The sequence below is a fragment of the Leucobacter sp. OLIS6 genome, from assembly GCF_002752355.1.
Taxonomy (GTDB): domain Bacteria; phylum Actinomycetota; class Actinomycetes; order Actinomycetales; family Microbacteriaceae; genus Leucobacter.
The window spans coordinates 1-56,710 of sequence record NZ_MRAV01000010.1 but is presented as its reverse complement, the minus strand read 5'-3'; the positions used below and the strand labels follow the sequence as shown (position 1 = coordinate 56,710).

The following is a 56,710-nucleotide window of genomic DNA, read 5'->3' as shown; positions in this document are numbered from 1 at the left end:
CCGCCGCGAGGTCCCAGAACGAGCCGGTCGCGTAGGCGTAGATGCCGCACACGAGGAACACGATCGCGGGGAGCAGCGCGCCCGTCATGAGCGGCTGCGTGACCTCGATCACCCAGTCGACGAGCTTCAGGTCCATGTTCATGTGCTGCACCATGAAGGCGAGCACCGACAGCACCATCACGAACATCATGCTCGCGATGCCCTCGAAGGCCTGGTCGAGCACCTTGCGGAACGTGAGGCGGCGCTGGATCAGCGCGATGACGATCGCCACGACGAGCGCCGCGGCCGATCCCTTGACGATGTCGATACCGCTCGCGATGGTGACGGCGACGAGCGTGGCGATGGGGATCAGGAACGCGAACGGCAGCGGTCGGCTCGGGGCCTCGCCCTGCATCCCCGCCTGCTCGAAGGCGCGCTCCTCGTCGGTGGTGTTGGCGGGCAGAGTGTCGCCCGTCTCGCGCGCCCGGCGCACGTCGGCGCGCAGGGTGCCCACCGCGGGCAGCACGCCCAGGGCGAGCAGCAGGCCGATGATCAGGGCGATCCAGCCGAAGAACACGAACGGCAGGCCCTGGATGTAGGCGCCCATGCCGCTGCCGCCGACGGTCACACCGTCCTTCTCGAGCAGCGCGGCGAAGAACACGGCCCAGGTGGAGAAGGGGATGAGCACGGCGATCGGCGCCGACGTCATCTTGATGATGCTGCCGAGCATGGTGCGCGGCACCCCGTAGCGGTCGGTGACCGACTTCATGGAGGTACCGACCGTGAGCGCGTTCAGGTAGTCATCGATGAACAGCACGATCGTGAGCAGCCAGGTCGCGACGAGCGAGCGGCGGCGCGAGTTCACGAAGCGCTCGGCCCACAGCGCGAAGTCGCGCACGGCGCCGGAGGCGTTGAACACGGCGATCAGCATGCCGAAGAGCGCGACGACGAGCAGCAGCCACTGCACCGTCTCGTCGTTCATCGAGGTGCCGAAGTAGCCGATCCACGAATCGACGAAGCCGAAGCCGCTGAGCAGCAGCGCACCGACGACGGTGCCGCAGAAGAGCGCGAGCAGGGTGCGGCGGGTGAAGACCGACACGAGCAGGATCGTGACGATCGGCAGGAGGGCGAGAGCGGTGTTCTGCATCTGAGGGGTGTTCCGTTCGGGCTACTCGGCGCGCGCGGCCGAGGTCGGGGCGTCGTCGCGGACGCCGGCGAGGTAGGTGGTGGCGACGGGGAGGTTCCGGATCTCGTCGCCGGAGACGAGCGCGGGATCCTCCTCCCAGACCGCGAGATCGGCGTGGGCGCCCTCGCGGATCACGCCGAGGTCGTCGTCGCCCTGCGCGAGGGCGGCGCCGCGGGTGTAGCCGTGGAGCGCCTCGAGCGCGGTGAGGCGCTCCTCGGGCTCGTACACGTGCGCGTCGCGATCGCCGGGCGTGCGGCGCAGCATCGCCCACGCGAGGCCGACGCGGACGTCGAGCTCGGCGATCGGCCAGTCGGAACCGAGCGCGAGCGGGGCGCCGGCGCGCAGCACCGATCCCGCGTTCCACGCCTGCTTCGCGCGCTCCGGGCCGAGGCGCTCCGACCAGGCATCGCTGCCGTCGGGGATCCGCCACTGCATGTGCATGAGCTGCATCGACGCCGTGACGCCCGTGGCGGCGAGGCGCGCGATGTCGCGGGGGTCGAGGCATTCGAGGTGCTCGATCCGATGCGTCGGTCGGCCCGCGGCACGCAGCCCCGCCGCCTCGTAGGCCGAGATCGTCTCGCCCACGGCACGGTCGCCGATCGCGTGCGTCGCGATCTGGAATCCGGCCGCGGTGAACTCGGCGACCGTGCGCACGAACGCGTCGTGGTCGGCCCAGAACGGGGTCGTGCCCTCGCCGTGGGTGTCGGGCTCGTAGAGCCAGCCGGTGCCCGAGTCGATCACGCCGTCGGCGTAGAGCTTGATCATGCCGCCGCGCCAGCGGTCGCCGCCGCGGTCGCGCTGGGCCATGAGGCGGGCCCGTTCCTCGGCGTCGGCCGCGGGCTTCACGTCGACCGCGCTCACGATCCGCACCGGCAGTCCCGATCCGGTCGTGTCGAGCGCCTCGAGCAGGTCGAGGGTGCCGGTGTTGCCGTCCATGATCGCGCCGCCGGTGAGGCCCGAGCGGCGCATGAGCGCGAGGGTGTGCCGCGCGGTGTCGAGCGTCTCCTCGCGGCTCGGCTTCGGGATCACGGCCAGCACGTCGGCGTAGGCGCTCTCCTCGCGCAGCTCGCCCGTGGGGCGACCGTCGGCGTCGACCACGATCTCGGAAGTGTCGTCGAAGGTGCGGGCGCCCGTGATGCCGGCGGCGGCGAGGCCCGCGGTGTTGACCAGGGCGGTGTGCACGTCGAAGAAGTAGAGCAGGGCGGGCACGTCGCCGAGCGCCTCGTCGATGGTCGCCGCGGCGATGCGCACGCCCTCGAAGGCGGCGTAGTCCAGGTTCCAGGCGCGCACCCAGCCGCCGACGGTCTCGCGCCGTACGCGCGCGGCTTCTTCGCGCAGCCGATCGAGCACGACTCGCAGGTCGGTGAGGCCGCCGAGGTCGACGCCCTGCACGATGTCCACGCCCTGGATCGGGTGCAGGTGCGCGTCGATGAGGCCGGGCGTGATGGTGCGACCGGCCGCGTCGTCGATGCGGGTGCCCGCACCCCGGAACGCCTCCCGAACCGCGTCGGCGGCGCCGACGCCGACGATCCGGCCGTCGGCGATCGCGATGGATCGGGGAGTTCCCCCGTCGAGGTCGCCCGGCAGCATGGTGCGCACGCGCGCACCCTCGATGATGATGTCCGCAGTCCTCGTCGACACGTCTCTCCTCGCCCGTCGTCGCGTGAGCGGCGTCGCGGTCCGCTTCGCCGGGATTAATTTACGATGATTCAATTAATTGTGCAAGCGGGAGCCGCCGCTCCCGCTGCACGGATCTGGGAGGATCGAGGGCATGAGCGAATCGGAGGGCCCCACGCGCCGCGTCGGCCGACCGCGCACCGCCGTGCTCTCGCACGAGCGAATCCTGGAGGCGGCCTTCGAGCTGGCCGACGCCAACGGGCCCGAGTTCTCGCTCGCGTCCCTCGCCCGCAGGCTCGGCGTGCAGCCCTCCGCCCTGCACCACTACTTCCCCACCAAGGCCGCGCTCATCGCCGCCATGCGCGGCCAGATCACCCTGCGCCTCGGCACCCACGGTTTCGACGAGCAGCCCTGGTACGAGGCGATCCTGCCGTGGGCGCGCGCCTCGATCGAGGCCTTCGGCCGGCACCCGGGCCTCATCGCCGCCCTCGCCACCCTGCCGATCGACGGCGAGCCCGAATCCATCGCGGACTACGAGCGGATCGTCGCCGCGCTCGAGCGCGACGGCTACCCGTCCGACCTGATCGTGCCCGCGCTCGTCGCCCTCGAATCCTTCATCATCGGTTCGGCGCTCGACGGCCTCACACCGCCCGACAACCTGCGCCCGGTGCACGAGCCCGAGCGCTCCCCGGCGCTGCTGCGCACCGAGGCGGCAGCGCGCGCGGCGGCCTCGGCGGCGGGGATCACCCCCGCGCAGCGCACCTTTGAGTTCGGTCTCCGAGCGCTCGTGGCGGGCCTCCGCGCCGTCGGCGATGCAGGCGCCGAGCCCCGCACCACCGACGCGGACGCGCCGGCGTCCCGGGGAATTTCCGGGTAATCCTCCGTCATAGACGGGAATAGCGCGCCGGAATGGGGTGTTCTGTTCTTCCGGCGCCGATGAAGCCGCGCCCCGGACCACGGGCGGCGCAGCCGCGTCGCATGCGATCCGCCCACCCGATCCCGCTTGGAGACCTCATGACCCCGCGTACCGCAGAGACCAGCGCCCCCGTGCTCGACACCATCGCCGAACGCTGGAGCCCCCGCTCCTTCGTCGTCGACCACGCACTCCCCGAGGGCGCGCTGCGCGGCGCGCTCGAGGCCGCCCGCTGGGCGCCGAGCGCGAGCAACACCCAGCCGTGGCGCTTCATCGTCGCCCGCCGCGGCAGCGAGAGCTTCGAGAAGATCCGCGAGAACCTGATGGGCTTCAACCAGGCCTGGGCCGGCTCCGCATCGGCGCTGATCGTGAACATCGCCGAGACCGTGACCGCCGAGGGCGACGAGCGCCCCTGGGCCGTCTACGACCTCGGCCAGGCCGTGGCGCACTTCGCCGTGCAGGCGCACAGCGAGGGCCTCCACGTGCACCAGATGGGCGGCTTCGACCGCGATGGGATCCGCGCGGCCTTCGACCTGCCCGAGCGCCTGCAGCCGATCTCCGTCGCCGCCGTCGGCCAGCTCGCCGATCCCGAGCAGCTGCCCGAGCCGCTGCGCGAGCGCGAGGTCGCCCCGCGCCAGCGCATCGAGCTCGACGAGCTCGTGATCCGCAACGACTGATCGCGCGTCGTCGAACGGGGTCGTACCGGCTGCGCCGGTGCGGCCCCGTTTTCGTTCTGCGAGTGCCGCGCTGCGGCGGCCGTCAGTCGTCGGTGTCGGCCGTGAATACGTCGTCGCCGTCGCTGAGCCGCAGCGCAGTGATGAGCTCGCTCGCGTGCGAGGTCGACAGGATCACCCGGGCGAAGTCGTCGTACTCGGCGACCCAGCCGGGCTCGGTCTCGGCTCCGTCCGGCGCGTCGAGGTCGATCACGATCGCCGGACGCCCGCTACGCGCCACGACGAAGTCGCGGCCGCCGAGGCTGCGCCAGGTGCCGAGCGCGAGACGTCGCGGCAGGTGGGCGCCGAACGCGCGGACACCGCGCAGCCACACCCACGGGTCATCGGTGATGACCGCCGACGTGATCGCCTCGCGGCTGATCACCACGTCGCGCCGACGCAACGCCAGCGCCCGCTCGGACGCCGTCAGACGGACGACCACGCGGTCCGGGTGCACCTCGATTCTCGCCATGGCTTCGAGTCTGCCCCGGATTCCGCCCGAAGGCCAGGGGGCGCGCAGCGCAGCGGGAGAACCGAGCCCGTCGACACCCTAGGCGCCCGGCAGTTCGAGGTGCAGGATCGGGTACGGGCGTCCGTCGCCGTCGAGCTCGCTGCGCCCGACCTGCACGAAGCCCCGGCTCCGGTAGAAACCGTGCGCAGCAGGGTTCTGCTCGTTCACGTCGACGCGGCGCACCCCCTGCTCGGCGAGCACGTGCGCGAGCAGGGCGCTGCCGACCCCCGCACCGCGCGCCGCGTCGTCGACGAAGAGCATCTCGAGCCCACCGTCGAGCGTGCCCGCGAATCCGACCGGGCGGCCGTCCCGCTCGGCGACCGTCAGCGCGACGGCCGGGAAGTAGTCGGATGCGAGCGCCTGCTCGATCCGTGCGAAGTCCGCATCGTCGAGGAAGTTGTGCGTCGCTCGGACCGCGCTGCGCCAGATCGCGACGAGCGCTGGGTACTCGGCGGGGCCGTGATCGGGACGGATCTCGAGGGCAGCGGACGAATCGGACACGGGACGATCCTGGCCGGTTTCGAAGGGCGCGTCAAACCCGGCGCCGAGCCGTGATGCGACTCAGTCGAGCATGTCGCTCTGATCGATGACGGACTCGACCGTCTCGATCAGGGCGCGCTTGAGCTCCGAGCGCTCGTGCGCCGGATTGTGCAGCAGGCCCGCGGCGATCGCCTCGGGATGCGTATGCGGGCCGACGCAGGCCACGATCGTATCCTCCGGCAGGTTCGGGAACTGCTCCGCGACCTCGCGGGCGATCTTCGCCGACGCGACGAGCAGGGCGTTGATGCGACCGGACTCCACGTCCTCGCGCGTGTGCACGGACGCCGGGATGCCGATGGTGCGGAACGCCACCACCTGGGTGACGTCGTGACCGCGGCCGATGAGGCCCTCGGTCAGCACCGGCTTCGCGACGTCGGAGCGCAGGGTCAGCACGCGCAGCACGTCGCCCTCGTCGATCTCGGGCCACACCTCGAGCAGGCCGGCGGTGGTGTTGTTCTCCTCGCTCGGCGTGCGGCTCACCTGGTAGCCGGCATGCTCGAACGCGGCGGCCGTCGCCTCGCCGACCACGGCGACGCGCGTGCTCGCGGGGATGACGGTGTGGTGGTACGCCAGCACATCGACCACGGTCGAGCTGGTCGCGGTGATCCAGTCGTAGTGGCCTGCTTCGAGGAGCTTCAGCGCCTCGACGAGCTTCTCCTCCTCGCTCGTGTGAGCGAAGTCCACGAGCGGAGCGACCACGGGGCTCGCGCCCTGCTCTCGGAGCGCCCGAGCGACCAGGTCACCCCACGTTCCACCGCGGGGGACGAGCACTCGGAGTCCGCTGAGCGGTTTCGCATCAGACGTCATACGCTCCACTCACTCCGAACAAACCTTCTGGCCCCCTCCTGAAGCCGGCCCCGAAAGACCGACCGCGCGCCCCTATTCTTACCCCGGCTCGACCGGAAGGCAAAACCGAGCGGTTCCGAACCCCGAACGCAATGCAAACGTGATCCGGGGCGGTTGACGGTGCCGCGACCCCGCGGCTACCTTACGCCGACCGGAATCAGCGCAGCGACTTCGAGATCGCCTTGGCCACGCCCCACACCGCGAGGCCCGCCACCGCGGCGACCGCCGCGACGCCCGCGACGAACACGAGCGGACGCTCCCGCCGTTCCTCCGCGATGCGGACCTTGGCGCGCTCCGCCGCATCGTCGATGCGCTGCGCGTAGTCGAGACGGTCGCGCAGCTGCGCGAGCGTCGTGTACAGCTCCTCGCGCGCGACCGCGGCCTCCTCGATCCCGGGGTGCTGCTTCTCGCTCATCGCCAGTTCCCTTCTTCGCCGGGCTTCGGCATCGACGGCGCTCGGGGCGCACGATCGGTCTGCGGCGCCTGCGGCGCGGCTGACGCGTTGAATCGGACCTCGCTCATGGCACCGAGATCCTCCTCGACCCGACCGATCGCATCCTCGGGCACGGGGATCCCCCGTTTGATGAGCGCGATGCCCGCGAAGATCGCGGCCGCGGCGAGCAGCACGAGGCCGACACCGACGACGAGCGCCGAGAGCCAGACCGGCCAGACGGTCGCGATGCCGGCGATCGCCGCAGCGACGAACGCCGCAATGGCCCAGAAGAGGAAGAAGAGCGCCACGACGATCGCGAGCGCACCGATGCCGCCGCGCTTCGCCTTCTGCGCGATCTCCCGCTTCGCATTCTCGTACTCGAGCCGCGCCAGCGTGACCACCTGCTGCGGCAGCTTGGCCAGCAGTTCGAAGGTGCCGGCCTGGTCGCTGCGGCGGCCCATCACTCGCCCTGCCCCGCGTTGCTGCGCTTCGTGCTCTTCGACCCGGAGCTCCTCGACGTGGAGCCCTTCGACGACGCCCCATTGGACGACGAGCTCTTCGACGCGGAGCTCTTCGCGGGCGAGCTCCCGGACTTCTTCGGCGTGGGAGCCGTGGTCCGCTTCTCGGCCGGAGCGGCTTCCTCCGCCCGCGCAGCCGAACGCTCGGAAGCGGTTCGCGGCTGCGCACCGCCCGCGGCTGCGCGCCCGACGCTGCTGAACACGTCGGCCACGACGCGGCGGGCGAAGAGCTTCGCCTCTTCCGCGCGCTCGTCGACGGCGCCGCGCACCATCTCGACGCCGCGCTGCACCGGGGGCGTGTTCCACACGGTCTGGGCCCCGCGCTTGATCTGCTCGTAGCGTTCGCGCCCGGCGCGCGTGCCGAGCACGTAGCCCACAGCAGCTCCGAGGACGAATGCGATCTTGCCCTTCACGATTTCCTCCAGACTTCGGTGCCGGCGCACCGGGTCACTGGCTCAGCCTAGCGCCGATTCACTCGGAGCCATATTCCGATTTCGAGATATGGCCGGGAATCGCCCGCGTCATACCTCCGAATCCGGTCACTCCGCCGCTCTCAGTCGGAGATTCCGGTCAGTCGACGCCGCAGAGCGGTCGCCTCGCGGTCCGCGTCCGCGAAGGCTCGGGCGAGGTCGCCGCCGACCAGACGGGCACCGACCGCGATCCGCTCGGACTCCTCCGCGCGCCAGGCGGTGAGCTCGGCGTCGACGCCATCCCGCTCGGCCGCCGTCGCGAACCCCGCGACGTCGCGTCGCAGCCGCCATTCAGCGCCTGGCGCGCGTTCGACTCCGGATTCCGCGAGCACCGTGTCCAATCGGCGGACGAGCTCGACTGCTTCGACCGCGCCGCCATCCGAACCGACCCGGGGGCCCGTGAGCTGCGCATTCCAGCCGCTCGCGCTCGCAGCGCTCGCCGAGAGCCGCACCGACCACGGCTCCCCCGCGAGCTCGATCAGCAGCAGACCGCCCGCCTCCCGCGCGTCCGAGCTCGGCACGACGGCGAACGGATCCTGAATGCCGATTTCGGCATGCACCCGCTCCGCCGCGGCCGACGGCAGAGCCGAGTGGGCGGCGCCGGCCTGATCCTCGACACGGATCGCAGGACCGGCCGCCGTCTCCGACGGCGTCTCGCCCTCGCTCCAGGCAGCTCGGTCGCCGACGTCGATCACCAAGCCTCGAGCGTGTGTCAACGCTCCGCTCGCGCGCTCGATCTCCCACCCGGCATCGCCCTCGCGAGCGACCACGGCGGCGTCATCGGACAGGACGACGGCGTAGAGCGAGAGACGTTCGAGCAGTGCAGCGCGCGCGGAGAGCCAGCCGCCGGTCGGGGCGGTCTCGGTTTCACGTGCAACATTCCGATCCGCGTATGCGAGCGCCGCACCGGTGAGCGATCCTGCACGGGTGAGCAGCTCGTTCAGGCCCGGAGCCGCGACGGACGTGTCGACGGCGTCGGCGCGCACGCCGTAGCGCTCCACCACCGCGGGCTCGACGAGCCGGGACAGGGCGGTCACCCCGATCCGCGCCCGTACGAGCTTTCCTAGGGCGCGCGTCTTCCCGACGGTCAGCACCGGAGTCACCCGATCGAGCCAGGCGCGGAACGCACCGCCCCCTCCGAGGAGCCGCTGCACCTCTCGGGCAAGCGGCTGCGCGGGGATCCCGAGCACCTCGGGCTCGGCTTGGCGCGACCAAGTACCACCGGGAGCGCGCAGCATCGGCGCGGTCCGCGGGGAGGAGGTCGCCTCGGCTCCGGCGAATCCGGAATGCCCGGGCGAGACCGGTGCGGCGATGCGAGCGAGGGCCGCGGCGATCACGCCGTCCGGGTCTCTCTCGGGGCGGTCGGGCCAGACGTCGCCCGGCGCGACCACGAGTTCGACAGTGAGGCCGACTTCGGCGAGATCGAGCGCGGCGAGCATGGCGCTCGGGCCGGATCCGGTGACGAGCACGTCAGGCACGGGGAGCTCCTTCGTCGGGGTTCTGCACGGGCGCGTCCGAGGGCTCGGTCGGAGGGACGGGAGCGACCGGCTCGGCCTGGAGCGCGACCGGCCGCCGCTCGATCACGTAGTCGATACGGGTGCGCGGACGTCCCGCCCGGCGGCAGGAGCGATCGGCGAGCCAGGCGTAGACGACGAGTACGATGGCCTGCGGGATCAGCGCGATCGGTCCCGAACCGGAGACCTCCTGCCCCGTAGACCCGCCGAAGCCGCCGAGCATGAACCCGAACGCGGCGATGTTGTTCACCACGTGCAGGCTGATCCCGGCTTCCAGCCCGCCCATGCGCCAGGTGAGCCAGCCGGCGGTCAGGCCGATCATGCCGACCGCGAGCAGGCCCCAGATGTCGTAGATGTGCATCGAGGCGAACGCGAGGCTGGACCCCACGATCGCGAAGGCGGGGTGCCGGAGCCAGGATCCGATGATCTGCATGAGCGCACCGCGGAACACGAGTTCCTCTGCCGCGCATTGCACGGGCACGAGCACGACGATGAGGAGCGCCGACCACAGCAGCGCGGTCGGGTCGAGCCCCCTCGCGGGCACCATCGACGCGAGCTCGCCCGTGCCCGCGAATTCGAGCGCGAAGCCGAGTAGGTTCTGCGCAGCCACCACCGCGAACGCGAGCAGCAGGGTGCGCCCGATGAGCCCCCACCGGATCCGCAGCTCCACCGACCAGGCGCGCCCGAACGGGCCGAGGCCCAGGCTCTTCATGCTCACCCAGACGACGGGGATCATGAGGATCACCGTGGTCAGCGCGAGCAGCATCGAGAGCGGATTCTGGGTGTCCGGGATCAGGAAGCGTTCCATCTCCTGCTGGGAGGGCAGGCTGTCGCCCCCCTGCGCGGCGAGCGCGATCCCGAGCCCCAGACCGATCAGGATCTGCAGGCTGAAGTAGATCGCGCCGCCGAGCAGGAGCGCGACGAGCGGCTTCCACCAGCTGAAGCGGGGCGTGCCCCGCAGCAGCCGGTGGAACGGCAGCGGTTCCGTCGGGACCCAGTGCTCCTCGACCTGCTGCGCCCAGGCCCAGACGGGTTGCTGCGGCGCCCGATCCTGCTGGGGAAGGGCGGGATCCGTGGCGCTCATGGTGTGCTCCTTATGCGCCGCGCAGTCGCTCGGCGAGGTAGGCGTGCAGCTCGGCGCGCGGAACGCGCGTCTGCTGCATGGTGTCGCGCTCGCGCACGGTCACCGCGTCGTCGTCGAGCGAGTCGAAGTCGACCGTGACGCAGAACGGGGTGCCGATCTCGTCCTGGCGACGGTAGCGGCGGCCGATGGCGCCCGAGTCGTCGAACTCGATGTTCCAGTCGTCGCGCAGGTCCGCGGCGATCTGGCGCGCGAGCGGCGAGAGCTTCTCGTTGCGGCTCAGCGGCAGCACGGCGGCCTTGACCGGCGCGAGGCGCGGATCGAGCGCCAGCAGGGTGCGGGTATCGGTGCCGCCCTTGGCGTTCGGCACTTCCTCTTCGCGGTAGGAGTCGACGAGGAAGGCCATGAGCGAGCGTGTGAGGCCCGCCGCCGGCTCGATCACGTACGGGGTCCAGCGCTCGTTCTTCGTCTGGTCGAAGTAGGAGAGGTCCTTGCCCGAGTGCTTCGAGTGAGTCGACAGGTCGAAGTCGGTGCGGTTGGCGATGCCCTCGAGCTCGCCCCACTCGCCGCCGGTGAAGCCGAAGCGGTACTCGATGTCGGCGGTGCGCTTCGAGTAGTGGGAGAGCTTCTCCTTCGGGTGCTCGTAGAAGCGCAGGTTCTCGGGATCGATGCCGAGGCCGACGTACCACGCCATGCGCTCGTTCATCCAGTACTCCTGCCAGTCCTCGTCGGTGCCCGGCTCGACGAAGAACTCCATCTCCATCTGCTCGAACTCGCGGGTGCGGAAGATGAAGTTGCCCGGCGTGATCTCGTTGCGGAAGCTCTTGCCGATCTGCCCGATGCCGAAGGGGGGCTTCATGCGCGCCGACTGCAGCACGTTCGCGAAGTTCACGAAAATGCCCTGCGCCGTCTCGGGGCGCAGGTAGTGCATGCCGGCCTCGTCGTCGACGGGACCGAGGTAGGTCTTGAGCAGGCCCGAGAAAGCGCGAGGCTCGGTCCACTGACCACGGGTACCGCAATTGGTGCACACGATCTCGGCGAGGCCGCCCTCGGGTGCGCGGCCCTTCTTCTCTTCGAACTCCTCGATGAGGTGGTCCTCGCGGTAGCGCTTGTGGCACTGGAGGCACTCCACGAGCGGGTCGCTGAAGACCTCGACGTGGCCCGAGGCCTCCCAGACCTGCTTGGGGAGGATGACGCTCGAGTCGATGCCGACCACGTCGTCGCGCTTCTGCACCATGGCCTTCCACCACTGGCGCTTGATGTTCTCCTTCAGCGCGGTGCCGAGGGGGCCGTAATCCCATGCGGAACGGGAACCGCCGTAGATCTCACCCGCCTGGAACACGAAGCCGCGGTGGCGGGCGAGCGAGATGACCTTATCGAGGCGGGACTGTTCAGCCATGTGTGGAATCACTCCAAGGGGCAAGCGGGGATCTTGGGCACGTGCGCGCTCACGCGGGGCGCAACAGTTCCAGTCTAGTGCCGCGGTCAGACGCTACCCTGATGCGATGGGAAACCCTGCACCGGAGCCGGAAACGCCCGGACCCGCCTCCGCGCCGCGCGCGCCACTGCCGTCGTCGGTCGCGCTGCTACTCGGCCTCGCCGCGAGCGTCGTGGTGCTCGCGGGGCTCTATTTCGCGAGCGAGCTCTTCGGACCGCTCGCCCTCGCCGCCGTCATCGTGATCATCTGCCACCCCCTGCGCGGGCCGCTCGAGCGCTGGGGCTGGCCGCGCTGGGCCGCGACCACCGCGGTGATCGCCGTCGCCTGGGCCGTGCTGCTCGCGATGGCGCTCCTGCTGACCTTCGCCGGGATCGAGTTCTCCAAGCTGGTGGTCACCTACGCCGAGAAGCTGTACAGCACCACCGACGAGGTCATCGCCTGGCTCGCGACGTTCGGCCTCGACCAGCAGGCCTCGTCGGCGCTGTCGTCGATCATGACCCCGTCGGCGCTGCTCGGCTTCGCGACCTCCATCGGCAGCAGCACCCTCAGCGTCATCACGGCGCTGTTCTTCATCTTCGCGTACGTCATCTTCATGGCTGCCGACGCGTCCCGCTACCGCCGGGCGACGACGCAGTTCGGATCGAGCGCGCGACCGGCGATGGCCCGCTTCGCGCACTTCAACGACTCGGTGCGCCGCTACTACGTCGTCAACGCCGCGTTCGGTCTGGTCGTCGCCGTGGTCGACGGGCTCGCGCTCTGGGCCATGGGCGTTCCCGGGGCGCTCGTCTGGGCGATCCTGTCGTTCGTCACCAACTTCGTGCCGAACATCGGCTTCGTGCTCGGGCTCATCCCTCCGGCCCTGCTCGCCCTCGTCGTCGGCGGGTGGCCGCTCATGCTCGGCGTGATCGCCGTGTACTGCGTCGCGAACGTGGTGCTGCAGGTGCTGATCCAGCCGAAGTTCGTCAGCGACGCGGTCAACCTGAGCCTCACGCTGAGCTTCTTCTCGGTCCTGTTCTGGACCTTCGTCATCGGCCCGCTCGGCGCGATCCTCTCGATCCCGCTCACGCTGCTCGTGCGCGCGCTCGTGCTCGAGCGAGATCCGAACGCGCGCTGGCTGCGCTGGCTGTCGGGCGACTCCTCGGTGTCTGAGCGGGGCACCTCGACGCCGCCGGGGATCACCGGCTAGTTCCCGTGCCCGCGGGCGCGGGCACGGGCGCCAAGCGCCGGCGAGCACCCGGCACGCACGACGGATGGCCGGGGCGCGATCGCGCCCCGGCCATCCGTCGTTCAGGTTCTAGGCGAACCGGACGATCGAGCTCGGTCGGCCATCGAGGTAGGCGCTCGCGACCACCGTCTGGTTGCCCGCGTAGCCGCTGTGGATCGCCTTGCCGTTGCCGATGTACATGGCGACGTGGCGTCCCTCCCAGATCATGACATCGCCCGGCTGCAGGCCGGAGACGCGCTTGCCGCCGACCCCGACGTACTCGGCGGATCGGGTGCCCAGGTCGCCGACGCGCTTGCCGCTGGCGCGGAGCGCACGCTCGATGAGCGCGGTGCAATCCTGGCGAGCACCCAGCTGGGCGTAGGCGCTGCGCACCATGGTGGCGGGACGATCGAGCCGGGCCGTGTAGGAGGCTCGCGTCGAAGTCGCAGAAGAGGCGTAGGTGCCGTTGCCCCAGTAGGCGCGGTAGATCACGGTGACCCGCTTACCGGCCATGCCGGGCGTGACGTTGAGCTTCGCTCCGCCGCTGTAGCGCTTGCCGTTGAGGTACCAGGTATAGGAACTCTTGACCGCGAGGCCCGCGGGCTTCTTCACGGTCGCCGCAGCGGTCAGGCTCTTGCCGGACTTCGCCCAGCCGGTCACCCGCATCTTGGCAGTGACCTTCGCGGTCTGCTTGACCACCTTGGCGGTCGCGGCGGACTTCGCCGTCTCGCGGGTACCGGCGACGTACGCGCCGCTCTCCGCCCAGCCGAGGCTCGCGCTCGCGGTGATCCGCTTCTGGAAGTCGGCGGGCTTCACGGTGTACGCGGCACCGGTCGCGACCTTCTTGCCGTCGGCGTACCAGGTGTAGCCGGTGGCCTTCGCGGCGACACCGGCCGGCCCGGTGACGCCCGACGCCGCTGCGGTCAGCTTCTTGCCGATCACGGCCGCACCGGAGATCTTCACGACGGCGGAAGCCGTCGCGGCCTGCTTCACGGGAACACCGGTCGGCGACACGGCCGAGGCGCTGCCGGCGGCGAAGGCGTCGGTCGCGGGCCAGGCGACGGCCGCAGATGCGGTGATGGTCTTGCCGAGATCCTCGGGACGCACGGTGTACCGCGCACCCGTCGCGACCTCGGTGCCGTCCACGAGCCAGGCGAAGGTCGTCGCGGGGGTCACGCCCTCCGGCGCCACGGTGGCATCCCGAGCCTCGAGCTCGCTGCCGACGAGCGCGACCCGCGCGTCCGTCTGCTTCGCCGCATCGAGGATCCGGACGGTCGCGGTGACCGCGGCCTCTCCGGGCGCCGTCTCGGGCGTCTCGGGGGCGGGCACCGGCTCAGGAGCGGGAGTCTCGGGAGACGGGGTCTCGACCGGGACCGGAGCCGGGACTACCGGCGTCTCGGCCGGGACCGGCTGCTCGGCCGGCGCGGGGGACTCGGGCTGCGGTGACGGCTGGGGCTGCTGCGCCTCAGCGGAGACGGCGGGTGCCGGGTCCTGCGGGGCCTCGTCTGCGAACGCACCCGCAGCGGGGGCGAGCACGAGTGCTCCGACGCACAGAGCAACGACCGTCTTCTGGAACCGCAAACAACCCTCATAACCTTGACGACAGGGACCGGCCCTCGCGGGCCGCGGATCATGCTAGGCACAAGATGTGCGATCCCGCCAGTCGGACAACCACAAGATGCGGGACGCGCTCGCGCCAGATCCGCTCCAGCACTGGGATCCCCGGCCGTTATGGTTCTGTGATCTTTTTTTTCGAAGCCGGGCTATGAACCAGCTGAATGCGCAGTATGCGGGTCCGGTTCCGGCCGGCCCTCAGCCGCCCAGAACCAGGTTCTCGGGCTGCTCCCCGGCCTGCATCCGAGCGATCTGCCGACGGATCAGATCCACCACCCGCGGGAGCATCGCCGTCGAGTCGCCACCGGCGTGCGGGGTGATGAGCGCGTTCGCGCAGGACCACAGCGGATGGTCCGCGGGGAGCGGCTCGGGATCCGTCACGTCGAGCGCTGCGCGCAGCCGCCCGGATTCGAGCTCCCGCACCAGCGCCGCCGTGTCGACGACCCGCCCGCGGGCGACGTTCACGAGCAGTGCGCCGTCGGGCATGGTGGCGAGCGCCGCCGCGTCGATGAGCCCGGTCGTCTCGGGCGTCAGCGGCACCGCGAGGATCACGATCTCGGCCTCGGCGAGGCTCTCGGCGAGGCTCTCGAAGCCGCGCACCTCGACCGGTTTTCCCGAGAGGTCCCGGTCCTGCCTGGCCGTGCGGGCGAGGCGGGTGACGTGCGTCTCGAAACCGGCGAGCCGGGCGTCGATGGCCTTGCCGACGCCGCCGTAGCCGACGATCAGCACGCGGCGGTCGGCGACGCTCGGGAAGGTGCGCAGGTCCCACCTGCGCGCGTCGCCGTCGCGCACGAACTCCGGGATTCCGCGCTGCGCCGCGAGCAGGAGTGCGAGGGCGAGCTCGGCGGTGGACGCCTCGTGCACGGTCGCGGCGTTCGCGAGCGGAATCCCCGCGGGGAGGTGCGCGTCGACGCCGTTGAAGCCGATCGACTGCCACTGCACGAGCCCGACGCTCGTGCCTTGGAGCCGCTCGAGCAGTTCCGCTCCGCCCCAGTAGGGAGGAACGACGATGTCGAGGTGCTCCCTGGGCGCGGGCCCGTCGAGTTCCCAGGCGACCCATTCGACGCCGGGGAGCTCGCCGAGCTCCTCGAGCAGGCCTTCGTCGGGCAGGGAGACGACCAGATCACGCATGCTTCCCACCCTATGCCGAGAGCGGCCTCAGGATGCGTCGCGATACGCCGCGACCCGCGCCTCGACGCCCGCGATCAGCAGGTCGAGGCCGCGGTCGAAGACGAGCCGGTTGCGCACGGCCCCGGACGGGTGGCCGGGGATCAGTTCGGCGAGCTTGCCCGTGGCGCCCTCGACGCCGAGGACGTTGTCGGGCGAGAGCGCATCGAGCGCCGCACCGAACGAGAACGCATCGATCACCTCGATGGTCGTGAGGATCTCGCCGTCGGGCAGGCCGGCCTCTGCGAGGGCATCGGCGAGAGTGCTGTAGACGCGCAGCACATCGGGTTCGTCGACGACGACGGTCATCATGTGCTGCAGGACGCGCGGATGCGCGGCGTACATGCGCCAGGTGCGCTCGACCTCGCCGCGGATCCGCTGCACCCAGTCGCCGGCCGCGGGTCCCGCCGGTACGTATTCGGAGACGAGGACCTGACGCATCGCGTGGATGACGCCGTCCCGCCCCGAGACGTGGTGGTACAGGGACGAGACGCTGACCCCGAGGCGGCGCGCGAGCGGGACGAGCTGCAGCTCATTGCCCGATTCGACGTACTCGATCGCGGCCCGGCCGATGATCTCGCGACTGAGGATCGCGGTGCGGGGTCTCGCCACGTCGTTCCTCCTCCGGTTCCTGCTTGACAGATCCTTTCACACGGGGGAGCATGTCTTCGCTAACCGAAACGGTTTCGGTTAGTTCTCCACGACTCGGCAGAGCCGCCGAAGAAGAGAGTCACCGTGAGCTCCTCCGCCACCGCCGAACCGCGTCTCCCCCTCACCCTCAGGAACGGGAGCGCGACCTTCCTCATCGCGCTCGCGAGCCTGATGATGGCGAACCTCGCCCCCTTCGTCATCTCCGCGCTCCAGGGGCTCGGCTTCGACGTCATCACGAGCGGCAACATCCTCACCTGGGCGCTCTTCGCCTCGGCCGTCGTCGGCCTCGCGACCTCCCGCCTCGCCGCCGGCCCGCACCGCCGCCGGCTGGCCGTCGCGGGGCTCGCCCTCGCCGCCATCGCGTTCGCCGTCGCGGCGCTGGTGCCCGAGCCCGCCGCCGCGGTCACGGGCCTGATCGTCGGCGGCGCCGGCGTGGGCGCGGCCATCTCGACCTCGGGTGCGGCCATCGCCGCACTGCGCAACCCCAACCGGGTCTCCGCGGCGAGCGGCCTCGTCAACCGAGTGCTCGTCACCATCATCCTCGCCGTGATCCCCGTCATCGGGATCGCGCAGATCAGCGTCTTCGGCGCGCTCGCCCTCATCTCCGTCGTCGCGCTCGCGCTGACCTCCTGGCTGCCCGATGCCCCTGAGCACGCCGAGCCGGTCGACGTCACCGCCTCGCTCAAGATCGCCGAGCCCCGGCGCATCACCATCGCCGGCATCGCGATCCTCGTGATCTTCGCCGTCTGGGGCACCAGCGAGGACGCGATCTGGACCATGGCACCGGTGCTCGGCGGCGCCGTCGGCGTCGGCGAGCGGGCCATGGGCTTCACGCTCAGCCTCGCCGCGGCCGGCGGCATCGTCGGCATGCTCGTCGTCACGGTGTTCGGGAACCGGATGGGCCGTGCGATCCCCCTCATGATCGCCCTCGCGATCGGCGGCGCGCTCAAGATCTGGATCGGCTTCGCCGAGGATCCCGCGCTGCTATCCGGCCTCATCATCGCCATCAACTCGATCTACGCGTTCGCGTTCTCGCTCTTCATCGCCACCGCCGCGGGCCTCGACGCCCGCGGCCGCTGGTCGGGCCCGATCATCGGCGCCTATCTCGTGGGTTCCAGCTTCGCCCCGCTCATCGGCGGCGCGCTGATCGAAACCATCGGCACCCCCGCCTTCGCCCTCATCATGGGAGCGGTGAGCCTCATCGCCATCGTGCCCACCGCGATGGTCGCGCGGGTCTCGGTCGGCGCCGAGCGCGCGCTGGCCCGATCCAGCGCAGCCCGGGCCCCCGAATCCGCGACGGTCTGAACCGCGCAGCCCGCACCCACTTCCCCGTTCCGAACGCACCAGAAAGCGAGCCAGCAATGACCTCTGCCGCAACGATCTACCGCAACGCATCCGTCTTCACCGGCGACGCCGACCTCGCACCCCGCGAGTCGGTGGCCGTGCGCGAGGGCCGGGTGATCGCCGTCGGCGATCTCGACGCGGTGCGGCTCGCCGCCGGCTCCGACGCGGAAGAGGTCGATCTCGGCGGCGCGTTCGTCTCGCCCGGGCTGATCGAGGGGCACTCCCACATGCTCATGCTCGGCGAGTCCCTCGACAAGGTGCAGCTGCGCGATGCCGGGAGCATCGAGGAGGTGCAGCGGCGGCTCGCGGCGGCCCGCGCCGCGGCGCCCGACGCGCCGATGGCGCTCGGCACGAGCTGGCTGTTCGACATCTTCCCCGAGGGCGAGCGCCCCACCGCGGCCGCGCTCGACGCCGCCGTCGCCGACGTACCCGTGCTGCTCGACGCCAACGACCTGCACTCGGTGTGGGCGAACTCGGCGGCGCTCACGGCGATGGGCATCGACCGCGACACGCCGGATCCCGTCGGCGGCGAGATCGTGCGCGACGCGAACGGCGACGCGACCGGATTCCTGCTCGAGACCGCCGCCATGAAGTACGCGTGGGACTTCCTCGCGGACGCCGCCACCGACGAGGACCGCGACCGGTTCCTCGCGAAGGCGTTCGCCGCCTACCTCGAGACCGGCGTGACCGGGGCGACCGAGATGTCGTTCGGGCCCGCGGACCTCGCGACCTACCGCCGCATGCTGGATCGCGACGGCCGGCTCCCCTTCCCCGTGAACGCGCACTGGCTGCTCACCGCGACGGGCGACCCCGAGGCCGACATCGCCCAGATCGACGAGATCGTCCGAGCCCGCGACGAGCTCGCCGCCGCGCACGGCGACGCCTGGCTCCGGATCGTCGGCGTGAAGTTCATCATGGACGGCGTGATCGACGCCTGCACGGCGGCCATGCGCGCGCCGTACGCGAACGGCGCCCTGCCCGGCCCCATCTGGGACCGCGAGTCGGCGCTGCCCGTCGCCGTCGCGGCGGACGCCGCGGGACTGCAGCTCGCCCTGCACGCGATCGGCGACGAGGCGAGCGCGATCGCGCTCGACGCCGTCCAGGAGTGCATCCGTGTGAACGGCCCCCGCACCGACCGCCGCCCCCGCGTGGAGCACCTCGAGTCCGTCGCCGACGACACGATCGCCCGCATGGCCGCGCTCGACGTCACCGCGTCCATGCAGCCCGTGCACTGCGACCCCGCGATCCTCGACAACTGGCAGGCGGTGCTCGGCGACGAGCGCGCGCACACCGGGTTCCCGTGGCACAAGTTCCGCGAGGCAGGCGTGCGCCTCGCGCTCGGCACCGACGCGCCCACCGCGCCGCACTACGCGCCGAACAACCTGTTCATCGCGCTCACCGCGAAGTCGGTGCTCGACCGCTCGCGCGAGCCGTACCAGCCGCAGCGCGTCTTCACGCCCGCCGACGCGCTCGAGGCGCTCACCCTCGGCGCCGCGGCCGCGACCCTGCGCGAGGACGAGGTGGGGCGGATCGCGAGCGGCGCACGCGCCAACCTCGTGGTGTGGGACGCGAACCCGCTGAGCGATGCGCCCGAGGCGCTGCTCGACACCGCGGCCGTGCTCACCCTGGTCGACGGGGCACCCGCGCACGACGCCCGCTGAGGCACGCGGCGTCGAGAGCGCCATCGAGCGGGCGCGGATCATCCTTCTCCTCGGGAGAATGGATGATCCGGGCCCGCTCGATTCCGTCCGGGCGGCGCACTGGCGCGCCCCAGGTGCACGCAGCAGAATGGGCGCATGACGAGCGATGCGTCCGCGCCCACCGAGTTCAGCTACACCGATGCGCACGGGATCGAGATCTTCGCGTACGAGTGGCGGGCCAAGCACCCGCACGCGGTGGTCCAGATCGCCCACGGCGTCGGCGAGCACGCGCTGCGCTACGCCCGCTTCGCCGAGGCGCTCGTCGCCGCCGGATTCTCCGTGGTGGCCGACGACCACCGCGGGCACGGCCGTACCGGCCTCACCCAGTGGGACGGCGATCACGCGCAGCTCGGCAAGCTCGGGCCCGGCGGACTCCGCGCCGCCGAGGCCGCCGTCCTGCAGCTCACCGGAATCGTGCGCGAACGCGATCCCGAGCTGCCGGTCATCATGTTCGCGCACTCCTGGGGCTCGCTCATGGCGCAGCGGATCCTGAACCGCGAACCGCACGCCTGGGACGCCCTCGTGCTGAGCGGGAGCGCGTACCGCACCGTCGGCGACATGGAGTCCGGCGATCTCAACCGGGCCTGGCGCGACGACGACCCCACGGGCGGTTTCGCCTGGTTGAGCCGCGATCTCAAGGTCGGGCACGCCTTCGCCGCGGACCCGCTCTGCTTCGCCGCCGACATCATGAAGCTGTGGGGCGTCGCCGATGCGCTGCGGCTCGCAGGAACCCCGGCCAAGGGCCTCGATCCCGCACTGCCGCTCCTCATCGCCTCGGGCAGCGAGGATCCGCTCTCGCGCAAGGACTCGATCCGCAAGCTCGCCGAGGCCTACCGCAGGCGCGGGCTGCGCGATGTCACGCTGCGCATCTATCCCGAGGCCCGGCACGAGATCCTCAACGAGACGAACCAGGAGCAGATCACGGTCGACATCCTGACCTGGCTGCTCGAACGCTTCCCGCGCGACGAATAGCCCGCCCGGCAACACCCCGATCGATACCCGACGAGAGGCCGTCGGGCGTATCCTGGCGACATGTCCATGCACGGTGAGTACAAGGTTCCCGGCGGCAAGCTCGTCGTGGTCGACTTCGAGGTGAGCGACGGGAAGATCGCCGACTTCCGGCTGTCCGGCGACTTCTTCCTCGAACCCGACGAAGCGCTCGACTGCATCAACCGCGCGGTCGACGGGCTGAACCCCAACAGCACGATCGACGACTTCGCGAGCGCCATCGGCGCCGCGCTGCCGAGCGAGGTGCACCTGCTCGGGTTCACGCCCGAGTCGGTCGGCGTCGCAGTGCGCCGCGCGATGACCGGGGCCGCGCACTGGCGGGACTACGACTGGCAGATCCTGCACGAGCCGCCCATCTCACCCGTAATGAACGCGGCGCTCGACGAGGTGCTCACCACCGCCGTCGGCGAGGGGCTGCGCGGGCCCGCGATGCGCATCTGGGAGTGGGATCGCCCCGCGGTGTTCATCGGCAGCTTCCAGTCGGTGAAGAACGAGGTCGACGAGGCGCAGCTCGCCGCACGCGACGCCCAGCTCGTGCGCCGCATCTCGGGCGGCGGGGCGATGTACATGGAGCCCGAGGCCTGCATCACCTACGCCCTCTACGTGCCCGGCGAGCTGGTGCGCGGCATGAGCTTCGCCGACTCGTACGCGTTCCTCGACGAGTGGGTGCTCGAGGCGCTCAAGGCGCTCGGCATCGACGCCGTCTACAAGCCGCTCAACGACATCTCGAGCCCGCACGGCAAGATCGGGGGCGCCGCGCAGAAGCGCCTCGGGTCGGGCGCCGTGCTGCACCACGTCACCATGGCCTACGACATGGACGCCGAGGCCATGACGCAGGTGCTGCGGATCGGGCGCGAGAAGCTCTCCGACAAGGGCACGGCGAGCGCGCAGAAGCGCGTGGATCCGCTGCGCAGCCAGACCGGCCTGACGCGCACCGAGATCATCGAGAAGATGATCGCGGTGTTCCAGCAGCGCCACGGCGGCACCGTCGGCGAGGTCACCGAGGGCGAGTACGACGCCGCCGAGCGGCTCGTCACCGAGAAGTTCCTCACCGAGGAGTGGATCCGCCGGGTGCCGTAGGCCGGCGGCGCGCTACTCCTCGTCGGCGTCGCCTGCGACGGTCGACCACAGCGGAGTGTCGCGCGTGATCTCGACCGCCTCGAAGTCGAGGCTCGTGAGCAGCGCGTCCGCGCACGCGCGCGAGCAGGCGACGAGGGTCGAGTCGAAGTCGATCTCGCTGACGAGCACCCACTCGCGACCCTCGGGCCACAGCAGGTTCGGCAGCCGCGTCCCGAAGCCCTGCTCGGCCTCCATCCACGGCGCGCGCAACGGCCACGCCGGATCGGCGAAGTCGCGCGCGCCCGCTTCGAAGCAGACGTAGGCACGGCCCGGCAGGTCGAGCCGAGGCCCCGACGCCGCCTCGCGGGTGAGGATCCCGCTGCCGGGGCGCTGCTGCAGCGCGCCCGCGAACGGCGCGAAGGTGGTGTCGCCGCGGTCCCAGGTCAGCAGGCCCTGCAGCAGATCGCGGATTGCCGGGCCCGTGCCGAAGTGCTCGCGCTCGCTCGTGAACCTCGCCCGACGCATGCGGCCGCGGTCCACGAGCCTCCGCCACCAGCGTGGACCGCGCGGAGGCGCCGTCCCCGGCCCCTCGCCCGGCACGAACGTGTAGAACCCGACCCCCTGGGCGCTCACGAGTCCGCCGTACCCCTCCCACACCGCGACGACGCCGCGATCCGGCGTCTCGGTACGCTCCGCGAGGATCCGCGCGACGGCGACGAACTCCTGCTCGTCGGGCGAGCCCTCCATCGGGGTCGAGTACTCCCAGCCGTCGGCCGACTCGCGCTCCGGGTCCTCGCCGTACGGGACCCCGAGCAGCTCGTGCGACAGCGAGCCGGGCGCGAACGCTCGGCCGTGCGCCGCGGCGACGTCGCGCCAGCGCACGACGTCCTCCGAGACCGAGTCCGGCCAGGCTTCGTAGTCGGTCGTCTCGAGCGCTGCACGGTATTCGTCCCAGGTGCCGGTCGCCGGCCGCGAGCGCGCGAACGGGTGCAGGATCCGCACGAGCGCGTCGTAGCCCGACGGAACCGTGTGGCTGAGCGCGGGGAGCGCCTCGCCGGTCCCGGGGTCGAGCTGCTCGCCGAAGCCCCCCTCAACCCGCTCGACGAGCCACATCCAACGCGCGGCGTCGCCGATCCAGGGGAAGTCGTCTGGCTTCGGGGATCGGGTGCTCATCCGAACAGCCTAGGGCGCGGTGCGGATCAGCGCCCGGTGAGGGTGGGCGGCGGGCCCGGCTCAGACCTCCAGCACGACCTTGCCCGTGGTGCCGCGACCCTCGAGAGCCCGGTGCGCGTCGGCGGCGTCGGCGAGGTCGAAGGTCTCGCCGATGCGGAACTGCAGAGTGCGGGCCTCGAGCGCTGCGAACAGCTCGCCGTAGCGCCAGGATCGTTCCTCGGGGGTCAGCAGGAAGTGGCCGAGCGAGGGTCGGGTGATCGACAGCGATCCGCCCGCGTTCAGACGCTGCAGGTCGAACGGCGGCACCTGGCCGCTCGCGCCGCCGAACAGCACGAACTCGCCGCGCACCCGCAGCGCGCGCAGCGAATCGTCGAAGGTGTCCTTGCCGACGCCGTCGTAGACGACCGCGACTCCCGCGCCGCCCGTCAGCTCGCGCACCCGGTCGGCGAAGCCGTCGTAGCCGAACGATTCGGCGGCGCCCGCCTCGAGGCTCAGGCGGCGCTTCTCATCGTTCGATGCCGTCGTGAGCACCCGCACCCCGCGCGCCGTGAGCAACTGCGTGAGCAGCAGGCCGACGCCGCCCGCGCCGGCGTGCAGCAGCACCGTGTCGCCCTCCCTCGGGTGCGCCGAGGAGGTCGCGAGATAGTGCGCCGTGAGCCCCTGCAGGGGGATCGCCGCGGCATCGGCGAGGTCGATGGACTCGGGCAGCCGGGCGACCCGCTCCGCGGCGACGACGAAGCGCTCCGCATAGGTCGAGCTCGCCTCGGCCGTGATGACCCGGTCGCCGACGGCGAACCCCGCGACATCCGAGCCGACCGCGATCACGGTACCCGAGGCCTCTGCGCCGGGGATGAAGGGGAACTCCACGGGGTAGACGCCGGAGCGCTGGTAGGTCTCGATGAAGTTGACCCCCACCGCCGCGGTCTCGACGAGCAGTTCGCCCGGCGCCGCGACCGGGTCGGCGACCTCACGCCACTCGAGGACCTCGGGTCCGCCTGCCTGCCCTGCCACCACCGCGCGCATCGTCATGCCGAGTGCAACCGGGGCCGCCGCGCGGCTATTCCGTCATTCTCAGTGGTCGAGTGAACGCGTGTACAGGATATGCGGCTGCTTTTCCTGTACGCGCGTTCACTCGACGGCGGCCGGGTGGGAACCGGGTCAGGAGGTCGGGGCGTGCGCCCGGCGATCCCGAGCGACCGCCCACGCCGTCAGCGCGAGGCCGCCCAGCGCCCACAGCACGAGCGCGAGGATCGCGCCCCCGGCACCGGCGCCGCCCGAGACGACCGCCTGGAACCCACCGAGCGCCGCGCCGACGGGGCTGCCGTCACCGATCGCCCGGAGGACGCCCGGCGCGGTCGACACGACGCCGGCCGCAAGGGTCACCACGAGCAGCGCGAACGCCAGGAACCGGCCGAGGCCGCCGAAGCGGGCGACGATCCCCTGCACGAGCAGCGCGAACGCCGCGCCGGCGAGGATCGCGAGCCCGAAGAACCCGACGCCCTCGCCGAGCGAGAGTTTCAGCGCGATCGGCACGAGGATGCCGGCCAACGCGCCCTGCCCGGCGCCGAGGAGCGCGACCGGCCAGGCGCTGCGCAGCGCGATCGCGGGCACCGAACGCGCTGCCGTGCGCGCGCGGCGCCACAGCGGTGCGAGCACGAGGAACATGGCGAGCGCGCCCGCCCACAGCGCGATCCCCGCGAAGAGCGGAGCGCCCGCGGACGAGAACAGGGCGCTGTCGCCCTTCGCCTCGACCTGGCGCACGGCCGTGTCGGCGACCGTCTCGCGCTCGCCCTTCGAGTAGTTGGGGATCTTCGCGACCGCGGTGTCGAGGCCGCTCGCGAGCTGCGTCGCGCCGTCGGCCGACTTGCGAGTGCCGTCGGCGAGCTGCGTCGCGCCCTTCGCGAGCTCCGGCGTCTGCGCGGCGAGCTGCCCGACGCCCGTGCTCAGCTGCGCGGCGCCCGACGCCGACTGCGCCGCGCCCGAGGCGAGCTCGCCTCCCTGCGACGCGAACTCGTTCAGGCCCGCGCCGAACTGGTCGAGCCCGGCTGAGAGCTGGTCGAGCTTCGCGGCGGGATCGCCTCCGGTGCTGCCGGAGCCGCCTGCGGCGGTCTTGGCGAATTTGGCGTTCGCTGCTTGGAGTCCCGCGGCACCCTTGCTCGCCGTGCCCAGGCCTGCCCCGACTCCCGCCGCTGTCTGCGCCAGGCGATCGCAGAAGTCCTTCGACGCACCGGAGGTGTAGCAGTCGACGACCAAGCCCTGCTTCTGGTCCCCGAACTGCGCAGCCGCAGTACCGGCCTGCGTCAACCCGTCCTGGAGCTGCTTCCCCGGTTCCGCGCTGTCGGCCTGCAACTGCCCCAGCGCCCCGACGAGTGTCTTGAGCTGCCCGACCGCGGCTTTCGCGCCCTGCCCGAGCGGGGCGTAGCTCTGCGCGAGCGTCGACGCGCCCGCGGTGTACTGCTGCACGCCCGAAGCGAGCGCGCCCTGCCCGTCGGCGAGCTGCTGGGCACCGGTGGCGAGCTGCTGGGTGCCGGTGGCGAGCTGCTCCGTCCCGGTCGCGAGCTGCTTCGCGCCGTCGGCGAGCTGCGCGCCGCCGCTCGCGAGCCCGCGCGCGCCCTTCGCAGCGTCACCGACGCCGTCGTGCAACTGGTTCATGCCGACGAACACGTTGCCGACGAACTGGGATCCGAGCTGCTCGTTGAGCGTGCTCGTGGCGACCTGGGTGACCGCCTGCGCGAGCGTGCCGTCGAGCAGGCGCCCGCGGTCGCTCGTCGCGATGTCGATGGTCGCGCGCTCGGCATCCGCGGGCGCCTTCGACAGCGAGGTCGCCGCGGACGAGAAGTTCTTCGGGATGGTGACGGAGGTGGCGTAGCGGCCGTCCTCGACGCCCTGCTCGGCGTCCTTCGCGTCGGTGAGCACCCACGTGAAGTTGGTGCCGTCGTCGCTCTTCGCCCCGGCCTCGCCGACGAGCTTGCCGGCGAGCACGCGACCGAGCGGCACCATCTGGCCGTTCACGGTGACGGGCTCGTCGAGGTTCACGACCGCGGCCTGCATCTCGCCGAGCCGGTCGTCGGGGTTCCAGAGCCCCCAGAGCAGGAGTCCGGCGACGGTCAGCGGGACGAGCACGAGCCCGAGCACGGTGCGCCAGGTCATGCGGCGTCCGGCCGTCGCGGTCGGGTCCGGGGTCATCGGTCTCCTCCGATCAGTGCGGCGGTCTCCGGGCTGTCCGCCCGTTCGGCATCGTCCGCCTCGACGACCCCGGCACGGGCTTCGCGCAGGGTCGTGCCCGCGGGCAGCGCGGCCGCGGCGAGCGCGGCGTCGGCGATCACGACGACGGTCGCGGATCCGGCGGCCTCGACCCCGGCGGCGGTGAGCGCGGATCGGATCTCGCGAGCTCCGGCCTCCGTGGCGCCGCCCCGCAGGTCGAGCACGAGGAGCTCGGGGCGGTCTCCGGTCGCCTCGCGCACGGTCGCCGGGGTCGCCCAGGCCGCCCGCCGGCGCAGGGATCCCGCGCGCTCGGGCAGCAGGAGCCCGGTGACGCGCAGGGTGCCGGCGACGATGCGGGATCGACCGCTCAGCGCTTCGGCGAGCGCGATGCCGCCGGGCTGCTTCGGGTCGATGCGCAGCGCCTCGCCGGGGCCGACGCGCAAGCTCGCGACGCGGGCACCGCCGCGGAGCAGCAGCTCGTCGCCCGCGATCCGGGCATCGGGCTGGTCGGGCGGCCAGTTCTCATGAGCGAGCTCGCGGGCGAGTCCCTCGCCCTCGACGTCGAACACCGGCAGCACGCGGGACAGCCAGCGGGGCATGCGCCAGGCGCGATCGCCGAGCAGGGCGAGCACGGCGGGGACGAGGGTCATGCGCACGAGGAACGCATCGACGAAGACGCCGACCGCGAGGCCGAGCGCGATCACCTTGATGCTCGCATCGCCCTCGGGCACGAAGGCCGCGAATACGGCGAACATGATGATCGCAGCGGCGGTGACGACGCGGGCCGAGCCCACGAAGCCGGTGCGGATCGCGGACTGCGCATCGGCGCCGTGCACGACCTCCTCGCGGATGCGGGAGACGAGGAACACCTCGTAGTCCATGGCGAGGCCGAACAGCACGCCCATGAGGATGATCGGCATGAAGCTCAGCACGGGGCCGGTGGTCGGGACGTGCAGGAGGTCGGCGAACCAACCCCACTGGAACACGGCCACGACCGCGCCGAAGGCGGCGCCGACCGAGAGCAGGTATCCGAGCGTCGCCTTGATCGGCACCCAGACGGAGCGGAACACCATGGCCAGCAGGATCAACGAGAGGCCGACCACGAGCACGGCAAAGGGCAGCAGCGCCTGCGCGAGCAGGTTGGACACGTCGATGGCGACGGCGGTGAAGCCGGTGACGGCGAGGCTGACGCCGTACTTCTGCTCCCACGCGTCGTGCTTCGCGCGGAGCGCGTCGACGAGCTTCGCGGTGCTCTCGGCGTGCGGGCCGGCCTCGGGCACCACCTGGATGATGCCGGTGTCGGCGGTCGCGTTCGGCGTGGCCAGGGGCACCTCGGCGACGCCGGGCACCGAGCGCACCTCGTCGGCGAGGTCGTTCATGAGGCCGACGGGGTCGTTGCTCGCGACGATGGATCCGGTGAGGATGAGCGGTCCGGTCGCGCCGGCGCCGAAGTGCTCGGAGGTGAGCTCGGAGGTGACGCGGGCCGGGTCATCGGCCGGCAGCGCGGTGGCGTCGGGCAGGGCGAGGCGCAGGTCGAGCGCGGGGATCGCCGCGGCGCCGACGGCGAGCAGCACCGCCACGATCGTGATGATGGGCTTCTTGGTGGCGAGACGCACCCAGCCGCCGAAGAACCGCTCGGCCCGGGTCTTCGGCACCGCGGGGGCGACGCCGCGCGCGTCCGTGCCGGCGCCGGCATCGGCCGGGCCGTGCGCGGTACCGGCGCCCTGGGCGGCGAGCGGTCCGGCGGCGAGCGCCGCGCGCTGCTTCCGCTGCTTGCGGGGCAGGATCCGCTCGCCCGCCATGCTGAGGATCGCGGGGGTGAGCGTGACCGAGATGAGCACAGCGATGGCGACCGCCGCGGCCGCCGCGACGCCGAGGGCGGTGAGGAACGGGATTCCCGCGACGCTGAGCCCGACGAGCGCGATGATCACGGTGAGCCCGGCGAAGACCACCGCGGAGCCGGAGGTCGCGGTGGCGCGAGCGATGGACTCGCGCACGTCGACGCCGGCGCGCAGCTGCTCCTGGTGCCGGCTCACGATGAACAGCGTGTAGTCGATGCCGACGGCGAGGCCGAGCATGAGCGCGAGCATGGGCGTGGTCGAGGTGAGCGGCACGAACGCCGTGGTGAAGATGATGCCCGCCATCGCGACGCCGACGCCGAGGATCGCGATGAGCAGCGGCATGCCCGCGGCGAGCAGGGATCCGAGGGTGAGGATCAGCACGACGAAGGCGACGACCACGCCGATGGCCTCGGTGGGGCTGATGCCCGGCACCGACATGTTGAACACCTCGCCGCCGTAGGAGGCCTTCGCGCCGCTCGGCAGTTCCTTCGCCAGCGCGTCGCTCGCGTGCTTCACCTCGTCGAGGGTCGCCTTCGGCACCTCGCTCGCGGTGCCCTTCAACTGCACGGTGATGAGCGCGGCGCTGCCGTCCTTCGCGAGGCCCGCCGCGACCTGCCCGAAGGGGGTCTGCACGGCGTTGACGTCGTCCACGCCCTCGAGCGCCTTCGCGGCCCGCTCGATCTCGCCGCGATAGGGCTGCTCGTCGACGCGCTGCCCGTCCTTCGCGACCACGATGATCTGGGCGCTCGTGCCGCTCACCTGGGGGAAGGTGCGGGCGAGCGAGTCGAGCGCCTGCTGCGACTCGGTGCCGGGGATCGTGATGGGCGCGTTGGCGCCCTGCCCGAAGACGGCGGCCCCCGTGCCGAGCACGGCGAGCACCGCGATCCAGAGCAGCAGCATGAGGGTGCGCGCGCGGGCGGCGAAGCGCCCGAGCGCGTAGAGCATCGACGACATGGCGTCCTTCCGTGAGGATCGCGAAGCGGTTTCGATACAGGAGTGTATCCGTTTCGATACAGTACTGTATCCACATCGGCTTCGAGCCGCCTGAACGCCGGGCCGCGACCCGCGCACTGAGAGGATGTGAGCATGCGCACCGCAGAACGTGACGACGAGTCCGCCGCGACCACGCCCCGGCGGCAGGAGACCCGCGCACGCCTGCTCGCCGCGGCCTTCGAGGTGTTCGCCGAGATCGGACTCGGCGCCGCGTCCGTCGAGCAGATCTGCCAGCGCGCCGGGTTCACGCGCGGCGCCTTCTACTCGAACTTCTCGACCAAGGAGGAGCTGTTCCTCGAACTGCTGAGCCAGGAGCTGCGCAAGCGCCTCGAGGCGCTCGAGGCGGCGGCCGAGCGCTCGATGCCCGAGCTGCGCCAGCGCAGCTGCACCCTCGACCGCGACGACCTCGCCGCCTTCGTCACCGAGTTCTTCGCCGACTTCCTGCAGACCGGCGAGGAGGCGACCACCTGGTACGTGCTCGAGACCGAGTTCCTGCTGCTCGCGCTGCGCGATCCCGAGCTCGCGCCGCGCCACGTGCAGTTCTCGGTCGAGGTGTGCGCCGAGATGGCACCCGTGATCGAACGCCTGGTCGGCGCCGCCGGGCGCCGCTTCGTGCTTCCGATCGAACGGGCGCTCGGGATCCTCACGGACTTCTTCGAGCGGGCCATGCGGGCGACCGCGCTGCAGGGCCCGGACGCTCCGGACGGACTGACGGGCTTCGGGCGGCACACGGCCGACCTGCTCTTCGCGATCACCGAGCCGGTCGCCGCATCCGGCGAGGAGGGCGCGGAGCAACCGCCCAACTAGTTGCCCCAGGCAACCATTCGGCGTAGGGTCGGGGCATGGCCCCGGACGCTACACACCCGCACGCCGCGCTGCTGAGCGAACTGACCCGGCTGATGTCGCGCTGGTCCTCGCTCGATCTGCAGCGGCGCATCACCGCCGAATGCGGCGTCTCGCTCGATCCCGTCGCGGTTCGCGCGGTCTATCTGCTCGGCGTCGAAGGCGGCGGCGCACGCCCCAGCGTCCTCGCCGACGAGCTCCACCTCACACGCCCGTCCGCCTCCAAGCTCGTCGTCCGGCTGACCGAGGCCGGGCTGGCGGAACGCCGCCGCGATCCCGCCGACCGCCGCGCCGCCACCGTCGAACTCACCGAGACGGGCGAGGACGTCTATCGCAGGCTCTTCTCGGCAGGCGTCGGCATGGTCGACGCCGCCACCGCCGACTGGGATCCTGCCGACGTGCGCGCGCTCGGAGCGCTGCTGCACCGATTCGTGGGCGGACTTCTCCGCCCCGACCCCGCACCGGGGAACCGAGAGGAATGAGGGAATCACCATGGCACGCACCTTCGTCGTCACCGGAGCCGCATCCGGCATCGGACGTCTGACCGCGCAGAAGCTCCGCGACCGCGGCGACACCGTCATCGGGGTCGACCTGCGCGACGTCGAGGTCGCCGGCGACCTCTCGACCCCCGAGGGCCGGCTCGCCGCGGCCGAGGAGGCGACCCGCCTCGCCGGGGGCACGGTCGACGCCGTCATCGCCTGCGCCGGGCTCTCGCTTCCGAAGGTCGTCACCGCCGCCGTCAACTATTTCGGCATGACCGAGTTCCTGGAGGCCATGCAGCCCGCGCTCGCCCGATCCGCGGCCCCTCGCGCCGCTCTGATCTCGTCGATGGCCTCGCTGCAGCCGGTCGCGCCGCCGCTCGTCGACGCCCTGCTCGCGGACGACGAGGCCTCGGCGCTCGCCATCGCTGCGCAGCTCGAGCAGAACCCCGAGACGGGCACGCTCATCTACTCGTCGTCGAAGCAGGCCATCTCGCGCTGGGTGCGCCGCGAGGCTCCGAGCGCCCGCTGGGCGGGCGCCGGGATCCCGCTCAACGCGGTCGGCCCCGGCACCGTCGTCACCCCGATGACCGCCGAGCTGCTCTCGACCCCGGAGGGCGCCGCGCTCGTCGACGCGGTCGTCCCCATGCCGCTCCACGGCCACCAGGGCCCCGAGAGCATCGCCGATCTGCTGCTCTGGCTCACCTCCGTCGAGAACACCCACTGCTGCGGCCAGACCATCTACTGCGACGGCGGCGCGGACGCCGTGCTCCGCGGCGACGACGTGTGGTCGTGGAACGAGGAGGGGATCCGCGCGAAGTTCGGCGAGATCATGGCGGGCCTGCAGGGCTGAGGGCCGCCCGGGCGAAGCCGCTCCGGGCACGGCACGGGAACGGTCCCGCCGGGTAGGATCGTTCCCGTGCTGCTCTCAGATCGCGATATCAACGCCGAACTCGCCTCCGGTCGCATCGGGCTCGCGCCGAGCGAAGCCTCGATGGTGCAGCCGTCGAGCGTCGACGTGCGGCTCGACCGCTACTTCCGGCTCTTCGACAACCACAAGTACGCGGTCATCGACCCGGCCGAGGAACAGCCCGAACTGACCCGGCTCATCGAGGTCGACCCCGCCGAGGGCTTCATTCTGCACCCGGGCGAGTTCGTGCTCGGCTCCACCTTCGAGAAGGTCTCGCTGCCCGACGACATCGCGGCCCGGCTCGAGGGCAAGAGCTCGCTCGGTCGCCTCGGCCTACTCACCCACTCGACCGCCGGCTTCATCGATCCCGGCTTCGAGGGGCACGTCACGCTCGAGCTCTCGAACGTCGCCACCCTGCCGATCCGCCTGTGGCCCGGCATGAAGATCGGCCAGCTCTGCTTCTTCCGCCTGTCGTCCGCAGCGGAGCGCCCCTACGGCGCCGGTGCGACCTACTCGCGCTACCTCGGCCAGCGCGGCCCGACCGCGTCGCGCTCGTTCCAGAACTTCCACCGCACCGACGTCACCGTCACCGCGGAGGGCTCGCCGGGGCAGTAGCCCGGGCCGAGCCCCGGGGTCGGCCTCACCGACCCCGGCCCGCTACCGTTTGCGCGCGGTCCGCGCGTCCCGCTCCGCCTGCGCGGCGAGCATCGCGTTGTACTCCTGCAGCTCCGCCTCGCCCGAGCGATCCGCGGCGCGATCCCGCCGCTTCTGCTCGCGGGCGTCGCTGCGCGACCACTGCACGGTGACCACGAGCGCGAGCGCGAGCGTCGGCAGCTCGCCGATGCCCCAGGCGATGCCGCCGCCCAGGTTCTGATCCTCGAGCGGCGGCGCACCCCAGGTGCGTCCCATCGCGCCGAACCAGTCGGCCAGCATCAGCCCGTTGCCCGTCATGATCGTCACGCCGAAGAAGGCGTGCGACGCCATCGTGGCGAACAGCGTCACGAGGCGCAGCGGATACGGGAACCGGTAGGGCACCGGATCGATGCCGACCATCGAGAGGCTGAACAGGTAGCCCGAGATGAGGAAGTGGATGATCATCCACTGGTGGCCGAGGTGCTCGGTCATGGCCCAGCGGAACACCGGGGTGAAGTAGAAGATCCAGAGCGAGCCCGCGAACACCACCGCGGCGACCGCCGGATGCGTGATGACCTTCGAGTACGGCGTCTGCACCATCCACATGATCCACTCGCGCCCGCCCCACGAGCCGTCGTCGCGCTTCTCCGTCGCGCGCAGCGCGAGCGTCACCGGAGCGCCGAGCACGAGCACGAGCGGGATGAGCATCGTCAGCATCATGTGCCCGAGCATGTGCACGCTGAACAGCGTCTGCTCGTAGGCGTTGAAGGCCCCGTTCGTCGTGTAGAACAGCATCGCGAGGCCCGCGAGCCAGGCGAGCGTGCGCCCGATCGACCAGCGGTCGCCGCGACGCGACAGCCGCCACACGCCGGCGAGGTAGAGCGCGGCGGCGAACACGCAGACGAGCACCCAGGCGAGGTCGAACTTCCAGGCCGTGAAGTAGCTCATCGGAGTGAATTCGGGCGGCAGCTTGTCGCCCGTCAGCCACTCGGCCGGCGGCAGCAGGGTGTCGGCGTCGCGCACCGGTTCCTGCGAGACCGGCGGTGCGGTGCGGCCGAGCGCGGCCGCGATGCCGCTGGCGAAGCCCATCACGGCGAGCTCGGCGACCGCGAACCAGACGAAGATGCGGCCGCCCTTCGGCCCGGCGATGCGCGGGATCAGGCGTTCGCGCTGGATCGCGCCGAAGCCGCCGAGCAGGATCAGCGCGAGGGTCTTCAGCAGCACGAGCTGACCGTAGCCGGTGTTCAGCAGTGCGTCGAGGCTGCCGAGGCGCACCCAGGCGCTCACGACGCCGGACGCGGCCACGCCGACGAAGGCGAAGAGCGCGAGCGGCGAGTAGCGGCGCACGAGCTCGGAGAGCCGCTGCTTGTCGACCGTGCGCGCAAGGATCAGGAGCGTGAGCAGCCCGCCGAGCCAGACCGCCGCGCCGAGCAGGTGCACCAGGAGGGAGTTGACGGCGAGCGCGTGCCCCGACGCCCCCGCTGCGTGCCCCTGGAACGCGAAGGGGAGGGTGGTGCTGAGCGCGGCGACCAGCACGAGCAACTGCATGCGGCGCTCGCGGATCGCGAAGCACATGACCGTGGTCGCCGCGGCGAGCAGCAGCTCGATGAGCCAGAGGCGGCCCAGCTCGATCTCGGTGACGAACTGGGCGAGGCCCGCCCCGAACGAGGCGTCGGTCGAGAACGCCTTGCCCGAGACGTCGACGTAGGCGAAGAGGAGGGTCGCGGCGGAGGCGACGGTGAGCACCGCACCGGAGGCCGCGGCGAAGTCGAGCGCGATGCGCTGCTCGGGCTTGCCCGGGGTGAGCGACCAGACGGCCGTGACCACGGCCCCGATGAGGCCGGCGCAGGCGATGTTGACGATGGTGCGCGAGATCGGCAGGCCGTAGCGCACGACGGCGCCCGGATCGAGCAGTGTGCGCTCGTCGGCGCCGCCACCGATGCTCAGTCCGATGAACAGCGTCGCGAGGGCGACGGCGAGCAGCACGGCAGGGGCGATCACGCGCAGATTACGGGGCACCGCACCAGCCTACGCGGCCCAGATGCGAAGAAGCCCCCGGCCGAGGGCCGGGGGCTTCTTCGAGGCCGTACCTACTTGACGGCTGCCTTCAGCTTGCTGCCGACCGACACCTTGACGCGCTTGCCAGCGGGGATCGCGATCGACTCGCCGGTGCGGGGGTTGCGGCCCGTGCGAGCAGCGGTGGTCGCGGTCTCGAACGAGATCCAGCCGGGGATCGAAACCTTGCCGCCGTCGGCGACGGTCTCGGAGACCGCGGCGAACAGCCCGTCGACGACGCTGGCAACGGCGGCCTGGCTCTGGCCGGTCTCGGCAGCGATCTTGGCAACGAGCTCAGTCTTGTTCAGTGACATGTCCTGTCCTCCCAGGGCCGCCGGGTGCGGACCTCTGATCGTGTGCAAGTTCCCCTGATGCGGGGATCGATCGGTTGATCGCGTCCGAATCTACCCCACGCCGCGGCAAAAACCGCGGTATTTCGGTGAATTTCGCCCGATTTGGGTGTTCGGGCACCCGCCGGGCTCGTGTTTCTCAGGGGTGATGGGACGCAAAGCGGTCCGCTAGAGCACCTGGGGCAGCGCGCTCCGGCTGCTGATCTGGAGCTTGCGCATGATCCGGTGCATGTGGCTCTCGACCGTGCGGACGCTGAGCACCAGCCTCGCGGCGATCTCCTGGTTCGACAGCCCGGCCGCCGCGAGGGTCGCGACCTCGCGCTCCCGCTTCGAGAGGTTCTGGTCGGTCGTGTTGAAGCGGGCGCTGTCGAGCTTGGCGCCGCCCGCCCGGCTCAGCGTCTCCTGCGCGGAATCCTGCACGCGATCCTGGGCGTCCGATCGTCCGCGAGCGACGAACCACCGTTCGGCGTGCCGATAGGCCGCCACCGCCAGGCCCAGGGCGCCGAGGTCGCGCAGCTCGTCGCCGCTCGACTCCATGTCGTCCGGATCCTCCGAGACCAGGGCGGCCGCGTAGCGCCCCTGCGCCTGCAGCGCGGTCGCTTCCGGCAATCGTGCGAGATCGGCGAGCACTGCTTCCAGGCGCTCGGGGCCCGGCTCGATCTCGATCGCGACCAGCCCGGCGTGCACTCCCGCGAAGACCGAGCCGCGCTGCACGAGCACGCGCCCCGCGTCCCAGAGCACCTCGGCGGCCTTCTGCGGCTTGCCCGCGAGCACGAGCGCCTGCACTCGGGTCCAGGCCGCGCTCTCGCCGGGGAACGGGCCGTCCGGATTCTCGAGGGCCGAGACCTCCTTCAGGTTCCGCTTCACCAGACCCATCTGGCCGCGGTTCGCCGCGGTGATGCTGCTCGCCGTCAGGAGCATGAGCTTCCGCCCGGGCGGAGTCGGGATCGGCTCGCCCGCGCCGTGCAGCAGCTCGAGCAGTTCACCCAGCGCCGTCTCGTCCCCCGTCAGCAGGTGGCACAGCATGAGGCTGGCGCCGAACCCCCAGAACGCCTCGGTGTTGAGGTAGCTCCGCGCCTCGCGCAGCCCGCGCTCGAGCACCCGGCGCCCGTCCTCCGGGCGTCCCTGCGCCACGAGCGCGATCCCGCGCAGGACGCGCGGGCGCCACCGGTCGAGGTTCGGACCCAGCGCTTGGATCTCGGCGTACACCCGCTCGGCGTCCGAGAACCGGCACCGGCTCGTGAGCACGAGCATCTGGGTCTCCAGCAGATCGAGCTGCACCCGGTTCGGCAGGTCCTCCGTCACCTCGAGCAGTTCGCCGGCGTCCTTGGGGACCGTCTCCAGCGAGATCCGGATCCGCACCTCGGCGGCGTCCAGCAGGCGTTCGTAGACCCCGAGCGCCTCGCGGTCCTCGCGCAGCAGGCGCATCGCCTCGTCGAAGCTCCCGTCGACGTGCCCCACCCACTCCGCGTGCAGCACGCGCAGGACTGCGAGGCTCTCCGGATCACCGGAGATCCCCGCCGAATCGGCGAGCAGCTTCCGCACCGCGGTCTGGACCGCGGCGCTCCGCCCCTGCACCAGCACGCGGAGGTAACGGACGGCGGTCTCCGCGCTCGGCTGCGAATCCCACTCGAAGCCGGCGACGATGCGCTGCGCGCGCTCGCGCTCGCGCAGCAGGCCGGCGAACATCGAGACGTGGTCCTGCTGCATGACCTGCGGGCTGAACCGCTCGGCGATCATCGCGGTCGCGGATCCGCTCCCGCCGAGCCGCTCGACGATCAGTTCCGTCAGGCGGATCCTCCGAGCCGAGAGCGGTTCGTGCCGGAAGTACTCGACGAGCAGCGGAGGCACCACCGTCACGAGGTTGCTCGTGGCCCCCGGGACGAAGACCACCATGCCCCGTTCCTCCAGGTGCTCCAGCGTCTCCCAGTCCACGAGCTTGCGCACCGTCCCGACGTCGATGGCTCCGGTCATCGCGATGATCTCGAGGGAGTCGCGGGCCGCGGGCGCGAGGTTCTCCAGGTGCATCTCGATGACGTCGCGGAGCGCCGAGCTCCAGAGATCGCCGTCGGAGCTCCACTCCCCCTCGACAAAGCGCAGTCGGCCCTCCTCGGCCGTCGCGTCGACGAGCGCGAGCGCGAGGCCCACGTTGCTGCCGGACTTCGCGTAGATCCGGCTCATGGTCTCCGCTTCGACGGGACCGCCGAGACGACGCTCGATCGTCTGCTCCAGGTATTCGAATCGGAGCGGATCGAGGTCGAGCAGATAGCTCGCGTCGACCGCCGAGGTGACGAGGCCGCTGGGTGTCTGACCCGAGTGCATTCCGCGCAGGCGGGTCAGCACGACGGGGAGCTCGACCAGTTGCCCGGAGTCCCGGCGCACGGCTTCGAGCACTCCCCAGGAGGCTTCGTCGAGGTCGTCCCAGTCGTCGATGACCACGACCGACCTCGGTTGCTGCAGGCGCGCGCGGATCGCTCGAGCGGTCTCCTGCAGCCCCGCCGCCTGGCTCCTGGGCTCCGCCCCGAGGAACGTCGAGAGATTGAGCGAGGCCAGCGGGTGCGCCTTGAGCGACGCGATCCCGCGCACCGGCAGCACGTTCCAGCCTTCTTCCTCGAGTCGCGATTGCAGCTCGTTCAGGAACGTGGTGCGCCCGCTACCGCGGCTGCCGACGACGTCGACGCTCCGGCCCGCCATGAGCACCCGAACGACGCGTTCCAACTCTTGGTCACGACCCAGCACTGTCTCCCCCGCCTTCCGCCGCCACCACGGCTCAGGCCCGAATCTAACACCGTCGGGGGGCGCCTCCGAAGCTTTTCCCAGCAGCGCGTCGAGATCCCCCATTTCGATTCCACCGTTCACCGAATATCGCCATCTCCCCGGTCAGCATTTCAGAGCGCCCGAGAGCCGGGCAGGACTTGATGATGGTATGGAGGCACCGAGCGTTCGGCGCATGGTTTTTCCGAATTAGGTACGGCAGCCTTTGAGATTCAGTAGGCGACACCGGCCCAGTAGGGGGATAGACACCCATCGGGCGACCTTCTCAGAATGAATACACGCGAATTTGCGCCTCATACTGAATTCCCCGAGATCCCCGATTACCCTCAGCTTATTCGCTTATTCTAGAAATGCAAGATAATACATTTACGGACCTTCAAGGAGATTGACACAATGCAACGCCCCCTCACGCTCGCTTCCGCGACCGTCGCGCTGCTGCTCGGCTCGACCCTGGTCGGTTGCTCGGCCCCGGGCTCCGACGCGGGAAGCCCCTCGCCGAGCCCCACAAGCACCGCCTCCGAGTCCCCGTCGAACGCCTCGCCGGGGGCCTCGATCGACCTGGCCGATGAGCAGCCCGCCGTGTCGCTCGCGGACGCGCTCGCCACTGCCCAGAAGCGCGTCCCCGGCGACCTGCTGTCGGCCGAGCTCGATACGGAACGGGGCGAGCTGCGCTACCAGTTCGAGATCCGGACGGCCGACCGCGAGCACGAGATCGAGATCTCTGCGACGACCGGCGAGTTCGTCCGCTCGGATTCGAAGGCACTCGACCGCGAGGCGAAGGCCGAAGCGAAGATCGTGATCGCCGACCTCATCGATCCCGCCGAGGCGATGGCCCGCGCGGTGCAGGAGGTCCCCGGCGCGGCACGCTCGTGGAACCTCGAGCACTCGGACAATGCGCTCCGCTTTCAGGTGGAGGTCGCCACCGACCAGGGTGAGCGCGAGGTCGACATCGATGCCCGCTCCGGCGCCGTGCTCGGCGTCGATCGCTGACCCGGGCAGACCGGACCCGAACGCAGCGGAGCCCCGCGGACGATGTCCGCGGGGCTCCGCTGTTTCCGTATTCCAACATTCCAACGCGTCCGGATCGCATACGAAGAGCGCCCGGAAACGGCAAACGGGCCGGGATCCGCGCGGAGACTGCGCCGATCCCGACCCGGGTGCGGGGTGGGGCTTACTTGAACTGAGCGCCCGTGTCGCGGACCTGCGAGACCGAGACGGTCAGGTCGGCGAGGGTGTCGGCCAGGGTGACGTCGGTGCGATCCGCAACGGTGGCGTCGGTGGCCTGGTAGCGGAAGTCGCCGTCCTTGTCCTCGTAGAACGAGGCGTAGATGACGACGTTCAGGTCGGCGGTCGTGGCGGGCATGCCGAAGACGGCCTTCTGGGCCTCGGCGCCGCTCACGGCAGCGGTCGCACCGAGCACGCCGTTCTTGGCATCATCGGCGCCCGACGCCTGGCCGGCGACCGGAGCCGAGAGGTACATCAGCGGCGCGTCGGCCTCGGTCGGCAGAGCGGTCTCCTTCACGAGCAGCTCGTCGCCGTAGTAGACCTCGTAGCTGTAGTTCATTCCGGTGATCTTGCTGTCGAGCTTGTCGAGGCCGTCGATGCCGACCCGGCCGACGAGGTTGTCGCCGTCGAGGGTCACGGTCGCCTCGAACGATGCGGCCAGCTTGTCGCCGGGAGCCATACGCCAGGTCTTCACGTCGTCGATCTTGTGGCCGAGCTGCGAGCCGTCGGTCGCGCCCACGGTCTCGGTGGCGTCGACGCGGTCGTTCGAGACGTCCCAGAACGAGGTGTCGGCGAGCTGCTCGATGTTCAGGTCACCGGCGGTCACGGTGCCGCCCGTGAAGGTGTCGTTCGCCGACCAGAGGGCGAAGGTCGATCCGCCCGCGAGGAGCGCGGTGGCGCCGGCGGCGGCCCAGATCAGGCCCTTGCGACGCTTCTTCGACTCCTGGACGATGATGATCTGATCGTTGGTGTTCGACATGTTGGTCATGGTGTTCCTTCTGTGTGTGGGTGAGCGCGGGAAGTCGTGACCTCGTCGGCGCTCGTCGACGGGGTCGGGTCTGCGGGGCGCGATCAGTCGCGGGGATCGATCGCGGGGTTCAGGCTCGTGACGATCGGATCGAGGCTGATCACGATGTCGGGTTCGCCCGAGGGATCCGGGTAGACGTCGGCGTGCCAGTCGGCGCGGGACTTCGCCTTCGTCGTGTCCTCCGCGATGCCCTCGACGAGGGCTCGGTTGCGGTAGGTGCCCATCAGGTCGAGCGACGGCGGGAAGCCGACCGCGGCGTGCCACCGGGACATCGCGCCGTTGGTGCTGCCGTTCTCGGCGATCCCCGTCACCTGCACGTCGTTGACGTACATGCCGTCGAGCGCGTCGTTCCAGTCGAGGGCGACGCACCACTCCTGCTCGGTCTCGGCGCCGTCCTGCGCGGCGCCGGCGGCCTGCAGTTGCACGTCGGAGGTCTCGTACAGGTAGACGTTGCGCGGGCTCTCGCCCTCGGCCGGCTTCGGCGTCGCCGGGACGGCAGAGCAATCCCCGCCGGCCGCGGCGCGGTAGACCTTCATGGTGGAGCCCTCGAGCACGGTGCCCGGCTTCGCGATGCCGGAGGAGAGATCGTAACTGCCTCCCTTTCCGTTCTGCTCGCTCACCGAGACGGTGTAGTCGAGGCCCGTGATGCCGAGCGCCGAACCCGTCGCGGTGAAGCGCCAGATGACGGGCTCCGCGTTCACGGCGTCCTGCTCGAGCACCTCGATCACCGTCTTGCCCGGAAGCGTCACCGTGACCGGGGCCCCGCCCTCGGACGTCGCGCGATCCCCGTTCGGGCCGCCGACTGCGGAGAAGTTCACGCCGCCGATCGCGAAGCCGGGGGTCGACGCTCCGGCGGTCGCCTGCCAGAGCGCGAACGCAGCGACAGCCGAACCGAGCAGGCCGACGGAGACCGCCCCTGCGATCAGGCCGAGACGCGTATTGCGCTTCATCGTGCTGTCCTATCCGAAGTGAATCCATCGCCCGACCGCACCTGCTGCAGGGTGAGATCGATGTCGTCCGCCGACCAGGCGGACAGGTCGAGCAGGGGCTTGCCCGCCGTCCAGCGGTAGTCGCCGATCACGTTGACCGTGACCACGACGTTCCACCCGACGGTGCTTCCGGCCGAGCTGCTCTCGAGTCCTGCGACCGAGATGGGTTCGCCGAGCTCGGCCTCGCCGCTGGCGGGGCCGGCCTGGACGCCGTCGGCGTCCTCGATCCGGTAGCTCGCGGTGATCCGGCCCGCCTCGATGTCGGCCGTCGCGGCCGCTCCCGCGTCGACCAGCAGCTGCGCGTTGAGGTTGTCGCCCTGCAGCGTGGTGGTGACGGGGAGGACGATCTCGACGGTGTCGCCGGGCATCGACACGAACGGTGCCGGATCGGCGTCCAGCGGGCCAGAGGCCGGAGCCTCGACGCCGGCCGTGACCTGCTGCCATTTGCCGGTACCGACCGTGAGGTTCAGGTCACCGGCGACGATCCGGCCGCCGGACACGCTGTCCTGGGCCTGCCAGAGGGCGAAGGCCGCGGCCCCGCCGGCCGCCAGGATCCCGGCGCTCAGCACCGCGATGCCTGTGACGAGCATGCGGTCGCCCCGCACCCGTCGCAGCTGCCGCTGCGCGCGCTCCTTGGCCGTGCCGAGCGCGCGCCCGAGGGTCACGCCGCACCGCCGACGGTGGTGTCGACCGGGATCAGTGCGCCGCAGGACGAGAGCTGCGTGGACGCGCCGATCTTCAGCTCGGGCACCCGGCCGATGACGCCATCGGTGCCGAGGCGGGTGTCGGAGTCGGTGACGGTGACGTCGGTGAGCACGGTCGCCCAGTCGTCCGCCGAAATGTTGGTCACGGTGTAGACGAAGCAGACCGACTGGCCGTCCGTGAGTCGCGTGCCGCTGAGCGCTTCGGTCCCGGTCGCCATGATCCGCTCCGGCGAGGAGGTGTCGGCCACGTCCACGAACGCGCGCTTGGTGATCTGGATCGAGGGATCGGTCGAGAAGAGCTTCACGTCGAGCGAGCGCACGACGAGCCGGTCGTAATTGGGGTCGTCGGATCGCACCGAGTGGTTGACCAGCACCGCGGTGTTCGCCGCCACGTTGCCCTCGCTGGCCGTCACCCGGATGTCCTGCGAAGCGGTCTTGCCCGCGGGGATCGTCGGGCTCGAGGTGGAGAGCTTGACGCCGTGCTCGCTGCCGGCCGCGTCGAGGCTCGACGTGAACGCCAGGTCCGCGGTCGGCGTGGGCGCACCGGCTGCGAGCTGGAAGCCGTACTCCTTGCCGTCGGGCTCGCCGGTCACGAGCGTGAACGACTCGGGCCGCAGCGAGATCGGGTTGGTGAAGGTGATCTTCGCATCGGTGTTGGTCGCCGGGCCGCGGTTCGTGAGCCCGCCCAGGCTCGTCACCTTGCCCGCGGCGATCGCCGCGGTCACCACGGCCGAGTCGTCGGCGCGCACCACCACGTCGAACTCGCGGTTCGAGGTGCCGGCCACGGCTTCGACCGAGACCGCGCGGGGGTTGATCCGGGCCGCGTCGATGGTCTGAGCGGTCGCCGCGGCGGTCGCGCCGATCGTCTCGGTGGTCACGGTCTCGGGGTCCAGGGGCAGCGACGACTTCACGGTGTAGTGGAGGTCGCGGGCCAGGGTCGGGTCGTTCTGGGTGTCGGCCTGGTTGATGGTGAGCTCCGGGCGGCAGTTGCCGCTGAAGCCCACGATTCGGGAGTACTGCGACGACTGGCCGGAGTCGGCACCGATGGTCTGCAGGCGGATGTAGCCCCCGGCCACGCCGGTGTCCTCGTTCACGATGGTCACGTCCTGGGTGCCCCCGACCACGGTCGTGGGGAACTTCTGCGGGCCGACGGGCAGCGCGAGCTGCACCGTCGCCGTGGAGCCGCTCAGCTTCTCGACGCGGCCGAGGTGCACCTCGGCGGTGCGATCGCCCGTCCAGTAGACGTCGAGGTCGACGACGCTCGCGGGCAGCGGGGTTGCGGTCGGCGCCTGCACGTCGACGGTCGCGATGCAGACCGGCACGTCGTCGGCGAGCGGCGAGACCGCTTCGACGGTGCCCTGCGGCGCATCGGTGGTGAGCACCTGCGCGTTCGCCGAGGGGAACCAGGTGTTGACCCGGCCGTTGGCGTTGTTCGCGTTGTCGAGCAGCGACGTGGTGCCGTCGCGCGTCTCCTCGGCGGTCGCCGGACGGGCCTGGCTGGCGCTGCGCGAGCCGAAGGTGTTGCGCTCGACGTTCACGTCGCCCGTGTTGCTGAGGTAGACCGAAGTTCCCGAGTAGCCGTCGAAGTAGTTGCCCGCGATGCTCAGGTCACCGGCGCTGCCGCTCGTGGTGTTGCCGTTCCACGAGAGCCCGAAGGTCTGACCGGAGCTCGCCCGGGTGATCGTGTTGTCCTCGACGCGGTTCGTTCCGGCCATGGGGCCGAAGGGCAGGCTGATGAACGCGTTGTTCACACCGGTTCCGGCACCCGCCATGTTGATGAAGCTGTTGCTCGAGATGTCGATGTTCGACGCCCGTACGCTCGTCGCCGCGGTCCCGTTCGAGAAGGGGAAGCCGGCGCGCGAGGTCAGGTTCGAGACCGAGGAGTTCTTGAACGCGAAGCCGTCGATCACCACGTTCTGCGTACGCGGATTGAACTGCGTGACATCGGTCTGGCAGCCGGAGCCGTTCGACGAGTTGCAGGTGGTGGCGGTCGGGTAGGTGAGCTGCACGTTGTCGACCGTGAAGTTCTCGATGGGCGTGTTGTTCTGCGCGTTGAAGTAGAAGATGCCCGTCGCGTTCGCGGCGTGGTAGAAGCCCTGGATCCGGTAGTTCTGGACGGTGATGTTCTTGGCGCCCTCGCGGATCACCATGAAGCGCTCGGGGTAGTAGTCGCGGTCGGTCGAGGTCTCGCCGCCGTCGATCACGAAACCGTTGGCCTGCGGACCGACCACGAAGGAGCTCTCACCCGACAGCACGTAGGACATGTTGCGGAACTCGACGTCGGGACCGTTGATGTGGAACGCGGTCGATCCGGTGTCAGTGGCGGTCTGCATGGTGACCTGGTTCTTCAGGTCGATCGTCACCGGCGCGGTGATCTCGAAGTGGGCGCCGGCGTCCTGGTTCGAGACACGTGCGGTGTTCATACGCCCTGCTCCATCGGTGGCGCTGATGTTGCCGGTGAAGCCGTCGGCGACCGTGATCAGCACTGCGCCCTTCGGCGCCTTGAGCGCGTTCGACTCCTCGAGCGCGGCGCGCATGGTGCAGGTACCGGCGGCCGTGCGGCACACGCCGTCGCCCGGGTTCGCGTCCCGGGTGTTGTTCGCGTTCGTCGAGGCATCGAGCGAGTCGATCGTGAACGTGTAGTTCACCGCCTGAGCGACAGTCGAGACGATGAGCGGCGCCGCCGCGAGTGCGAACACCGCCGCGATGGCCGCAGCGATCCGTCCCCGCGAACGAGGCGTTCCTGATGCGAACCGCGAGGCCATGCCCCGCAGGCGCTTCGCTCGGTGCTTGGCTACCATCTCTACCGCCCCAATTTCTTGATTCCGCTCACGCATAATGTCTGCGAATTCAACAGTAGATTCGCGGATTCCCGCTCCGAGGGAATAGCGCGATACTCCGAATCGGACGCCCCGGTCTGCGGTGCTGCGGATATGCCAACTCAGTGTTTCCGCGGCGAACCGCGCGGCCGTTCAGTAGCTCAGGCGCGGTTCCGCGTAGGGCCGCTTCAGTACCGGATCCGAACGCTCGGATCAGCACTCGCAGGCACTCGCCGATCCCAGTGTTTCCAACGCCTCTGCAGCATCGCGGAGCTGCGAATCACGCGCGGGATCGCCGGAGCGGCACGCACTCCACGGAGGACCTCCACCGAGTCGAGCGCGCACTAGCCGCGCACCGCTCCGAAACACCACGGAAAACGCCTCGGAGACCACGCAAAAGCGATCCTTCTCCGCTTCTCGGGCGAACTCGCTGAGATCATATTCATGAGCGGCCGGAATCTCTGAGGGTCCCCCGGGTGAATAACCTGCCTCGCCGGCGCTCTCCCCCTAATAGCGCCCTCTGGGTCGCCACCAGCGCCGAGGATCATCCACTGCCGGACTCCTCGCCGCTGGTAGCGACCCAGGGGGCGCTCCCCTGCGTATGCACGCAGGAGATGCGGGACCTCACGGCCACCGCGGCCCAGGATCCGCGACGCGCCCCGGACGAGGCTGTCCGCCGGACCCGGCAATGCCGTCGGCTAGTCCCGACCGCCCCGGGCGAAGCAGTCCGAGCAGAGCATCCAGCTGCCCCGGCCCGTCTCGCTCACTCGCATCCGGCGATCCCGTCGGTCGAAGTCCCGCCCGCAGGCACGGCAGTGCCGGCTCCTGCGCGACACTGCGACCAGGCCCCAGACCAGGAGGCCGAGCAGCAGTCCCAGCGCGATCGCGGCCGGGATCCACCAGGGCACGCTCGCGGCACTCTCCGCCGTCGGCGCGCCTCGCATCTCGGCGTCGAGCGCGAAGCTCACCATCGTGTCGGGGTCCGCGGCGCGAACGTCCCGTTCCGATCCCGGAAGGGTCGTCAGTTCCATCGAGATCTGCACTTCGTCTCCGCGAGCGACGGCGATCTCGGCGATGTGCGGAGTACCTTCGGCCATCAGTGCGGAGAGCGGCTGGCTCCCGCGCACGCCGTCGACGTTCCAGGAGAGCGCGACACCGGCGAGGGCGGTCGCGTCGAGCGCGGCGGCCGCGGGCTCGACCGTGACCCGCAGGATCCCGTCGCCGGGGCCGGTGTTCACAAGGCCCAGCAGGCGCTCCCCACCGCCGTCGACGGCGTCGCCCAGTTCGCCGGAGAACACGCTCTCCGCCCGGGCCGGTGCGCCATCGCTCCAGCTCAGTCGCGCGGGAGAGGCGTCCCACCTCGCGGTCACCGGGCCCGCGGATTCCGCTGCACCACTCGAGACCGTCGCGGCACCGGCCGCGTCCTCGACCGACGCGCTGCGCGCTCCCGTCACGGGTACGGCATCCGCCGCGAGGAGCGCCGCGCCGACGAGGAGCAGCAGGGCGAGCGAGAGGATCGCGGCGACGAACCTGCCCCTGCGGGACAGTGCCGCGCCCGATTCCTCGATGATCCGATCGATGCCGGCCGCAGTAAGCGGGGCGGCGGTCTGCGCGCTCACCGCGGGATCCCGTCGTCGGTCCCGTCGCCCGGCTGCTCGCCGGAACCGCTCATCACGAAGGCGAGTTCCCGCTCGCGCAGTTCGATCTCGCGCTCTCGGATCTGCAGCTCGCGCTCCCGGAGTTCGAGCTCGCGCGCTTCGTTCTCGCTGCGCTGCGGCGCCGCTGCCGGGGCAGTCGGAGCGGCGCCCTCCGGGTTCGGCACGCCCTGGGGACGGGGCACGGAGACGATGGTCTGTTTGGGGCGACGGAACGCGCCCCACAGGCCCCAGCCGATGAGTACGACCGCGGCACCGGTGAGCACGATCGGCATGTTGTCGCCGACCCACTGGCGCGCCCACCCGAGCTTCGGCACGCCGAAGAGCAGGGTGCCGCGCACCTGAGCGGGCGAGACCGGGGCATCGACAGCCGAGTTGGCGTCGCCCTGGGTGATGAGCCGACAGCGGGTGCCGTCATCGAACGTGCCGATCGTCTTCCCGACCACGCGGTGGGTGATCAGGTCGGGGTCGTCGGGCTTCGGGAAGTAGGTGACGACGGCGCCGACCGGGATATCGGTGCATACCGCGTCCTTGTCGACCCCCTTCACGACCACGACGTCGCCCGGGGAGAACGTCGGCTCCATGGAGCCGGTGAGCACGGTGAGGGAGTCCCCGCCGAGGAGGCGCGGAACCACCGCGAGCGCGAGGATCACGATGACCACCACCGCGATGAGGGCCGAGGCGATCGCGCGTCCGGCGATCCGCCACGGCGTATCGAACCATTTCGTCGAGCTGACGCGACGGGCGGACCCGCGCGAGAAGCGGTCGAGCAACTGCATGGCGGGGGTCCTTTCGATGCAGAGTGGAAGGTCGGGGTGGTGTTGCGATCGGGGTTCGAGAAAGCCGAGGGGCGGGATCGCTCCCGCCCCTCGGCTCGGTGGGGCTAGTAGCAGGACGGGCGCTGGTTCAGCACGCGATCCGTCAGCACGCCGGTACCGCCGAGCACGTACCCCATCTGCGGCTTGATCGTCCCGGTGATCAGCGAGTGGACCGCATCGGGGATGCAGTTCTGCTGCGAGAGCAGCACCGGAGCCTTCTTCGATCCGGCGACCGCCGCACCCGCCAACGCGTCCGCGAAGTTCGCGCCGGTGGCGAGGTAGACGGTTCCGTTCGCCGTGTGCCACTGCTTGCCGATCGCTGCGGAGGTCTCGTAGCGGGTGGCACCCGCATAGCGTTTCACCGTGCCGTAGCTGCTGAGGCCGTTCGCGACCTGCGCGGTGACGACGCCCGTGCCGCCGGCGATGTTGATGTTCTTCGGGTCGAGTTCGAGCAGCTGGCCTCGGACATCGGCGCGGATCGAGCGCGCCAGTCCGTCGACCAGCAGCACGGGAGCGTTGTTGGCGCCCGCCGCGGCGCTCGCTGACAGCGCGTCGGGGAAGTCCCGTCCGGTCGCGATGAACACCGAGTCCGAACCAGACTGGCCCCAGCCGTGCTCGGCGATGCGGATCGAGGTCTCGTAGCGGTCCTGCCCGCCGAGGCGGGTCACCCGGTATCCGAGGTCGCGGATCTCGTTGGCGACTCCGTTGCTCACGGCACCTGCTCCACCGGCGATGTAGACCCGCTCGGGCTTCAGGCGCTTGATCTCGGCCTTCGTGACAGGGCTGAGGCGAGCCGTCTGGGTGAGCAGCACGGGGGCGCTCTTCTGCACCGCGAGCGGCGCGGCCGACAGCGCGTCGGCGGCGACGTCGTAGCGGGCCAGCACCACGGACTTCGCGCCGCCGGGGAAGTGCTCCTGGGAGACGCGCACCGCGGTCTCGAAGCGGTCCTGACCGCCGAGGCGCTTCCACTGAGGGTCGGTCTGCTTCATCTTCACTCCGGCGTTGAAGTAGAGCTGCATGCCACGGCACTCGTTGGGCGCCTGCGCCTGGAACGTGTAGGTGGCGTTGTCGAGGATCCCCGTGATGGTCTGCCCGGGGGCGACCTCCACCGGGAACTTCTGGCGCTGGGCGCCGGAATCCTTCCGTTCGATCCACTGGTCGCAGTAGTCGGAGGGGAGCCCCGCTGCGTGGTTCGGGTTGGTCGCGGTCCACACCTTGGAGACGATGTCCTCCAGCACGACGGGCCGGTTGGAGGTGTTGGTCGCCGAGAACTGGAAGTAGAAGACGCTGCCGGGAACGATGCTGCCGCCCGGCGTCCCGTCAGCGTTATAGAAGCGCTCGAACGCGAGGAGGGCACCGTTGTCGACCGCCGCGCTGGACCGCGCCACACCCTCGGACTGCTGGGGTACGGTGCCGTCGTCGGCGTTCGCCGTCGCCGATGCGGTGGTGGAGAGCATTCCGACGGCGAGCGCGATGCTGAAGAAACTTTTGAGTTGCAAGAGACGTTCCAATATTCCTGGGGCTCGGGCCTACGCCGCGCGGACACATAGATGAGATATATGCCCCAAGTCTCGTCGGGGGTCGCGCGGCTCAGCACCGGACTGCTCCGCTTCAGCACTGCGGAATCGGAAATGCAGTATCGCGCGCGGTCCCGCGATCCGGTCCTCCCCGGTTTCTACGTGGGTTCGAGAAGCCGGCGCGGTCGAACGGGAACGATCGATCGGGTCGCGCGCCGGCTCTGCGGCGTCCGAGAACGACGAAGGGCCCGGATCCTCTCGGATCCGGGCCCTTCGGTCAGAAGCGGGTGCTTACCAGCTCGACTTGGTGATGCCGGGCAGCTCGCCGCGGTGCGCCATGTCGCGGAAGCGGACACGCGAGACGCCGTACTTCGACAGGACGCCGCGGGGGCGGCCGTCGATGACGTCGCGGCTGCGCACGCGCACCGGCGAAGCGTTGCGGGGCAGCTTCTGCAGGCCCACGCGAGCGGCCTCGCGGCTCTCGTCGGTCCCGTTCGGGTCCACGAGGGCCTTCTTCAGCTCGGCGCGCTTCTCCGCGTAGCGGTTGACGATCGCCTGGCGCTGCTTGTTCTTCGCAATCATGCTCTTCTTGGCCATGATTAACGCTCCTCTCGGAACTCGACGTGCTTGCGAACCACCGGATCGTACTTCTTGAGCACGAGACGGTCGGGGGTGTTGCGACGGTTCTTGCGGGTCACGTAGGTGAACCCGGTGCCAGCCGTCGAACGGAGCTTGATGATCGGACGGACGTCCTTATCTTTTGCCATTAGAGCTTCACCCCACGCTTCTGCAGATCAGCAACGACGGCCTCGATGCCACGAGCGTCGATCACCTTGATGCCCTTGGCGGACAGGGTGAGCGTCACCTTGCGGCCCAGCGAGGGCACGAAGTAGGTCTTCTTCTGGATGTTCGGATCGAACCGGCGCTTGGTACGACGGTGCGAGTGCGAAATGTTGTGACCGAAGCCGGGAACGGCGCCGGTCACCTGGCACACTGCTGCCATGGTGGTTCCTCTCAGTACCGTGGAGCCGGACGGCCCCACCCAAGATCTCTTGTCTGCACGGGACATCACCTGAGCCGAAGCCCTGGATCGCCCCCGTGCGGTCTGCGCGAAGGGAGTTCGCACAGCCAAAGATCGAGCTTAGATCAGGATCGCGCCGGCCGCAAGCCTGATCTGCGCGGCACAGCGCACACCGAAACACCGCTGTGCCGCCGAAACACCCAGTTGCAGCAGGGTGTTTCGGCGGCGCGACGGTTTCTCGGCGGAAAGAGTGGGTGCCTGCGGAAGCGCCGGAGCCGCCCCTCAGGGGCCGCCGTCTCGGCCGCGAGCAGCAGGATTCGACGTCTCACGGCTCATCGCCTCGCGGGTCGCCCGACGGTCAGCCAGACGATCGCCAGCGCCAGCGCCGCGAGCGCGCCGGCGGTACCCGGCGCGAGATACCCCTGGGTGAGCACCCAGCCGACCGCGACCACGAGCAGCACGGTCGCGAGGATCGCCGCCCACAGGCGCATCGGCCCCGGCCGCTCCTTCGGCCAGAGCCGCTCGATCCGGGCCACGAGGGGGCAGAGCACGGCGATCACAGCCGCGATCGCGAGGATCCAGGGCACGCGCGTCAGCCACCAGACGCCCGTGAGCGGTTCGGGGAACGGCAGCCCGAGAGCGAGCTGGATCCCGACCACGACGCCCATCGCGACCGTGTGCCACAGGTAGATCGTCATGCCGAAGACGCCGAGCGCGCCGACGACGAGCAGCACGCGCCTGCGGCGCACCACCGCGCGGATCAGCGGCTGCAGCAGGGTGAAGAGGTAGACCTGCGCGAGGCCGAGCAGCAGCAGGAGCACGGTCGGCGGGTTCAGGTTGACGAGCATGTCGGGCGAGTAGCCCAGCCCGAACACCGCGACGCACATGAGCCCGTAGGCGACCGCGGCGAGCGCGACGAGCAACCACCGGGGGCGCTTCGCGTACCAGCCGTCGCGCACGCCGAAGCCGAGCTGCTGCACGAACAGCCACACGAAGAGCCAGTTGAGGGCGGCGATCGGGAGCCCGGCGAAGCGGCTGAGCAGGTCGACGGCGACTGCGGCACCCGCGAGTCCGAAGTACGTCGACCAGGCCGCCAGACGGTGCAGCTTCGCCATGAGCGGCACGAAGGCGGTGCAGATCGCGTAGACGGCGATGAACCAGAGCGGCTCGGCGAGCCGGAACGCGAAGGTGCGCAGGAATTCGGGGTCCACGCCGCACAGCGCCAGGACCCCGAGCACGGCCAGCACCGCGAGCATCGCCGGCAGCACGGGTCGGGCGAGCCGCAGCGCGCGGATCCGCAGGTACTCGCCCGCGGTGCCGCCGCTCGCGCGGAGCCTGCGCCAGGTCGTGATCCCGGCGAAGCCGCCCGCGATGAAGAAGGTGGGCATGATCATGCCGATCCAGGTGATCCAGACGAGCGGTTGCCAGTGCGCGAGCGCGTTCGAGGCCCGCAGCGGATCGCCGGAGATCCCCATCTGCAGGGCGTGCAGCAGCACGACGACGGGCAGGCAGAGCGCGCGCACCGCGTCGATGGAGAGGTCGCGATCGGGCGGGATCCGGGGGAGCTTCGATGCCACGGGATCAGCATACGGGCGCGCGCATGCCGACGAGCGTGCGCTCCGGCGGCCGGGCGTAGGCTGGCGAGGTGCCTCCGATCGACGATGCTCCCGCTCCGCTGTTCCCCGCCGACGCCCCGATCCGCTACGTCGCGATCGGCGACAGCTTCACCGAGGGCGTGGGCGACGAGCAGCCCGACGGCTCGGTACGCGGCTGGGCCGACCTCGTGGCGCAGGGCCTCGCCGACGCGACGGGACGCCCGATCGAGTACGCGAACCTCGCGATCCGCGGACGCCTGCTCGGGCCCATCATCGACGAGCAGTTGGAACCCGCACTCGCGCTCGGCCCGACGCTCGTGAGCTTCAACGGCGGTGGCAACGACATGCTGCGGCCCGGCACCGACCTCCCGTGGATCCTGGAGCGCACCGGCAGCGCGCTGCGCCGGATCCTCGAGACCGACGCAGCGCCGCTGCTGCTCGCCGGCGCGAATCCCACCGCGGGTCTGCCGAGCGGCGGGCGCGTGCGGGCGAAGGGCGACGAGCTGACCCGCGAGGCGGGCGCGCTGGCCGGGCAACTCGGGGTGCGGTTCTGCGACAACTGGAGCGATCCCGTGCTCGCGCGCCGCGAGTACTGGTCGCCGGACCGGCTGCACCTCGCGCCGGTCGGGCACCACCGCGTCGCGAGCAACGTGCTGCGCGCACTGGGCTACGCAGCGCCAGCCGACTGGGTGATCGACGCGGACCCGAGGCCCGCACCGACCCGGCGCGAGCAGCTCCGCTACACGCGCGAGCACGTGCTGCCGTGGATCCAGCGTCGTCTCACGGGCCGGTCGAGCGGCGACGGCCGCACGGCGAAGCACCCCGACTGGGTGCGGATCGAGCCGCGGGGGTAAGTGGCGGTTTCCCGCGTGTCACCGCCCGTTCGGTGCGGATGATCCGCTCGAACGCGCTCAGCCTGCGCCGGGAAGGGAAGCGGCGAGCGAGCGTTCGAGGAGTTCGCGCAGCACTCCGCGGTCCACACCGGTCAGACGGGTGAGGTAGAGGCAGACCTTGCTCGCGCGGTGCGGTCCGAGCCGCGACATCAGATCCGGCCAGCGCTCCGCGAAGTCGTCGACCAGATAGACGGTGTGCTTCGTCGCGCCGGGAGCGAACGCGAGCAGCGGCATCCGGCCGCCGCGGCCGCTGTCGTACCGGTACTCGACCTCGCCGAACCCGATGATGCGCCCGGCCCACACGACCGGCGGCTCCCCGCTCAGCTCGGCGCAGAGCGCGAGCAGCTCATCCGCCTCGACGCGTCGCGCTCCGGTCGCGCGATCGAGCACTTCGGCGACGGGCATCTCGGACGGCGACATCGCGGGCTGCTTGGCTGCCATGAGAGCTCCTGACGATTCGGGGACCGGTGCTGCCACCGTAGACGAAACGGGACGCGCCCGCTCAGCCTCCGAGCGGCGACTTCAGCCCGGAGCCGGTGAGCACGGCGACCGCCGTCTCCTCCGCCCGGATCTCGCCGCGCGCGAGCAGCCGGGTGAGCCCGGCCGCCGCGACGGCGCTCGTCGGCTCGGCGTAGAGCCCCGTGCGCGCGAGCTCGGCGTGCGCGGCCCGGATCTCGTCCTCCGTCACCGCGACGGTGCCGCCGCCGCTCCGCCGGATCGCGGCCAGGATCTCGGCGAGACGACCGGGTGCGCGGATCGCGGTGCCCTCGGCGATGGTCGGCAGCACCGGCCGTTCGACGCCGGGCGCCGCGAAGGCCGCGTCGATGGGCGAGCAGTGCAGCGGCTGCGCGGCGTAGAGGCGCGGCAGGAGATCGATCGCGCCGGCCTCGAACAGTTCGCCGAAGCCGAAGGCGCAGCCGAGCAGGCTGCTGCCAGCGCCGACCGGCAGCACGATCGCGTCGGGCGCGCGGAAGCCGAGATCCTCCCAGAGCTCGTAGGCGAGGGTCTTCGTGCCCTGCAGGAACACCGCCTGCCGGTTGTGCCCGGCGTCGTGCGCATCGCCGCGCGCCACGGCGGCGAGCGCCGCCGCCTCCGACGCCTCGCGCGGACCGTCGACGAGCTCGATCGCGGCACCCGCGGCGCGCGCCTGCACGAGCTTCGCGGGCGAGGTGCTGGCCGGAGCGAACACCGTGACCGCGAGGCCGGCGGCTGCGCCGTAGGTCGCGACCGCCGCGCCGCCGTTGCCCGAGCTGTCCTCGACGATCGCCGTCGCACCCGCCGCTCGCAGTGCGGTGACGAGCGCGCTCGCGCCGCGATCCTTGAAGCTGCCGCTCGGCGAGAACCACTCCAGTTTGAACCGCGGGCGCGCACCGGCCCAGTCGCGGGCGACGAGCGGCGTGCACCCCTCACCGAGACTCACCGGCTCGGCGCCGGCCAGCTCCGGCAGCGCGGCGCGGTAGCGCCACATGCTGCGCTCGGCGGTGTCGACGTCGCCCGGGGTGATCATGCCGCCACTCTAGGCGGCGCGGGCGCGGCAGCGCTCGCAGACGCCGTAGAGGTCGACGACGTGGTCGATCTCGGTGAAGCCGTGCTCGGCGCCGACCCGCTGGGCCCACTCCTCGACCACGCGCGCCTCGAGTTCGCGCGTCTCGCCGCAGATGCGGCACACGAGGTGGTGATGGTGCCCCTGCATGCTGCAGGAGCGGAAGCGGTTCTCGCCATCGGGCGACTGCAGGGAGTCGGCCTCACCGCCCTCCGCGAGGCCGGCGAGCGCGCGGTACACGGTCGCGAGGCCGATGGTCGACCCCTGGTCGCGCAGCGTCTGGTGCAGCTCCTGAGCGCTCACGAACCCGCGCGCCTCAGCGAGGGCAGCGCGAACGGCCTCGCGCTGCCAGGTATTGCGCTTGGGTGCTGCGGTCATGCGGCTCCGCCTTTCGTCACCTCCAGGCTCTCACGCCCGGAGGCCTCCGCGCACGCCGGGTCCGGGGCCCCGGTCTCGGCTTCGCGGATCACGACCGCGCGCTCGCGCGCTTGGAGCGCTCGCTCGGCCGCGCGTTCCGCGCCGAGCCGGAGCCCGTCGCGCAGCCGGCCGACGGCAGCTGCGAGCAGGAACACGACGGCGACCACGAGGCCGACGGAACCGCCGGCGGCGATCCCGAACTCGCGCGAGATCCACAGGCCGACGAGGCCCGACACGACGCCGAGCGCAGCGGCGATGCCGGGAATCCAGGTGAATCGGGGCGCGAGGATCCGCGCGGCGGCCGCGGGGCCGACGAGCAGGGCGACGCCGAGGATCGCACCGACCGCGGGCATCGCGGCGACCACGCCCGCGGCGATGATGCCGCTCGCGAGCGCCTCGACCGGCCAGGCCCGGAACCCCGTGGCGGCGAAGCCCACGGGATCGAAGGTGTGGAAGAGGATCCGCCGCCCGAACACGGCGAGCAGCAGCAGGGTCACGGCGAGCACCGCGCCGGTACGCACGAGGTCGGCGCCGGTGACGCTGAGGGGCGAGCCCACGAGCAGCGCCTCGACCGGCACGCCGTTGCCCGCGTTGAGGCTCGCGAGCAGCGTGCCGAGCGCGAAGCCGAACGAGAGCACGATGCCGCTCGCGACCTGGCGACCCTGGCCGGGCACGCGGGCGAGCAGCGTCATGATGCCGACGAGCAGCAGCGCGAAGAGCGCCTGGCCGAGGATCAGGTTCCAGCCGAGCACGGCGAACAGCACCCCGCCGGGGAACGTGGCGTGGCTGAGGGAGACCGCGAAGAACGAGCGACGGCGCATCACGATGAGCGTGCCGACGATGCCGGAGAGCACGCCGAGGAGCGCGAGTTCGACGGCGGCGAGCGCGAAATAGCTCATGCCGCACCGCCCTCGGGGGCCGCCGAGGCCGGAGCCGCCGACGCCGCGGACGTCGGATCCACCGCATCGGATGCGCGCTTCGCGCGGGCGCCCGGCTCGCGTCCGCGCAGCAGACGCCAGCCCACGGCGAGCGCGTAGAGCGCGACGAGCACGAGCACGACCGTCGCGCCCGGTGACACGGTGGCGCCCGCACCGACCGACCACACGAACGAGAGCCACAGGCCCCCGACGCCGGCGATCAGCGGCACGAGGATCGCGATGGGCACGAGCAGGCCGAGCCGCCCCGTGAGGAGGCGCGCCGCGGCCATCGGCACGGTCAGGATCGCGAGCACCATGAGCACGCCCAGCGCCTGCACGCCGGCGACGACGAGGAGGGCGACGGCGACCGACAGCGTGAGGTCGGTCGCGAGCGGGCGGAATCCGGCCGCCCGGAATCCCTCGGGGTCGAACGCGCGGAACAGCTGCGCCCGCCACCCGATGACGAGCACGATCACGGCGAGCACCGCGACGACCGTGACCTGCCAGAGCTGCGCCGCCGTCACGGTGAGGAGGCGCCCGAACAGCAGGTCCTCCAGCTGCGAGACGTAGCCCTGCTGCCGCGAGACCAGCACGACGCCGAGACTGAACAGGCCCGTGAGCACGACCGCGATCGCGGCGTCCGAGCCGACGCGTCCCGCACGCTCCAGCAGGGTGAACAGCACGGCCGCGATGAGCGCCGCGATGATCGCGCCGGGCAGCACGAGGTCGGATCCGCCGATCGCCGCACCGACCACCAGGCCGGGGAACACGGCGTGCACGAGGCCGTCGCTCACGAACTCCAGCTCGCGGAAGCTGATCCCGATGCCGACGACGCCCGCGGCGACGGCGAGCACCGCGAGCGTCGCGAGCGCCCGGCCCATGAAGGGCAGCGAGAAGATCTCGATGAGTCCGGCGTCCACCGCTACTCCGTCTCGCGGGTGGTGGTGACGGTGTGCCGGTCGAGCTCCACGGTGGTGTCCTGGAACGCGTGGGCCACGGCCTCGAGCGTCAGCGCGTCGTCCAGGGTGCCGTAAGCCGCCGGGTGCCCCGGATCCTCGGGGTGGTGCCCGCTCGAGAGCAGCAGCGCGTGCGTGCATGCCTCGCGCGCGATCTCGAGGTCGTGGGTCGAGACGATGATGGTGCGCCCCTCGGACCGCACCTCGCGCAGGAGGGCGAGCAGCGTCTCGCGATTCTCACGGTCGAGCCCGTTGAACGGCTCGTCGAGCAGGATCATCTCGGGATTCGCGACGAGCGCGCGAGCCAGGATCCCCCGCTGCTGCTGCCCGCCCGACAGTTCGCCGAAGCGGCGCTGCGCGAACGGCGCGAGGCCCACGCGCTCGAGCACCGTATCGATGCGCCGGCGGCCCTCGCGGCCGATCGGCCGGAACGCGCCGAGCTCGCGATACAGCCCCATGCCGACGACCTGGCGGAGCGTGACGGGCAGGCTCGTGTCCCGCTGATCCGCCTGCGGGAGCGAGCCGATGCGGCGGCGCGCACGCACGGGAGCCTCGCCGAGCACCCGGACCTCGCCGGCCGTGAGGTCGGCGAGGCCCAGGATCCCGCGCAGCAGAGTCGACTTGCCCGAACCGTTCGGTCCGATCAGCGCCACCGCCGAGCCGCGCTCGACGGTGAGGGAGAGGCGCGCCACCCGCGTGCGCCCGGCGTAGCCGAAGGCGGCATCGCGCAGACTGATCGCGGGGGTGTCGTGCGCGGCGGGCGCCGCTCCTGCTGGGGCTTCGGTCACTTCAGGTTCTCCGGGAGCGGGCCTGGCTTCTCGCCCCAGGCCTCGAGGATCGTTTGCGTGTTGTGGACGGTGGCGCCGAGGTACTGCGCACTCGAGCTGCCGACGGGTCCGAGCGAGTCGGTGTAGAGCGACTCCGCGTCGACGACCTTCACGCCGGCCTCCTTGGCGATGGTACGCGCCAGGCCGGGGCTCATGGACGATTCGACGAAAACCGCACGGACCTTGCGCTCCTTGATCGTCGCGACGAGACGGTCGACGTCGGCCGCGCTCGGCTCGGCGTTGTCCTCGAAGCTCGGCAGGATCGAGCCCGCGAACGCGATCCCGTAGTCGTGCAGGTAGTAGCGGAGCGAGTCGTGCCCCGTCACCATGATGCGCTCGGCCTTCGGGACCCGATCCATCTGCGTCGTGATCCACTCGTCGAGGCTCTTCAGCTTGAGCACGTAGGCGTCGGCGCGGCGCTGGTAGTCGGCCTTGTGCGCGGGATCCGCCTGTGCGAGCCCCTTCGCCACCTCGGAGACCATGCCCTCGGCGTTGCGGGGGGAGGTCCAGATGTGGGGGTTCAGATCGCCGTGATCGTGATCGTCGTCATCGTCTCCGGCGGCGTGCGCGTGGGCGGCCTCTTCAGTCTCGTGGTCGTGGTCGTGGTCGTGCGTCTCGGCGCCGCCGGCCTCGGCCGCCCCCTCGGCGGTGATGGCCTTGAGCGTCGCCTGATCCAGGCCGGCGGCCGCCGTGACCGTCTTGCCGTGGAAGCCCGAGGCCTCGACGGCGCTGCTGACGAAGGTCTCGAGGCCCGCACCGTTGACCACGAGCACGTCGGCGCGTCCGAGCGCGAGCAGGTCGGCGGGGCTCGGATCGAAGTGGTGGGCCGAGGCACCGGGCTTCAGCAGGCCGGTGAGCTCGATGTCGTCGCCGCCGATCTCCTTCGTGAAGTCGGCCAGCTGCGTGGTGGTGGCGACGACGCGGAGGCGCTCCCCGTCGGAGGCCTTGCTCCCGCCCGCTTCGGCGTTCGGCGACGAGCAGCCGACGAGCGTCGCGGCGAGTCCCGCCGCGAGGGTGGCCGCGAGCGTCGCGGTGACGAGGGTGCGAGTCCGTGAGTGTCGCATCGGGTGGGTCTCCTGACCAGTTCAGGTCGCGCCAGTGCGCGCCGCTTGTTGAGAACGAATCTCAGCATATCTTCTTCTGAGAACCGTTCGCAACAACGATACGTGCGCCTGCTCCCGTTCCCCGCCCCGAGTGCGCATGCCGCCCCGCCTCTGCGTCCCGCATCCTTCTCGCGCGCCCCTC

General features: G+C 71.1%; 52 protein-coding genes (1 of these 52 cut by a window edge). 13 read left to right on the top strand and 39 right to left on the bottom strand.

Annotated elements, in window-relative coordinates; translation table 11 throughout:
• Together BMH31_RS06185 and BMH31_RS06180 are read right to left on the bottom strand one after the other, a co-directional pair.
• On the bottom strand, positions 1-1,126 hold the 5' portion of the coding sequence (locus BMH31_RS06185; RefSeq protein ID WP_099723282.1) for a TRAP transporter large permease subunit. The gene continues 248 nt to the left of window position 1, outside the view; only the first 1,126 of its 1,374 coding nucleotides appear in the window; it begins with the start codon at positions 1,124-1,126; its stop codon lies off the left edge, out of view.
• 21 nt (positions 1,127-1,147) lie between these two features.
• Positions 1,148-2,806: an amidohydrolase gene (locus BMH31_RS06180; RefSeq protein WP_241898168.1), complete on the bottom strand. Its 1,659-nt coding sequence runs from the start codon at positions 2,804-2,806 to the stop codon at positions 1,148-1,150.
• Positions 2,807-2,936: 130 nt separating this feature from the next.
• Between BMH31_RS06180 and BMH31_RS06175 the strand changes: the two genes are divergently transcribed.
• Together BMH31_RS06175 and BMH31_RS06170 are read left to right on the top strand one after the other, a co-directional pair.
• Positions 2,937-3,659, top strand: a complete 723-nt coding sequence (locus tag BMH31_RS06175) for a TetR/AcrR family transcriptional regulator (RefSeq protein WP_099723283.1) — start codon at positions 2,937-2,939, stop codon at positions 3,657-3,659.
• 137 nt (positions 3,660-3,796) lie between these two features.
• Positions 3,797-4,372 carry a nitroreductase family protein gene (locus BMH31_RS06170; RefSeq protein ID WP_099723284.1) on the top strand — a complete coding sequence of 192 codons (576 nt, stop codon included), beginning with the start codon at positions 3,797-3,799 and terminating at the stop codon, positions 4,370-4,372.
• An 82-nt stretch (positions 4,373-4,454) separates the two neighbouring features.
• On the opposite strand, the gene BMH31_RS06165 is transcribed toward BMH31_RS06170, so the two are convergent.
• From BMH31_RS06165 to BMH31_RS06125, 9 genes are all read right to left on the bottom strand, one after another.
• Complete coding sequence (locus tag BMH31_RS06165) at positions 4,455-4,880, bottom strand: hypothetical protein (RefSeq protein WP_099723285.1); 426 nt, start codon at positions 4,878-4,880, stop codon at positions 4,455-4,457.
• 78 nt (positions 4,881-4,958) lie between these two features.
• A complete protein-coding gene (locus BMH31_RS06160) occupies positions 4,959-5,420 on the bottom strand; it encodes a GNAT family N-acetyltransferase (RefSeq protein WP_099723286.1) in 462 nt (153 codons plus the stop codon).
• A gap of 60 nt (positions 5,421-5,480) precedes the next feature.
• Positions 5,481-6,266, bottom strand: a complete 786-nt coding sequence (locus BMH31_RS06155; RefSeq protein WP_046455163.1) for a uroporphyrinogen-III synthase — start codon at positions 6,264-6,266, stop codon at positions 5,481-5,483.
• 196 nt (positions 6,267-6,462) lie between these two features.
• Complete coding sequence (locus tag BMH31_RS06150) at positions 6,463-6,720, bottom strand: hypothetical protein (RefSeq protein WP_241898167.1); 258 nt, start codon at positions 6,718-6,720, stop codon at positions 6,463-6,465.
• A complete protein-coding gene (locus BMH31_RS06145; protein WP_046455161.1) occupies positions 6,717-7,199 on the bottom strand; it encodes a phage holin family protein in 483 nt (160 codons plus the stop codon). Before BMH31_RS06145 ends, BMH31_RS06150 begins: the two co-directional genes overlap by 4 nt.
• Positions 7,199-7,669, bottom strand: a complete 471-nt coding sequence (locus tag BMH31_RS15540) for a YtxH domain-containing protein (RefSeq protein WP_099723287.1) — start codon at positions 7,667-7,669, stop codon at positions 7,199-7,201. Before BMH31_RS15540 ends, BMH31_RS06145 begins: the two co-directional genes overlap by 1 nt.
• A 140-nt stretch (positions 7,670-7,809) precedes the next feature.
• Positions 7,810-9,204 (bottom strand): hypothetical protein, encoded by a 1,395-nt coding sequence (locus tag BMH31_RS06135; RefSeq protein ID WP_099723288.1) that lies wholly within the window; start codon positions 9,202-9,204, stop codon positions 7,810-7,812.
• Entirely contained in the window at positions 9,197-10,324 is a 1,128-nt protein-coding gene (locus tag BMH31_RS06130; protein ID WP_099723289.1) for a CPBP family intramembrane glutamic endopeptidase, read from the bottom strand. Before BMH31_RS06130 ends, BMH31_RS06135 begins: the two co-directional genes overlap by 8 nt.
• Positions 10,325-10,334: 10 nt before the next feature.
• Positions 10,335-11,720 (bottom strand): glycine--tRNA ligase, encoded by a 1,386-nt coding sequence (locus BMH31_RS06125; protein WP_099723290.1) that lies wholly within the window; start codon positions 11,718-11,720, stop codon positions 10,335-10,337.
• 106 nt (positions 11,721-11,826) lie between these two features.
• Between BMH31_RS06125 and BMH31_RS06120 the strand changes: the two genes are divergently transcribed.
• Positions 11,827-12,945, top strand: a complete 1,119-nt coding sequence (locus BMH31_RS06120) for an AI-2E family transporter (protein WP_099723291.1) — start codon at positions 11,827-11,829, stop codon at positions 12,943-12,945.
• Positions 12,946-13,053: 108 nt separating this feature from the next.
• Here the strand turns inward: BMH31_RS06120 and BMH31_RS06115 are convergent, their stop codons facing one another.
• The 3 genes from BMH31_RS06115 to BMH31_RS06105 form a co-directional block, all read right to left on the bottom strand.
• Complete coding sequence (locus BMH31_RS06115; protein ID WP_099723292.1) at positions 13,054-14,499, bottom strand: NlpC/P60 family protein; 1,446 nt, start codon at positions 14,497-14,499, stop codon at positions 13,054-13,056.
• A 276-nt stretch (positions 14,500-14,775) separates the two neighbouring features.
• Positions 14,776-15,708, bottom strand: coding sequence for a 2-hydroxyacid dehydrogenase (locus BMH31_RS06110; RefSeq protein WP_099723293.1), 933 nt, complete (start codon positions 15,706-15,708; stop codon positions 14,776-14,778).
• Between the two features lie 27 nt (positions 15,709-15,735).
• Positions 15,736-16,356, bottom strand: coding sequence for a TetR/AcrR family transcriptional regulator C-terminal domain-containing protein (locus tag BMH31_RS06105; RefSeq protein WP_099723294.1), 621 nt, complete (start codon positions 16,354-16,356; stop codon positions 15,736-15,738).
• 123 nt (positions 16,357-16,479) lie between these two features.
• Between BMH31_RS06105 and BMH31_RS06100 the strand changes: the two genes are divergently transcribed.
• From BMH31_RS06100 to BMH31_RS06085, 4 genes are all read left to right on the top strand, one after another.
• Positions 16,480-17,700 carry an MFS transporter gene (locus BMH31_RS06100; protein WP_099723295.1) on the top strand — a complete coding sequence of 407 codons (1,221 nt, stop codon included), beginning with the start codon at positions 16,480-16,482 and terminating at the stop codon, positions 17,698-17,700.
• 56 nt (positions 17,701-17,756) lie between these two features.
• Positions 17,757-19,400, top strand: a complete 1,644-nt coding sequence (locus tag BMH31_RS06095) for an amidohydrolase (protein WP_099723296.1) — start codon at positions 17,757-17,759, stop codon at positions 19,398-19,400.
• A gap of 135 nt (positions 19,401-19,535) precedes the next feature.
• Complete coding sequence (locus tag BMH31_RS06090) at positions 19,536-20,411, top strand: alpha/beta hydrolase (RefSeq protein ID WP_099723297.1); 876 nt, start codon at positions 19,536-19,538, stop codon at positions 20,409-20,411.
• Positions 20,412-20,477: 66 nt separating this feature from the next.
• Positions 20,478-21,527 carry a lipoate--protein ligase family protein gene (locus BMH31_RS06085; protein WP_099723330.1) on the top strand — a complete coding sequence of 350 codons (1,050 nt, stop codon included), beginning with the start codon at positions 20,478-20,480 and terminating at the stop codon, positions 21,525-21,527.
• Positions 21,528-21,539: 12 nt separating this feature from the next.
• Here the strand turns inward: BMH31_RS06085 and BMH31_RS06080 are convergent, their stop codons facing one another.
• The 4 genes from BMH31_RS06080 to BMH31_RS06065 all read right to left on the bottom strand — a co-directional run bounded on the left by BMH31_RS06080 (position 21,540) and on the right by BMH31_RS06065 (position 28,678).
• Positions 21,540-22,679, bottom strand: a complete 1,140-nt coding sequence (locus tag BMH31_RS06080) for a hypothetical protein (protein ID WP_099723298.1) — start codon at positions 22,677-22,679, stop codon at positions 21,540-21,542.
• A 60-nt stretch (positions 22,680-22,739) separates the two neighbouring features.
• Positions 22,740-23,708 (bottom strand): quinone oxidoreductase, encoded by a 969-nt coding sequence (locus BMH31_RS06075; RefSeq protein ID WP_099723299.1) that lies wholly within the window; start codon positions 23,706-23,708, stop codon positions 22,740-22,742.
• 129 nt (positions 23,709-23,837) lie between these two features.
• Positions 23,838-25,865 carry a YhgE/Pip domain-containing protein gene (locus BMH31_RS06070; RefSeq protein WP_099723300.1) on the bottom strand — a complete coding sequence of 676 codons (2,028 nt, stop codon included), beginning with the start codon at positions 25,863-25,865 and terminating at the stop codon, positions 23,838-23,840.
• Positions 25,862-28,678, bottom strand: a complete 2,817-nt coding sequence (locus BMH31_RS06065; RefSeq protein WP_099723301.1) for an MMPL family transporter — start codon at positions 28,676-28,678, stop codon at positions 25,862-25,864. Before BMH31_RS06065 ends, BMH31_RS06070 begins: the two co-directional genes overlap by 4 nt.
• A gap of 132 nt (positions 28,679-28,810) precedes the next feature.
• On the opposite strand from BMH31_RS06065, the gene BMH31_RS06060 reads away from it, so the two are divergent.
• From BMH31_RS06060 to dcd, 4 genes are all read left to right on the top strand, one after another.
• Entirely contained in the window at positions 28,811-29,524 is a 714-nt protein-coding gene (locus tag BMH31_RS06060; protein ID WP_099723302.1) for a TetR/AcrR family transcriptional regulator, read from the top strand.
• Between the two features lie 35 nt (positions 29,525-29,559).
• Positions 29,560-30,042, top strand: coding sequence for a MarR family winged helix-turn-helix transcriptional regulator (locus tag BMH31_RS06055; RefSeq protein ID WP_099723303.1), 483 nt, complete (start codon positions 29,560-29,562; stop codon positions 30,040-30,042).
• Positions 30,043-30,052: 10 nt separating this feature from the next.
• Positions 30,053-30,892, top strand: a complete 840-nt coding sequence (locus BMH31_RS06050; RefSeq protein ID WP_099723304.1) for an SDR family oxidoreductase — start codon at positions 30,053-30,055, stop codon at positions 30,890-30,892.
• A gap of 66 nt (positions 30,893-30,958) precedes the next feature.
• On the top strand, positions 30,959-31,564 hold the full coding sequence (dcd, locus tag BMH31_RS06045) for a dCTP deaminase (protein WP_099723305.1): 606 nt from the start codon (positions 30,959-30,961) through the stop codon (positions 31,562-31,564).
• A 42-nt stretch (positions 31,565-31,606) separates the two neighbouring features.
• Here the strand turns inward: dcd and BMH31_RS06040 are convergent, their stop codons facing one another.
• The 3 genes from BMH31_RS06040 to BMH31_RS06030 all read right to left on the bottom strand — a co-directional run bounded on the left by BMH31_RS06040 (position 31,607) and on the right by BMH31_RS06030 (position 36,828).
• Positions 31,607-33,601 carry a cytochrome c oxidase assembly protein gene (locus BMH31_RS06040; protein WP_199069928.1) on the bottom strand — a complete coding sequence of 665 codons (1,995 nt, stop codon included), beginning with the start codon at positions 33,599-33,601 and terminating at the stop codon, positions 31,607-31,609.
• Positions 33,602-33,672: 71 nt separating this feature from the next.
• The gene (locus BMH31_RS06035) at positions 33,673-33,951 is read right to left on the bottom strand and encodes an HU family DNA-binding protein (RefSeq protein WP_046454847.1); all 279 of its coding nucleotides are present in this window, start codon (positions 33,949-33,951) and stop codon (positions 33,673-33,675) included.
• A 204-nt stretch (positions 33,952-34,155) separates the two neighbouring features.
• Positions 34,156-36,828, bottom strand: a complete 2,673-nt coding sequence (locus BMH31_RS06030; protein ID WP_342586141.1) for a LuxR C-terminal-related transcriptional regulator — start codon at positions 36,826-36,828, stop codon at positions 34,156-34,158.
• Positions 36,829-37,155: 327 nt separating this feature from the next.
• On the opposite strand from BMH31_RS06030, the gene BMH31_RS06025 reads away from it, so the two are divergent.
• Complete coding sequence (locus BMH31_RS06025; protein WP_099723308.1) at positions 37,156-37,752, top strand: PepSY domain-containing protein; 597 nt, start codon at positions 37,156-37,158, stop codon at positions 37,750-37,752.
• A 181-nt stretch (positions 37,753-37,933) separates the two neighbouring features.
• On the opposite strand, the gene BMH31_RS15330 is transcribed toward BMH31_RS06025, so the two are convergent.
• The 11 genes from BMH31_RS15330 to BMH31_RS05970 all read right to left on the bottom strand — a co-directional run bounded on the left by BMH31_RS15330 (position 37,934) and on the right by BMH31_RS05970 (position 49,894).
• Positions 37,934-38,755, bottom strand: a complete 822-nt coding sequence (locus BMH31_RS15330) for an alternate-type signal peptide domain-containing protein (RefSeq protein WP_143469795.1) — start codon at positions 38,753-38,755, stop codon at positions 37,934-37,936.
• An 83-nt stretch (positions 38,756-38,838) separates the two neighbouring features.
• A complete protein-coding gene (locus BMH31_RS15325) occupies positions 38,839-39,744 on the bottom strand; it encodes a hypothetical protein (protein WP_143469794.1) in 906 nt (301 codons plus the stop codon).
• The gene (locus tag BMH31_RS06010; RefSeq protein ID WP_099723310.1) at positions 39,741-40,448 is read right to left on the bottom strand and encodes an alternate-type signal peptide domain-containing protein; all 708 of its coding nucleotides are present in this window, start codon (positions 40,446-40,448) and stop codon (positions 39,741-39,743) included. The genes BMH31_RS15325 and BMH31_RS06010 overlap by 4 nt, the downstream gene beginning before the upstream one ends.
• Entirely contained in the window at positions 40,445-43,288 is a 2,844-nt protein-coding gene (locus BMH31_RS06005; RefSeq protein WP_099723311.1) for a hypothetical protein, read from the bottom strand. Before BMH31_RS06005 ends, BMH31_RS06010 begins: the two co-directional genes overlap by 4 nt.
• Before the next feature lie 716 nt (positions 43,289-44,004).
• On the bottom strand, positions 44,005-44,925 hold the full coding sequence (locus tag BMH31_RS06000; RefSeq protein ID WP_099723312.1) for a hypothetical protein: 921 nt from the start codon (positions 44,923-44,925) through the stop codon (positions 44,005-44,007).
• Entirely contained in the window at positions 44,922-45,740 is an 819-nt protein-coding gene (locus tag BMH31_RS05995; RefSeq protein WP_099723313.1) for a signal peptidase I, read from the bottom strand. The genes BMH31_RS06000 and BMH31_RS05995 overlap by 4 nt, the downstream gene beginning before the upstream one ends.
• 104 nt (positions 45,741-45,844) lie before the next feature.
• Positions 45,845-47,278: a cell wall-binding repeat-containing protein gene (locus tag BMH31_RS05990; RefSeq protein ID WP_099723314.1), complete on the bottom strand. Its 1,434-nt coding sequence runs from the start codon at positions 47,276-47,278 to the stop codon at positions 45,845-45,847.
• Positions 47,279-47,587: 309 nt separating this feature from the next.
• Complete coding sequence (rpsN, locus tag BMH31_RS05985; RefSeq protein WP_046454848.1) at positions 47,588-47,893, bottom strand: 30S ribosomal protein S14; 306 nt, start codon at positions 47,891-47,893, stop codon at positions 47,588-47,590.
• 2 nt (positions 47,894-47,895) lie between these two features.
• Positions 47,896-48,063, bottom strand: a complete 168-nt coding sequence (gene rpmG, locus BMH31_RS05980; protein WP_046454849.1) for a 50S ribosomal protein L33 — start codon at positions 48,061-48,063, stop codon at positions 47,896-47,898.
• Positions 48,063-48,299 carry a 50S ribosomal protein L28 gene (rpmB, locus tag BMH31_RS05975; RefSeq protein ID WP_046454850.1) on the bottom strand — a complete coding sequence of 79 codons (237 nt, stop codon included), beginning with the start codon at positions 48,297-48,299 and terminating at the stop codon, positions 48,063-48,065. The genes rpmG and rpmB overlap by 1 nt, the downstream gene beginning before the upstream one ends.
• Before the next feature lie 350 nt (positions 48,300-48,649).
• Positions 48,650-49,894: an acyltransferase gene (locus BMH31_RS05970; protein WP_099723315.1), complete on the bottom strand. Its 1,245-nt coding sequence runs from the start codon at positions 49,892-49,894 to the stop codon at positions 48,650-48,652.
• 68 nt (positions 49,895-49,962) lie between these two features.
• On the opposite strand from BMH31_RS05970, the gene BMH31_RS05965 reads away from it, so the two are divergent.
• Positions 49,963-50,766, top strand: a complete 804-nt coding sequence (locus BMH31_RS05965; protein WP_241898166.1) for an SGNH/GDSL hydrolase family protein — start codon at positions 49,963-49,965, stop codon at positions 50,764-50,766.
• A 57-nt stretch (positions 50,767-50,823) separates the two neighbouring features.
• Here the strand turns inward: BMH31_RS05965 and BMH31_RS05960 are convergent, their stop codons facing one another.
• The 7 genes from BMH31_RS05960 to BMH31_RS05930 all read right to left on the bottom strand — a co-directional run bounded on the left by BMH31_RS05960 (position 50,824) and on the right by BMH31_RS05930 (position 56,529).
• Positions 50,824-51,246 carry a DUF1801 domain-containing protein gene (locus tag BMH31_RS05960; RefSeq protein ID WP_099723316.1) on the bottom strand — a complete coding sequence of 141 codons (423 nt, stop codon included), beginning with the start codon at positions 51,244-51,246 and terminating at the stop codon, positions 50,824-50,826.
• A 61-nt stretch (positions 51,247-51,307) separates the two neighbouring features.
• Positions 51,308-52,312, bottom strand: coding sequence for a pyridoxal-phosphate dependent enzyme (locus BMH31_RS05955; protein WP_099723317.1), 1,005 nt, complete (start codon positions 52,310-52,312; stop codon positions 51,308-51,310).
• 9 nt (positions 52,313-52,321) lie between these two features.
• A complete protein-coding gene (locus BMH31_RS05950) occupies positions 52,322-52,726 on the bottom strand; it encodes a transcriptional repressor (RefSeq protein WP_046454853.1) in 405 nt (134 codons plus the stop codon).
• Complete coding sequence (locus BMH31_RS05945) at positions 52,723-53,664, bottom strand: metal ABC transporter permease (protein ID WP_099723318.1); 942 nt, start codon at positions 53,662-53,664, stop codon at positions 52,723-52,725. Before BMH31_RS05945 ends, BMH31_RS05950 begins: the two co-directional genes overlap by 4 nt.
• The gene (locus tag BMH31_RS05940; RefSeq protein WP_241898165.1) at positions 53,661-54,602 is read right to left on the bottom strand and encodes a metal ABC transporter permease; all 942 of its coding nucleotides are present in this window, start codon (positions 54,600-54,602) and stop codon (positions 53,661-53,663) included. Before BMH31_RS05940 ends, BMH31_RS05945 begins: the two co-directional genes overlap by 4 nt.
• A gap of 2 nt (positions 54,603-54,604) precedes the next feature.
• The gene (locus BMH31_RS05935) at positions 54,605-55,426 is read right to left on the bottom strand and encodes an ABC transporter ATP-binding protein (protein WP_099723319.1); all 822 of its coding nucleotides are present in this window, start codon (positions 55,424-55,426) and stop codon (positions 54,605-54,607) included.
• Positions 55,423-56,529 (bottom strand): metal ABC transporter substrate-binding protein, encoded by a 1,107-nt coding sequence (locus BMH31_RS05930; protein ID WP_099723320.1) that lies wholly within the window; start codon positions 56,527-56,529, stop codon positions 55,423-55,425. The genes BMH31_RS05935 and BMH31_RS05930 overlap by 4 nt, the downstream gene beginning before the upstream one ends.
• Positions 56,530-56,710 lie beyond the last annotated feature (181 nt).

What these genes read in the sequence shown, in the direction of transcription:
- BMH31_RS06175 (WP_099723283.1), top strand. Translation starts at nt 2,937, where the DNA reads ATGAGCGAATCGGAGGGCCCCACGCGCCGCGTCGGCCGACCGCGCACC.
- BMH31_RS06170 (WP_099723284.1), top strand. Translation starts at nt 3,797, where the DNA reads ATGACCCCGCGTACCGCAGAGACCAGCGCCCCCGTGCTCGACACCATC.
- BMH31_RS06165 (WP_099723285.1), bottom strand. Translation starts at nt 4,880, where the DNA reads ATGGCGAGAATCGAGGTGCACCCGGACCGCGTGGTCGTCCGTCTGACG.
- BMH31_RS06155 (WP_046455163.1), bottom strand. Translation starts at nt 6,266, where the DNA reads ATGACGTCTGATGCGAAACCGCTCAGCGGACTCCGAGTGCTCGTCCCC.
- BMH31_RS06150 (WP_241898167.1), bottom strand. Translation starts at nt 6,720, where the DNA reads ATGAGCGAGAAGCAGCACCCCGGGATCGAGGAGGCCGCGGTCGCGCGC.
- BMH31_RS06145 (WP_046455161.1), bottom strand. Translation starts at nt 7,199, where the DNA reads ATGGGCCGCCGCAGCGACCAGGCCGGCACCTTCGAACTGCTGGCCAAG.
- BMH31_RS06130 (WP_099723289.1), bottom strand. Translation starts at nt 10,324, where the DNA reads ATGAGCGCCACGGATCCCGCCCTTCCCCAGCAGGATCGGGCGCCGCAG.
- BMH31_RS06125 (WP_099723290.1), bottom strand. Translation starts at nt 11,720, where the DNA reads ATGGCTGAACAGTCCCGCCTCGATAAGGTCATCTCGCTCGCCCGCCAC.
- BMH31_RS06120 (WP_099723291.1), top strand. Translation starts at nt 11,827, where the DNA reads ATGGGAAACCCTGCACCGGAGCCGGAAACGCCCGGACCCGCCTCCGCG.
- BMH31_RS06110 (WP_099723293.1), bottom strand. Translation starts at nt 15,708, where the DNA reads ATGCGTGATCTGGTCGTCTCCCTGCCCGACGAAGGCCTGCTCGAGGAG.
- BMH31_RS06095 (WP_099723296.1), top strand. Translation starts at nt 17,757, where the DNA reads ATGACCTCTGCCGCAACGATCTACCGCAACGCATCCGTCTTCACCGGC.
- BMH31_RS06090 (WP_099723297.1), top strand. Translation starts at nt 19,536, where the DNA reads ATGACGAGCGATGCGTCCGCGCCCACCGAGTTCAGCTACACCGATGCG.
- BMH31_RS06085 (WP_099723330.1), top strand. Translation starts at nt 20,478, where the DNA reads ATGCACGGTGAGTACAAGGTTCCCGGCGGCAAGCTCGTCGTGGTCGAC.
- BMH31_RS06080 (WP_099723298.1), bottom strand. Translation starts at nt 22,679, where the DNA reads ATGAGCACCCGATCCCCGAAGCCAGACGACTTCCCCTGGATCGGCGAC.
- BMH31_RS06075 (WP_099723299.1), bottom strand. Translation starts at nt 23,708, where the DNA reads ATGACGATGCGCGCGGTGGTGGCAGGGCAGGCAGGCGGACCCGAGGTC.
- BMH31_RS06070 (WP_099723300.1), bottom strand. Translation starts at nt 25,865, where the DNA reads ATGACCCCGGACCCGACCGCGACGGCCGGACGCCGCATGACCTGGCGC.
- BMH31_RS06065 (WP_099723301.1), bottom strand. Translation starts at nt 28,678, where the DNA reads ATGTCGTCGATGCTCTACGCGCTCGGGCGCTTCGCCGCCCGCGCGCGC.
- BMH31_RS06060 (WP_099723302.1), top strand. Translation starts at nt 28,811, where the DNA reads ATGCGCACCGCAGAACGTGACGACGAGTCCGCCGCGACCACGCCCCGG.
- BMH31_RS06055 (WP_099723303.1), top strand. Translation starts at nt 29,560, where the DNA reads ATGGCCCCGGACGCTACACACCCGCACGCCGCGCTGCTGAGCGAACTG.
- BMH31_RS06050 (WP_099723304.1), top strand. Translation starts at nt 30,053, where the DNA reads ATGGCACGCACCTTCGTCGTCACCGGAGCCGCATCCGGCATCGGACGT.
- BMH31_RS06035 (WP_046454847.1), bottom strand. Translation starts at nt 33,951, where the DNA reads ATGTCACTGAACAAGACTGAGCTCGTTGCCAAGATCGCTGCCGAGACC.
- BMH31_RS06030 (WP_342586141.1), bottom strand. Translation starts at nt 36,828, where the DNA reads ATGGGGGATCTCGACGCGCTGCTGGGAAAAGCTTCGGAGGCGCCCCCC.
- BMH31_RS06025 (WP_099723308.1), top strand. Translation starts at nt 37,156, where the DNA reads ATGCAACGCCCCCTCACGCTCGCTTCCGCGACCGTCGCGCTGCTGCTC.
- BMH31_RS15330 (WP_143469795.1), bottom strand. Translation starts at nt 38,755, where the DNA reads ATGACCAACATGTCGAACACCAACGATCAGATCATCATCGTCCAGGAG.
- BMH31_RS15325 (WP_143469794.1), bottom strand. Translation starts at nt 39,744, where the DNA reads ATGAAGCGCAATACGCGTCTCGGCCTGATCGCAGGGGCGGTCTCCGTC.
- BMH31_RS06005 (WP_099723311.1), bottom strand. Translation starts at nt 43,288, where the DNA reads ATGGTAGCCAAGCACCGAGCGAAGCGCCTGCGGGGCATGGCCTCGCGG.
- BMH31_RS05995 (WP_099723313.1), bottom strand. Translation starts at nt 45,740, where the DNA reads ATGCAGTTGCTCGACCGCTTCTCGCGCGGGTCCGCCCGTCGCGTCAGC.
- rpsN (WP_046454848.1), bottom strand. Translation starts at nt 47,893, where the DNA reads ATGGCCAAGAAGAGCATGATTGCGAAGAACAAGCAGCGCCAGGCGATC.
- rpmG (WP_046454849.1), bottom strand. Translation starts at nt 48,063, where the DNA reads ATGGCAAAAGATAAGGACGTCCGTCCGATCATCAAGCTCCGTTCGACG.
- rpmB (WP_046454850.1), bottom strand. Translation starts at nt 48,299, where the DNA reads ATGGCAGCAGTGTGCCAGGTGACCGGCGCCGTTCCCGGCTTCGGTCAC.
- BMH31_RS05960 (WP_099723316.1), bottom strand. Translation starts at nt 51,246, where the DNA reads ATGGCAGCCAAGCAGCCCGCGATGTCGCCGTCCGAGATGCCCGTCGCC.
- BMH31_RS05955 (WP_099723317.1), bottom strand. Translation starts at nt 52,312, where the DNA reads ATGATCACCCCGGGCGACGTCGACACCGCCGAGCGCAGCATGTGGCGC.
- BMH31_RS05950 (WP_046454853.1), bottom strand. Translation starts at nt 52,726, where the DNA reads ATGACCGCAGCACCCAAGCGCAATACCTGGCAGCGCGAGGCCGTTCGC.
- BMH31_RS05945 (WP_099723318.1), bottom strand. Translation starts at nt 53,664, where the DNA reads ATGAGCTATTTCGCGCTCGCCGCCGTCGAACTCGCGCTCCTCGGCGTG.
- BMH31_RS05930 (WP_099723320.1), bottom strand. Translation starts at nt 56,529, where the DNA reads ATGCGACACTCACGGACTCGCACCCTCGTCACCGCGACGCTCGCGGCC.